Origin of the sequence: Paeniglutamicibacter sulfureus (assembly GCF_039535115.1) — a bacterium.
GTDB classification, from domain to species: Bacteria; Actinomycetota; Actinomycetes; order Actinomycetales; family Micrococcaceae; genus Paeniglutamicibacter; species Paeniglutamicibacter sulfureus.
The window spans coordinates 2,287,259-2,343,473 of the sequence record NZ_BAAAWO010000001.1 but is presented as its reverse complement, the minus strand read 5'-3'; the positions used below and the strand labels follow the sequence as shown (position 1 = coordinate 2,343,473).

56 protein-coding genes (2 of these 56 cut by a window edge) are annotated in these 56,215 nt (G+C 64.8%); 34 read left to right on the top strand and 22 right to left on the bottom strand.

What is annotated here, in order from left to right:
* On the top strand, positions 1–160 hold the 3' end of the coding sequence (locus tag ABD687_RS10725) for an MFS transporter (protein ID WP_310291336.1). 1,301 nt of this gene lie to the left of the window's left edge; 160 of the gene's 1,461 nt are visible here — the last part of the coding sequence; its start codon lies off the left edge, out of view; its stop codon occupies positions 158–160.
* Between the two features lie 352 nt (positions 161–512).
* On the opposite strand, the gene ABD687_RS10720 is transcribed toward ABD687_RS10725, so the two are convergent.
* Together ABD687_RS10720 and ABD687_RS10715 are read right to left on the bottom strand one after the other, a co-directional pair.
* Positions 513–1,943, bottom strand: coding sequence for a sodium:solute symporter family protein (locus ABD687_RS10720; RefSeq protein WP_071214155.1), 1,431 nt, complete (start codon positions 1,941–1,943; stop codon positions 513–515).
* Positions 1,944–2,038: 95 nt separating this feature from the next.
* Positions 2,039–2,890, bottom strand: coding sequence for a MurR/RpiR family transcriptional regulator (locus ABD687_RS10715; RefSeq protein ID WP_310291340.1), 852 nt, complete (start codon positions 2,888–2,890; stop codon positions 2,039–2,041).
* A gap of 102 nt (positions 2,891–2,992) precedes the next feature.
* On the opposite strand from ABD687_RS10715, the gene ABD687_RS10710 reads away from it, so the two are divergent.
* From ABD687_RS10710 to ABD687_RS10700, 3 genes are all read left to right on the top strand, one after another.
* Positions 2,993–4,222 carry a metal-dependent hydrolase family protein gene (locus ABD687_RS10710; RefSeq protein ID WP_071214153.1) on the top strand — a complete coding sequence of 410 codons (1,230 nt, stop codon included), beginning with the start codon at positions 2,993–2,995 and terminating at the stop codon, positions 4,220–4,222.
* A gap of 347 nt (positions 4,223–4,569) precedes the next feature.
* Positions 4,570–4,947, top strand: coding sequence for an ArsR/SmtB family transcription factor (locus tag ABD687_RS10705; protein WP_071214152.1), 378 nt, complete (start codon positions 4,570–4,572; stop codon positions 4,945–4,947).
* The gene (locus ABD687_RS10700; RefSeq protein WP_071214151.1) at positions 4,944–5,582 is read left to right on the top strand and encodes an SRPBCC domain-containing protein; all 639 of its coding nucleotides are present in this window, start codon (positions 4,944–4,946) and stop codon (positions 5,580–5,582) included. Before ABD687_RS10705 ends, ABD687_RS10700 begins: the two co-directional genes overlap by 4 nt.
* On the opposite strand, the gene ABD687_RS10695 is transcribed toward ABD687_RS10700, so the two are convergent.
* From ABD687_RS10695 to ABD687_RS10680, 4 genes are all read right to left on the bottom strand, one after another.
* Entirely contained in the window at positions 5,579–6,256 is a 678-nt protein-coding gene (locus ABD687_RS10695) for a DinB family protein (protein WP_071214150.1), read from the bottom strand. The genes ABD687_RS10700 and ABD687_RS10695 overlap by 4 nt on opposite strands.
* A 13-nt stretch (positions 6,257–6,269) precedes the next feature.
* A complete protein-coding gene (locus tag ABD687_RS10690) occupies positions 6,270–6,587 on the bottom strand; it encodes a hypothetical protein (protein ID WP_310291350.1) in 318 nt (105 codons plus the stop codon).
* 139 nt (positions 6,588–6,726) lie between these two features.
* Positions 6,727–7,566, bottom strand: a complete 840-nt coding sequence (locus ABD687_RS10685; protein WP_071214148.1) for an aldo/keto reductase — start codon at positions 7,564–7,566, stop codon at positions 6,727–6,729.
* A gap of 51 nt (positions 7,567–7,617) precedes the next feature.
* Complete coding sequence (locus ABD687_RS10680) at positions 7,618–8,811, bottom strand: MFS transporter (protein ID WP_310291354.1); 1,194 nt, start codon at positions 8,809–8,811, stop codon at positions 7,618–7,620.
* 159 nt (positions 8,812–8,970) lie between these two features.
* Here ABD687_RS10680 and ABD687_RS10675 point away from each other — a divergent pair, with 159 nt between their 5' ends.
* Positions 8,971–9,417: a MarR family winged helix-turn-helix transcriptional regulator gene (locus ABD687_RS10675; protein WP_071214146.1), complete on the top strand. Its 447-nt coding sequence runs from the start codon at positions 8,971–8,973 to the stop codon at positions 9,415–9,417.
* Between the two features lie 256 nt (positions 9,418–9,673).
* The gene (locus tag ABD687_RS10670) at positions 9,674–10,909 is read left to right on the top strand and encodes an acyl-CoA dehydrogenase family protein (protein ID WP_310291360.1); all 1,236 of its coding nucleotides are present in this window, start codon (positions 9,674–9,676) and stop codon (positions 10,907–10,909) included.
* Positions 10,910–11,009: 100 nt separating this feature from the next.
* On the opposite strand, the gene ABD687_RS10665 is transcribed toward ABD687_RS10670, so the two are convergent.
* Entirely contained in the window at positions 11,010–12,251 is a 1,242-nt protein-coding gene (locus ABD687_RS10665) for a hypothetical protein (protein WP_310291363.1), read from the bottom strand.
* A 131-nt stretch (positions 12,252–12,382) separates the two neighbouring features.
* Here ABD687_RS10665 and ABD687_RS10660 point away from each other — a divergent pair, with 131 nt between their 5' ends.
* The 3 genes from ABD687_RS10660 to ABD687_RS10650 all read left to right on the top strand — a co-directional run bounded on the left by ABD687_RS10660 (position 12,383) and on the right by ABD687_RS10650 (position 15,699).
* Positions 12,383–13,186, top strand: coding sequence for a hypothetical protein (locus ABD687_RS10660; protein WP_310291366.1), 804 nt, complete (start codon positions 12,383–12,385; stop codon positions 13,184–13,186).
* Positions 13,187–13,315: 129 nt separating this feature from the next.
* Complete coding sequence (locus tag ABD687_RS10655) at positions 13,316–14,362, top strand: MBL fold metallo-hydrolase (RefSeq protein WP_307579286.1); 1,047 nt, start codon at positions 13,316–13,318, stop codon at positions 14,360–14,362.
* On the top strand, positions 14,359–15,699 hold the full coding sequence (locus tag ABD687_RS10650; RefSeq protein WP_310291374.1) for an MFS transporter: 1,341 nt from the start codon (positions 14,359–14,361) through the stop codon (positions 15,697–15,699). Before ABD687_RS10655 ends, ABD687_RS10650 begins: the two co-directional genes overlap by 4 nt.
* Before the next feature lie 40 nt (positions 15,700–15,739).
* On the opposite strand, the gene ABD687_RS10645 is transcribed toward ABD687_RS10650, so the two are convergent.
* Positions 15,740–16,747, bottom strand: a complete 1,008-nt coding sequence (locus ABD687_RS10645) for a LysR substrate-binding domain-containing protein (protein ID WP_310291377.1) — start codon at positions 16,745–16,747, stop codon at positions 15,740–15,742.
* Here ABD687_RS10645 and ABD687_RS10640 point away from each other — a divergent pair.
* Positions 16,746–17,504, top strand: coding sequence for an IclR family transcriptional regulator (locus tag ABD687_RS10640; RefSeq protein WP_264269564.1), 759 nt, complete (start codon positions 16,746–16,748; stop codon positions 17,502–17,504). The genes ABD687_RS10645 and ABD687_RS10640 overlap by 2 nt on opposite strands.
* 78 nt (positions 17,505–17,582) lie before the next feature.
* On the opposite strand, the gene ABD687_RS10635 is transcribed toward ABD687_RS10640, so the two are convergent.
* The 3 genes from ABD687_RS10635 to ABD687_RS10625 all read right to left on the bottom strand — a co-directional run bounded on the left by ABD687_RS10635 (position 17,583) and on the right by ABD687_RS10625 (position 21,908).
* A complete protein-coding gene (locus ABD687_RS10635) occupies positions 17,583–19,577 on the bottom strand; it encodes an acetoacetate--CoA ligase (protein WP_264269563.1) in 1,995 nt (664 codons plus the stop codon).
* Between the two features lie 62 nt (positions 19,578–19,639).
* Positions 19,640–20,530 (bottom strand): amidohydrolase family protein, encoded by an 891-nt coding sequence (locus ABD687_RS10630; RefSeq protein WP_264269562.1) that lies wholly within the window; start codon positions 20,528–20,530, stop codon positions 19,640–19,642.
* Positions 20,531–20,603: 73 nt separating this feature from the next.
* Entirely contained in the window at positions 20,604–21,908 is a 1,305-nt protein-coding gene (locus ABD687_RS10625) for an MFS transporter (RefSeq protein ID WP_264269561.1), read from the bottom strand.
* On the opposite strand from ABD687_RS10625, the gene ABD687_RS10620 reads away from it, so the two are divergent.
* The 5 genes from ABD687_RS10620 (at position 21,907) to ABD687_RS10600 (ending at position 26,507) form a co-directional block, all read left to right on the top strand.
* Positions 21,907–22,107 carry a hypothetical protein gene (locus tag ABD687_RS10620; RefSeq protein WP_264269560.1) on the top strand — a complete coding sequence of 67 codons (201 nt, stop codon included), beginning with the start codon at positions 21,907–21,909 and terminating at the stop codon, positions 22,105–22,107. The two genes, ABD687_RS10625 and ABD687_RS10620, sit on opposite strands and share 2 nt — an antisense overlap.
* 172 nt (positions 22,108–22,279) lie before the next feature.
* Positions 22,280–23,116 carry an IclR family transcriptional regulator gene (locus ABD687_RS10615; RefSeq protein ID WP_310291380.1) on the top strand — a complete coding sequence of 279 codons (837 nt, stop codon included), beginning with the start codon at positions 22,280–22,282 and terminating at the stop codon, positions 23,114–23,116.
* Between the two features lie 403 nt (positions 23,117–23,519).
* Positions 23,520–24,278 (top strand): SDR family oxidoreductase, encoded by a 759-nt coding sequence (locus ABD687_RS10610; RefSeq protein WP_264269558.1) that lies wholly within the window; start codon positions 23,520–23,522, stop codon positions 24,276–24,278.
* Positions 24,279–24,314: 36 nt separating this feature from the next.
* The gene (locus ABD687_RS10605; RefSeq protein ID WP_264269557.1) at positions 24,315–25,610 is read left to right on the top strand and encodes an MFS transporter; all 1,296 of its coding nucleotides are present in this window, start codon (positions 24,315–24,317) and stop codon (positions 25,608–25,610) included.
* A gap of 222 nt (positions 25,611–25,832) precedes the next feature.
* Complete coding sequence (locus ABD687_RS10600; RefSeq protein ID WP_264269556.1) at positions 25,833–26,507, top strand: metal-dependent transcriptional regulator; 675 nt, start codon at positions 25,833–25,835, stop codon at positions 26,505–26,507.
* A 459-nt stretch (positions 26,508–26,966) separates the two neighbouring features.
* On the opposite strand, the gene ABD687_RS10595 is transcribed toward ABD687_RS10600, so the two are convergent.
* Positions 26,967–28,247, bottom strand: a complete 1,281-nt coding sequence (locus tag ABD687_RS10595) for a glycosyltransferase (protein WP_310291387.1) — start codon at positions 28,245–28,247, stop codon at positions 26,967–26,969.
* 172 nt (positions 28,248–28,419) lie between these two features.
* Positions 28,420–28,728, bottom strand: coding sequence for a hypothetical protein (locus tag ABD687_RS10590; protein ID WP_264269554.1), 309 nt, complete (start codon positions 28,726–28,728; stop codon positions 28,420–28,422).
* Between the two features lie 133 nt (positions 28,729–28,861).
* Between ABD687_RS10590 and ABD687_RS10585 the strand changes: the two genes are divergently transcribed.
* A complete protein-coding gene (locus ABD687_RS10585) occupies positions 28,862–29,059 on the top strand; it encodes a hypothetical protein (RefSeq protein WP_264269553.1) in 198 nt (65 codons plus the stop codon).
* 155 nt (positions 29,060–29,214) lie between these two features.
* Positions 29,215–30,498: a dicarboxylate/amino acid:cation symporter gene (locus ABD687_RS10580; RefSeq protein ID WP_264269552.1), complete on the top strand. Its 1,284-nt coding sequence runs from the start codon at positions 29,215–29,217 to the stop codon at positions 30,496–30,498.
* A 147-nt stretch (positions 30,499–30,645) separates the two neighbouring features.
* Here the strand turns inward: ABD687_RS10580 and ABD687_RS10575 are convergent, their stop codons facing one another.
* From ABD687_RS10575 to ABD687_RS10565, 3 genes are read right to left on the bottom strand one after another with little or no spacing between them, the layout of a single operon-like run.
* On the bottom strand, positions 30,646–31,515 hold the full coding sequence (locus ABD687_RS10575; protein ID WP_310291391.1) for a metal ABC transporter permease: 870 nt from the start codon (positions 31,513–31,515) through the stop codon (positions 30,646–30,648).
* On the bottom strand, positions 31,512–32,255 hold the full coding sequence (locus tag ABD687_RS10570; RefSeq protein ID WP_310291396.1) for a metal ABC transporter ATP-binding protein: 744 nt from the start codon (positions 32,253–32,255) through the stop codon (positions 31,512–31,514). Before ABD687_RS10570 ends, ABD687_RS10575 begins: the two co-directional genes overlap by 4 nt.
* Positions 32,252–33,211, bottom strand: a complete 960-nt coding sequence (locus ABD687_RS10565) for a metal ABC transporter substrate-binding protein (protein ID WP_310291399.1) — start codon at positions 33,209–33,211, stop codon at positions 32,252–32,254. Before ABD687_RS10565 ends, ABD687_RS10570 begins: the two co-directional genes overlap by 4 nt.
* Before the next feature lie 304 nt (positions 33,212–33,515).
* Between ABD687_RS10565 and ABD687_RS10560 the strand changes: the two genes are divergently transcribed.
* On the top strand, positions 33,516–34,295 hold the full coding sequence (locus ABD687_RS10560) for a VOC family protein (protein WP_310291402.1): 780 nt from the start codon (positions 33,516–33,518) through the stop codon (positions 34,293–34,295).
* A gap of 302 nt (positions 34,296–34,597) precedes the next feature.
* Positions 34,598–35,152 (top strand): cupin domain-containing protein, encoded by a 555-nt coding sequence (locus ABD687_RS10555; protein WP_310291405.1) that lies wholly within the window; start codon positions 34,598–34,600, stop codon positions 35,150–35,152.
* A 34-nt stretch (positions 35,153–35,186) separates the two neighbouring features.
* Here the strand turns inward: ABD687_RS10555 and ABD687_RS10550 are convergent, their stop codons facing one another.
* The 4 genes from ABD687_RS10550 to purB form a co-directional block, all read right to left on the bottom strand.
* Complete coding sequence (locus ABD687_RS10550; protein ID WP_310291408.1) at positions 35,187–36,695, bottom strand: FAD-dependent oxidoreductase; 1,509 nt, start codon at positions 36,693–36,695, stop codon at positions 35,187–35,189.
* A complete protein-coding gene (locus ABD687_RS10545) occupies positions 36,692–38,860 on the bottom strand; it encodes a molybdopterin oxidoreductase family protein (RefSeq protein WP_310291411.1) in 2,169 nt (722 codons plus the stop codon). The genes ABD687_RS10550 and ABD687_RS10545 overlap by 4 nt, the downstream gene beginning before the upstream one ends.
* A complete protein-coding gene (locus ABD687_RS10540) occupies positions 38,861–40,255 on the bottom strand; it encodes an MFS transporter (protein ID WP_310291413.1) in 1,395 nt (464 codons plus the stop codon).
* A 269-nt stretch (positions 40,256–40,524) separates the two neighbouring features.
* Positions 40,525–41,934, bottom strand: a complete 1,410-nt coding sequence (gene purB / locus ABD687_RS10535) for an adenylosuccinate lyase (RefSeq protein ID WP_310291416.1) — start codon at positions 41,932–41,934, stop codon at positions 40,525–40,527.
* 180 nt (positions 41,935–42,114) lie between these two features.
* Here purB and ABD687_RS10530 point away from each other — a divergent pair, with 180 nt between their 5' ends.
* Entirely contained in the window at positions 42,115–42,435 is a 321-nt protein-coding gene (locus tag ABD687_RS10530) for a hypothetical protein (protein WP_264269542.1), read from the top strand.
* A 25-nt stretch (positions 42,436–42,460) separates the two neighbouring features.
* Entirely contained in the window at positions 42,461–43,885 is a 1,425-nt protein-coding gene (locus tag ABD687_RS10525; protein ID WP_310291419.1) for a hypothetical protein, read from the top strand.
* 40 nt (positions 43,886–43,925) lie between these two features.
* Here the strand turns inward: ABD687_RS10525 and ABD687_RS10520 are convergent, their stop codons facing one another.
* A complete protein-coding gene (locus ABD687_RS10520; protein WP_264269540.1) occupies positions 43,926–44,318 on the bottom strand; it encodes a phage holin family protein in 393 nt (130 codons plus the stop codon).
* 118 nt (positions 44,319–44,436) lie between these two features.
* Between ABD687_RS10520 and ABD687_RS10515 the strand changes: the two genes are divergently transcribed.
* The 13 genes from ABD687_RS10515 (at position 44,437) to ABD687_RS10455 (ending at position 55,959) form a co-directional block, all read left to right on the top strand.
* Entirely contained in the window at positions 44,437–45,558 is a 1,122-nt protein-coding gene (locus ABD687_RS10515; RefSeq protein ID WP_310291424.1) for a histidinol-phosphate transaminase, read from the top strand.
* 123 nt (positions 45,559–45,681) lie between these two features.
* On the top strand, positions 45,682–46,830 hold the full coding sequence (pdhA, locus tag ABD687_RS10510; protein WP_310291427.1) for a pyruvate dehydrogenase (acetyl-transferring) E1 component subunit alpha: 1,149 nt from the start codon (positions 45,682–45,684) through the stop codon (positions 46,828–46,830).
* Positions 46,827–47,807, top strand: a complete 981-nt coding sequence (locus ABD687_RS10505) for an alpha-ketoacid dehydrogenase subunit beta (RefSeq protein ID WP_302264357.1) — start codon at positions 46,827–46,829, stop codon at positions 47,805–47,807. The genes pdhA and ABD687_RS10505 overlap by 4 nt, the downstream gene beginning before the upstream one ends.
* 63 nt (positions 47,808–47,870) lie before the next feature.
* Positions 47,871–49,301 carry a dihydrolipoamide acetyltransferase family protein gene (locus ABD687_RS10500; RefSeq protein WP_264269536.1) on the top strand — a complete coding sequence of 477 codons (1,431 nt, stop codon included), beginning with the start codon at positions 47,871–47,873 and terminating at the stop codon, positions 49,299–49,301.
* Between the two features lie 13 nt (positions 49,302–49,314).
* Positions 49,315–49,527, top strand: a complete 213-nt coding sequence (locus ABD687_RS10495; protein ID WP_310291432.1) for a hypothetical protein — start codon at positions 49,315–49,317, stop codon at positions 49,525–49,527.
* Positions 49,528–49,854: 327 nt separating this feature from the next.
* On the top strand, positions 49,855–50,670 hold the full coding sequence (locus ABD687_RS10490; protein WP_310291435.1) for a hypothetical protein: 816 nt from the start codon (positions 49,855–49,857) through the stop codon (positions 50,668–50,670).
* A 1-nt stretch (position 50,671) separates the two neighbouring features.
* Positions 50,672–51,352: a phosphoribosylanthranilate isomerase gene (locus ABD687_RS10485; protein WP_310291438.1), complete on the top strand. Its 681-nt coding sequence runs from the start codon at positions 50,672–50,674 to the stop codon at positions 51,350–51,352.
* 174 nt (positions 51,353–51,526) lie between these two features.
* Positions 51,527–52,420, top strand: coding sequence for a LysR substrate-binding domain-containing protein (locus tag ABD687_RS10480; RefSeq protein WP_264269532.1), 894 nt, complete (start codon positions 51,527–51,529; stop codon positions 52,418–52,420).
* Positions 52,417–53,517, top strand: coding sequence for an enolase C-terminal domain-like protein (locus ABD687_RS10475; protein WP_310291439.1), 1,101 nt, complete (start codon positions 52,417–52,419; stop codon positions 53,515–53,517). Before ABD687_RS10480 ends, ABD687_RS10475 begins: the two co-directional genes overlap by 4 nt.
* 33 nt (positions 53,518–53,550) lie before the next feature.
* Positions 53,551–53,829 (top strand): muconolactone Delta-isomerase, encoded by a 279-nt coding sequence (gene catC / locus ABD687_RS10470; protein ID WP_264269530.1) that lies wholly within the window; start codon positions 53,551–53,553, stop codon positions 53,827–53,829.
* Positions 53,830–54,112: 283 nt separating this feature from the next.
* Positions 54,113–54,967, top strand: coding sequence for a catechol 1,2-dioxygenase (gene catA, locus ABD687_RS10465; protein WP_310291442.1), 855 nt, complete (start codon positions 54,113–54,115; stop codon positions 54,965–54,967).
* Between the two features lie 170 nt (positions 54,968–55,137).
* Positions 55,138–55,689: a flavin reductase family protein gene (locus tag ABD687_RS10460; RefSeq protein WP_310291445.1), complete on the top strand. Its 552-nt coding sequence runs from the start codon at positions 55,138–55,140 to the stop codon at positions 55,687–55,689.
* 81 nt (positions 55,690–55,770) lie between these two features.
* Complete coding sequence (locus ABD687_RS10455) at positions 55,771–55,959, top strand: hypothetical protein (RefSeq protein ID WP_310291448.1); 189 nt, start codon at positions 55,771–55,773, stop codon at positions 55,957–55,959.
* Positions 55,960–56,132: 173 nt separating this feature from the next.
* Here ABD687_RS10455 and ABD687_RS10450 read toward each other — a convergent pair whose 3' ends face one another.
* Positions 56,133–56,215, bottom strand: the end of a protein-coding gene (locus ABD687_RS10450) for an alpha/beta fold hydrolase (protein WP_310291451.1). Its footprint extends 712 nt past the window's final position; only the last 83 of its 795 coding nucleotides appear in the window; its start codon lies off the right edge, out of view; its stop codon occupies positions 56,133–56,135.

Genomic DNA, 56,215 nt, shown 5'->3' with positions numbered 1-56,215 from the left:
CGGGATCTCGCTGCTGGTCTACATCTTCGCGCTGAAGAACAAGAAGACCACGCACCTGGACAACGAACAGGGCCATGCCTGGACCGGGAAGAACCCGGACGCCGGGGCTCCGGGTGCCACGGACGCGGACGACGACAAGAAGGAACTCGTCGACGCCTAGTCCGGATCTGCGCAATCCGCACCAAAAGCCACCCGCCTGCGCGCGTCCCAACGTGCAGGCGGGTGGCTTTTTCGTTGATCCGGAAGGCCTCCGCTGAAAGTGCCCTGTGGTGGGCACGTGCAGCTGGATCGATCGAGATTATCTAGGACAGCGGGTTGCTGATCTGTGCGAGAACACCAACGAATCAAGATTTGAGGCGAGGCACATGCGGATGCCATCGTTGGTGCTTTGCCAGCCATGGCCTCAGGAACGTTGCTATAAGGTACCGGTGAGGAAGAAACCAGGCGGCAACATTGGGAGTTTCCAATGCCGGGTCAGCGCGGGCAGCAACCGGCTCGCCCCCGCTGACGAGCTATGACTGAATATGCTCGGCTTGGGAATCCGCTGTGGTTTTCGCTGCCGGCGCAGGTTTCCCCAAGAGACTGACCACCACCATGACGACCAAAGCGACGGGCAGTGAAACAATCACACCGTTCATCACTGACTGAGAAAGACCGTTGATTTCCCACAAGATTGTTGCCAGGCCGCCGGCGACCATGGAAGCTGCAACACCGGTTCCGGTGGCGCGTGGCCAGAACAAGGCAGCCAGCAGAGCCGGCGTGATGGCAGCGCCGTACATGGTGTAAGCGTACATTTGCAGCGAGAGCACGCTGGGGAAGAACTGGACCATGACAAAGCCCAACACCGCTAGGAGCAGCACTCCCCAGCGACCGATGATCATGGCCTGACGATCGGTGGTTTCCTGGGTCCGCAGCCTAGCTACGAGGTCATGGACGATGTTTGCCGAACATGTAAGCAGGTACGACGAACCGGTGGTGACGATCAGGGCGAACGCACCAGTCAGCAACAATCCTCCGAGACCCGCTGGACTGAATTCTGCCCCACCCAGCGAGAGGATGGCAGTATCCGGGTCAATGCCGTCTTGAAGGACTGACGACGCCGAGGCCAAGAGGATAACCGGGACGATGATGAAGAAGGCTCCGAAGAAGAACAGCAGGGTCGCGAAGCGCGCTGTCTTTTCACTGGCTGCCGCGGCAAGACGCTGGTACATGTTCTGATCCCCAAGCAAAAGCAGGAAGACCGGCAGGAAGTATCCCAGCAGCTGGATCGGCGAGAGACCGCCGGTGAGAGTTAGTTGGATCGGGTTAAGGCCATCTACGTAGGTTGCAAGCCCGCCGAAGTCAACGGCGAAGATGTAGATCATCAGCGCGATCAGTGAAATTGCGACAATTGCGATGGAAATGAAGTCGGACCAGGCCACCGACTTCAACCCGCCGCTCAGGGCAAGGAAGGTGATCAGGACGGTGGCCGCAATGGTGCTCTGCGACGGGCTAAGCGGCGTGATGAGGCTGATGATGTAACCCGCACCAGTGAACTGGTAGGCGGTGATGCCGACGAAGGCAACCAGGATAATGACTGTGGCGATGAGGCGGACAACTTTTCCGAACCGCATCTCCAAAATTTGTGGAACTGTGTACTTGGCCAAGCGCTGTACGCGTGGAGCAAGTATCAGTAGGCAAATAATGCCGATGAACGTACCGCTGAAGAAGAACATCCCGGCCCAGGGACCATATTCATAGATAAAACTTGCGGCGCCGATAATGGAGCCCGAACCGACGAAGGTTGCAAGCATTGTGCCGGCGAGGACCGGGGCGGGCAGCGATCGTCCTGCCAGCAGGAAGTCGTCACCAGTGGAGGTCGCTTTTGAACGACTAAACCAGGCTCCGATCAGGATCATGAGGGCTACGTAGCCCACGAGAATCAGAACATGAGTAAGTTGCATAGGGAACTCCAGCGATGGATGAGGTTAACGCCAACTACAGTGACACGTATCTCAAATCTATGCAACGTTTGTTGCAGTAACGTTACTGCTCGAAGTTAGTCGGTGGGTTCCACCAGATTCAGTTCCTTCCAGATCTCCTCAACATCCATCAAGTTCATGGCAGAACGATCGGGATCGAGTGCTGCAAGCTCGGCGATGACCGCTTGGGTGACAGTCATAGCAGCTGTCATGGAGCGGACGTAGCTGACACTTTCACTAGGCACGATTACCGATTCGTCGGCAAGGTCGGACAAAGCGGTTCGCCGGTCGGAGATAACGATGACTTTGGCGCCGCGCTTTTTCGCCACCCTAGTAGTTTCCAATATCCATGAGCTGGAGCGCCACAGCGCGCAGCTGATGATGCAATCGCCTGCTTTTAGAAGCCGCAATCGGGAAGCCAATGCGGTGCTCATGGCCATGTGAAGTTCCAGATCATGACCGAGTGACTGACCAATGTGCGTTAGTTGCAGACCGGGTGCCGCGTAACTTCCGGTGGCCAACACCATGGATCTATTGGCCTCGGAGATCAGCTCCGCAATGCGACGGAATTGGGTATCGTCGGCGCGGGCAACGAAGTCATGAAGATTTTTGACATCGGCCATCATGCTGGATCGCGACGGGGAGTTGCCAGAAGTGCCCCTGTTGCGCAGGAGCTGGTCGCCGCTCAAAGTCGCGAGGTACCTATGCCTGACTTCCTGCTTCATTTCGGACCAACCGCTGAAGCCCAGGAATTGGGCCGCGCGAACCACCGACGCCACATTGACTCGTGCATAAGTTGCAACTTTCTGGGCAGAAAGAGGAAAAGTTCCGCCCGGATCGTCTTTCAGCACTTCAAGTACGCGAAGCGTGGCGGAGGATACTTCCCTCTGCTCAACCAGGGAATCGATCCATTCAACAATTTCGGACATACAGGCATTCTGCCCCATCCAGCGACATCTCTTGCAAAAAAGCATGCCAAGTCCGCATGGATGATAGCCTGCAACAAACATTGCAGCTCTTGAAAGGCCCGTATGCTCCAGCAGCCAGTCGCCCTTATCGCGAATGCCCAGATTCTAGACACACGGAACTTCAAAATTTCGTCCGGGAAAACCATCGAGATTATTGACGGTCGCGTCTCGAAGATTCGCGACAGCAATAGCGATGACGTGACCTGTGAAAACGCCATTGACGCGGCAGGAAAAATTATCATGCCGGGATTGATCGATTCCCATGTTCACGTTACCGCTGCCACTGCCTCGCTCGGAGATCTTGCCGACTGGTCACCGAACTACGCCGCGGCCCGTAGCTCGACCCTGATGAAAGACATGCTCCTTCGCGGATTTACCACGGTGAGAGATGTGGCCGGAGCCGATTGGGGCATTGCAGACGCGGTGGAAGAGGGCTATTTTCAAGGACCACGAATCTATTTCGGTGGCAAGGCATTGAGTCAAACTGGCGGGCATGGTGACATGCGTGGGCCGGGACGTACCTTCGTGGACAGTCATCCATGTTGCCCGACGATTGGAGTGATTTGCGATGGGGTGACGGAGGTTCGAAAGGCCTCTCGTGAACAGCTGAGAACTGGAGCCCACCACATCAAGATCATGTTGTCCGGCGGTGTTGCCTCACCGACGGATCGAGTGGATTCAATTCAATTCTCGGATTCGGAAATCCAAGCAATAGTCGAAGAAGCCGAGGCGGCCAATCGTTATGTAGCCGGACACGCTTATACGGCCAAGGCCGTCAATCGTGGGTTGCGCGCAGGTGTCCGAAGTATTGAGCATGGAAACCTGATTGATGACGAAAGCGTGGAACTTTTCAAAGAACACGGTGCCTTCCTGGTGCCGACACTTGTCACCTATGTTCATTTGAAGAAGGACGGCGAGGCAGCTGGGCTTTCGGCAGAAAGTCGAAAAAAGGTGGATCTCGTCCTGAACGCGGGTCTGGACGCCTTGGGCTTGGCAACGAGGGGCGGGGTCAAAATAGCCTTCGGAACTGACCTGCTGGGAGACATGCAAAAGCACCAAAGCGAAGAGTTTACGATTCGTGCCCAAGTTCAAACTAACGAACAAATCATCGCTTCGGCGACCACGATCGGTGCCGAGTTGCTGGGTGCCGAAGCCGATTTGGGGGCCGTGCAAGTTGGTGGTCACGCGGATCTGTTGTTGTTGAGCGGCAACCCGCTCGAGGAGATTCGAGTGTTGGCTGAACCAGAGACCTACCTATCTGGTGTCATTAAGGCCGGAATGCAGCAAAAGTAATCCAGTGCCAGAGTCGGTTCTTGTCGAATTTGGAACATGGTTTCCCCGCTAACTTCGCACCATCGGGTTCCAAGATGCGGCACCCCTACAGGCAAGCAATCGGTTTCAGCCGCTTTGCCAGCTCGCATCGATGTCACCTCACGCCGCGAAGCAGCTTGAAGCCGTTGAACGACGGAGTATGACTCAGTGCGAGGTAGCGCACCAGATCGTTAACGTCAGGTCCTGAAGCCACCCGCCTGCGCGCGTCCCAACGTGCAGGCGGGTGGCTTTTTCGTGTCCGGCGAAGGGGTCTCCAATGACCCTTGTTAAGCTCTTGCTTATATAAGGCAGAGTTGTAGTATGGGGTTGTGCATGCATTTGAAGTCCTGGGCGACCCGACCCGGCGCCGTATCCTCCAGCTTTTGGCCAATGGAGAGCAAAGCTCCGGGGCCATCGCCGGACGCATCCGGGACGAGTTCGGGATCTCCCAACCCGCCGTCTCGCAGCACCTGAAGGTGCTGCGGGAAAGCGGATTCGCCTCGGTCAGGGCGGCGGGCACCCGCAGGCTCTACGCCGTTTCCTCTGAACCGCTGCGCGAGATCGACACCTGGCTCGAGGACTTCAGGCATTTCTGGGACCAGCCGCTGGATGCGCTGGAAACCGAAATTGCCCGCGGAAAACGGGAACGGCGGCTGGCCGCTTCTGCCGCGGACGACCCACAGACCACACCCAAGGAGCAACAATGATCGACATTGCAAGCCAGATCGGCGCCATCGACAGGACGGTCTCCCAGCGGAAGCTGGAAGACGGAAGCGAAGCCGTCTCGGTCCTGGCGCGCCGCACCTACAAGTCCGATCCCGCGGAGCTGTGGGACGCGTTGACCAATCCCGAGCGGATCCCGCGCTGGTTCCTTCCGATCAGCGGTGAGCTGCATGAAGGCGGAACCTTCCAGTTGGAGGGCAACGCCGGTGGACGCATCCTGGAATGCTCGCCACCGACCCGCCTGAAGGTCACCTTCGGCGGCGAGGACAGCCTCGTCGAGCTGCGCCTTGCCGCCGACGAACCCGGCACCACGACCCTGGAGCTGGAGCACACCGTCCCGCTGGCCATGGCCCAAAGCGGTGCCGGGGCACTATGGGTGGGTCCGGGCTGGGACGGAATGTTCCTGGCCCTGGGGCTGTTCGTGGATGGAATCGTGGCCGAGGACCCGGCCGCGGCCGCGCTTTCCCCCGAGGCATTGGCCTTTTCCGAGCGTTCGGTCCGGGTCTGGGCCGAGGCGGTGCGCGAATCGGGCACGGCCACCGGCGAACAGCTCGAGGAAGCTCTGGCCATTTCCCTGGCGCAGTTCGCTCCCGGCAGCGAAGACCCGGCTTCCAGTTAGGTCTGCGGGGCCACGGCCACAAGCAAAGGCCACCCGCCTGGCGTACATCCAAACGTGCCGGCGGGTGGCCTTTTCGTGTCCGGAGGACTCAGGAAGATCCGCGTTCCGGCCCGCGGGGCAGGTCCAACTGCCCGGCGTGAAAGTCGATCCGGCCCGCGGGGCAGGTCCAATTGCCCGGCGTGAAAGTCGAAGTGTTCGGTGGGGTAGGCGTAGAGCTGCGCCAGGGTCATGGCTCGGGTGAAGAACGGGTCCCAGCGGGTCGGGAAGGGCATGGCGCGGGACAGCGCGGCGGGAGACTCGGACTCGAGCTTCCTGCCCAACACCGCCAGGACCCGATGGAGCCTTGCCGCCATCCGGTGACGGTTGTAGAAGCGGGCTGCGGCCTTCGAGCCCCAGTAGTTGACGGCATCGAAGGGGACGGATGCGGCATCCAAGGCGGCGGCGAATCCGGCGGATACGGGGGTCGGCAACCGGGAAAGCACCCGGTGGAGCGGCAACAGGGCGCGTGCCACCATATATCCAAAGACCATGTGGAAGAGCAGTTCCTCGTTGTTCCAGCGGGTCCCTTTGCTGCGGCGGCCGAGGTCGGACGGGGACGCCTGGGCCAACCAGTCGCGTAATTGGTGCTCGGCGCGGGCGTACTGGGCGAGGATGCGTTCCCGGTCCGGGTCCATGACTGCCTTGTGGCTAGGCGCGGGCGTTGGGTGCAGCTGCCGGGAGGGCCGCCCGGATGGCCCGGCGCAACTCGCCAATCTCCGGCTGGCCGGCGAGTCCCGAGGCCGTGGGGTAGACCCGGCAGGCCACGGCCGGTGCGGCAGTGGAGGCAAAGAGGTCGGTGCCTTCGAGGCTGAAGCTGGGAGAGCCGTGGAAGTCGTATCGTTCGGCCTGGTCCTGGGTGGTGATTTCACGAACTTCGACCGCATTCGTGATGCCTTCGAGGCCTAGTGCCGTGTCGAAGAGTTCCTTGGCGGTGCCGGAATTCGGGCATCCGGGGATTACGAGCAAAACCAGTTCCATGTCTTCAGTATCGCGCGTTTCGCAGACGGCGGCAGCACAACATGGCACGGAACACCGGCACACCCGGGCCCGCACCAAGGCGGACCCGGAGCGCGGTGGTCCGGGAAGCGGTGGAAGGTGGGCGGAACTAGCCGTTGAAGGTGCCCGGGAACGGGCCGGTGCGCCCGTCGCGATCCAGGGCATCGAGCGCCGCGATGCTGTCGGTGTCCAGGTCGAAGCCGAGCAGATCCAGGTTCGAGGCCATACGCGAGGCGGTGACGGACTTCGGGATCACCACGTTGCCCTGTTGAAGGTGCCAGCGCAGCACCACCTGGGCCGGGGTGACCCCATGGACCGCGGCGGCTGCCAGCACCGCCGGGTCATCCAGCACGGCGCCCTGGGCCAGCGGGCTCCAGGCCTCGGTCGCGATCCCGTGGGCACGGTTCACCGCGGCGGTCTCGCGGTTCTGCAGGAACGGGTGCAGCTCCACCTGGTTGACCGCCGGCACCGTCCCGCCAAGTTCGATGATGCGCTCGAGCTGTTCCGGCAGGAAATTGGAGACTCCAATGGACCGGCTCAGCCCCGCGGCGCGCAGTTCCTCCAGCACCTGCCAGGATTCGAGGTACGCCTCGGTGTCGGTGCCCGGCCAGTGGATCAGGTACAGGTCCACGTGGTCCAGGCCCAGCTTGTCCAGGCTTGCGGCCAGCCCGTCGCGGGTCGTTTCCCGGCCCAGGTCGGCAAGCCAGAGCTTGGTGGTCACGAAGAGCTCCTCGCGCGGGATGCCGGAATCGGCCAGGGCGCGGCCGACCCCGGACTCGTTGCCGTAGATGGCGGCGGTGTCGATGCTGCGGTACCCGGTTTCCAGTGCCGTGGACACCGCGGCCGTGGTCTGTGCCTCGGGGATCTGGAAGACTCCGTAGCCCAGCTGCGGCATGCTGGTTCCGTCATTGAGGGTGATGGTCGGGACGGTGGTGGTTGAAATGCTCATGGGGATTCTCCTGGGATTGACTGGGTCGGGTGGTTGGGGTGGGGGGTGGCACTAGCCGACGGTGACGGGCACCGATTCGGGCGCGCGGGCCCCGGAGTATTCGCCGCCGCGCACGCGGGTCGCAAGGAGCATGACGGCGAGTCCCGCCACGGTGATCCCCGCGCCGGCCCACAGCGGTGAGGTGTACCCCAGTCCCGCGGCGATGGTCAGGCCGCCGACCCAGGCGCCCAGCGCGTTGCCCACGTTGAACGCGGCGATGTTGGCGCCCGAGGCGAGCGTGGGTGCATGCGCCGCATGGTTCATGATGCGCATCTGCAGGCCCGGGACGGTGGCGAAGCCGATGCCGCCCATGAGCAGCAGGGCGACGATGGTGGCAATCTGGTTGCCGGCAAGAAGTGCGAAGGCCACCAGAACGACGGTGAGGATCGAGAGCACCGTGATCAGCGTGGCGGCCAGATTGCGGTCCGCGGCCTTGCCCCCGAGGATGTTGCCCACGAAGAGTCCGACGCCGAAGAGCACCAGCAGCCAGGGAACTGACGTGGCGGCGAAACCGCTGACGCCGGTGAGCGTGAAGGCAATGTAGGTGAAGGCTCCGAACATGCCGCCGTAGCCCAGGATGGTCACAGCCATCGACAGCCAGACCTGGGGGCTGCGGAAGATGTTGAATTCGGCGAAGACGCCGGTGCTCGCGGAACGGGCCAGGTTGCCCGGGACCAGGACCATGATGCCGATGAAGGCAATGATGCCGATGGCGGTGATGGCCCAGAAAGTGGAGCGCCAGCCGGTGGCCTGGCCCAGCAGCGTCCCGAAGGGGACGCCCAGGACGTTGGCGATGGTCAGGCCCGCAAACATGAAGGCGATGGCCCCGGCACGCTTGTTGGGCGCCACCAAATCGGCGGCAACCACCGAACCGATGCCGAAGAAGGCGCCGTGGCACAGCGCGGCAATGATCCGGCCGACCATGACCAACTCGTAGCTCGGGCCGGTGGCGCTGAGCAGGTTTCCGATGATGAACAGGAGCATCAGGAACAGCAGCGACTTCTTGCGGTCCAGCCTGCTGAGCACTGCGGTGAGGATGATGGCGCCGATGGCCACGGCGAGGGCATAGCCGGAGATGAGGTAGCCGGCGACGGTTTCGGTGACCCCGAAATCCGCGGCAACCTCGGGCAACAGGCCCATGATGACGAACTCGGTCAAGCCGATTCCAAAACCGCCCAGGGCAAGGGCGTAGAGAGCTATGGGCATGGAGAACCTTCGGTGTATGAGGGCTGGGATGAGATGCGAAGGGTTTCCCCACATCGGTCGTTGCGTCTGCAATTAACTGCTGACACAATGATTGCATACGCGCTATATCGGCGCAAGGTGCTACTCTTGGGGAGTCGGAAAACACGAGGAGCATTACCCATGGGGATCAAGGACGACGCAGTGCAGGTCCGCGCGCAGGGCTGGCGCACGCTCGCCGCGCTGCACAACCTGATCGAGGGAGAGCTTGAGCGCGCCCTGCAGGCCAAGCACGGGCTCTCCGTCGTTGAATTCACGGTGCTCGATGCCCTGAGCCGGCAGGACGGCTGGCACATGCGCATGGCCCAGCTCGCCCGTGCCGCCGCACTCTCTTCGTCGGCCACCACCCGATTGGTGACCCGTCTCGAGGACCGTGCCCTGCTGACCCGCATCCTGTGCCTGGATGACAGGCGCGGGATCTATACCGAACTCACCGAGGCAGGGGAGCAACTGCTCGTCGAGGCTCACCCGACACATGATGCGGTGCTCCGGGAAGCGCTCGAAAACGCCGCCCGGGTCCCCGAGCTCCAGGGCCTGGTCACCGCGGTCGCTGCCAGCGGCAACGGCTAGCCAGCCCCCAGGCCCACCGCGCATCCCGCCGCATAACCGGCGAGCGCGGGCAATATCCATGACCTTCCGTGTGCCCGCATGTCCGCTCGATGACGCCCGGTGACTTCCCGTGGCATGCGCGGCGGCGTTCCAGCGGCGGGGGTGACGCTTCATGACAACGCGCTTCGGCCGTTGACGCGCCGGGTGCGCAACCCCCTTCCCGGTTCCTAGAGTCGAGTCATTGATTCGACGCGAACCCTCGAAGGAGACCACCCGCATGAGCACCACCGCCATTGACACCGACACTCTTCCCCGCACCCCATGGAACGGGCATGCCGACGAGCGCGAACTTGAACATTGGGCATCCGTAGCCCGCACGGTTGCCCAGGCCCTCGCCGTTGACGCGTTGGCCCGCGACGCCGCGAACCAGGACCCGTTCAGCGAGGTTGGCCTGCTGCGGGATTCGGGGCTGCTGAACCTGCTGGTCCCGGCCGAATCCGGAGGGGCCGGCGGACACTGGGAGTCGGCCTTCGCCGCGGTGCGCATCATTGCGGCGGCCGACGGTTCGATCGCCCAGCTGCTGGCCTACCACTATGCCAACCAGTCCAGCATCGCGTTCTATGCCGATCCTGCGACCCAGGGGGACTGGTTCGCCCGCAGCGCCGCCGCAGGCTGGCTCTGGGGTGATTCGGTGAACCCCGTCGATCCCGACCTCTCCCTCACCGCCGTGGACGAGGGCTACCGGCTCAATGGACTCAAGCGCTTCTCCACCGGTTCCTCCGTCGGGGACGTGATCGTCGTCAATGCCGCGGTAAGCGGCGGGACAAATGACGGCAAGGTCCTTGCGTTCGTGCTCGAACGCACCCGCGAGGGACTGGAGCTGCTCGGGGACTGGGACCACCTGGGCCAGCGGCTTTCGGCCTCCGGCTCGGTTAGGTACCACGACGTGCTGGTGACGTCCGAGGACGTGCTGGGCGAAATCACGCCCGATCCGATTGTCACGCTGCTGACCCCGGGGCTGCAGCTGGCCTTCGGGAACTTCTACCTCGGCATCGCCGAGGGCGCTTTGGCGGCCGGGCGCAAGATCCTGCTGGAGCGCAAGAACTCCTGGTTCCTTTCCGCGGCCGGCAGCTACGCCCAGGACCCGATCTTCCAGCGCACCATCGGGGAGCTGAAGGCGCGCACCGCCGCCGTCGGCGCCCTGGCCGAGAAGCTCAACCGCCGCTTCGACACCGAGGTGGGCCGCGCCGGCGCACTCGATGCGGCGCAACGAGGTGATGTTGCGGTGGCCATCGCCGAGCTCAAGGTCGTCGCCACCGAGGTGGCGCTGGAGGTGGCCAACCGCATTTACGAGGTCACCGGAGCCAGCTCCACCGGGAACGACGTGGGGCTGGACCTGTTCTGGCGCAATGTGCGCACGCACTCGCTGCACGACCCGGTGGACTACAAGAAGATCGAGGTCGGACAGTACTTCCTGCACGGAACCAACGCCCCGCTCTCCCTGTATACCTAAACCACGCAACCGAACCCCGAAAGGGAGCACCCATGCAGGGGGACCACCACCCCTGGGTGTTCAGGGCGGCGCTGGCCGGCGAGCACGCCGTGCGCGGGCCTCAGTCCTCGGCACCCAGGTACGCCAGGTCCTCGTCTTCCGGGTCCTCGTAGCTGATCTCGACGCCGGAGGGTTCGGCCAGGGCAAAGGCGACCAGCTTCTTCATCGCCGCGGGAATCCGGAAGTGCGTGTCGCGTTCCAACAGGCCTTCGGCGACCATGAGCTCCAGGAACAACTGTGCGAGGACCACCTCGTCGGTGTCCACCTCGTCCAGCGTCGCCATGGCCACCACCAGGTGCTCCACCGGGACCCCCTCGTCGAACCCGGCTTCCAGGAGGATGGAGGACAGCAGGTCAGCGAAGAGATCGTCTTCCGACTCCTGGTCGTCGTCGAACCCGGCGGCCGCCGTGGCGATGAATTGCAGGTACAGGCTCAACGCCACGTCCCGTACCAGGTGCATCAGCATCTCCTCGTGCGCGGCCCCGGCCAGGGCATCCAGGGGACGGTTCATGGTCGCGCGCCGCGAACCCACCTCGAGGATGCCGATGCGCACCAGCGCTTCCCAGAACAAATCGAGCAGCGGAACCTGCTGGGCGCTGGTCGCCTGGAACGGCGCGTCCTCGGCATCGGGGCCACGGACCGGGATGGTGTTGGCTCCCTGCGCCGAAACTCCCAGTGCCGCGGCCGCAGCCTGGATGTCCTTGCGGGTGAGCCGGCCTGTGGAGGTGACGTCGCGCTTGTACCCGAACCATGCGAAGAATGCCTGCAGGTGCGCGGCCAGCGGCAATGCGAGCAGTGCATCCCGGGTCTGGGTGCGTGACAGGGCCGGGACCTCGAAGACCCTTTCGTCGAAATCTGCGTCGGCCTGCTCGTCTGCGGCTTCCATCAACTCTTCCTGCACCTCATCGAACAACTGGTCGCTGCCGCTCCACAAATCCGAGTCGTCCAGATACAGCAGGTACCCCATGACCACCTGCAGGACGAAACCGAAGTCCTCCTCCGGGTGGTCGAAGAAGTACTTGCCCAGGGCCACCCGCGTGGCGAAAGGATGAAGCTCCGTGGCCACCTGGGTCTTGGCGGCAACGAGGTAGTTTTCCAGGAATCCCTGCAGCACCGGGAGCGGTTCGCCCAGTTCCGGCAGCGAGGTGTTGGCGCGCACCCATTTCATGAATCCCGCAGCCACCTCGTCCCCACTGCTGCGGACCCGGAACTCGTCGATGCTGACGATGTTCCCGGCCGCCCCGGTCCGCCCGGGGTGCCCCTGCTTGGCCTTGCGGGACGTGGGTTTCTTCTTCTTGGACACGGGCTCTCGCATTCTTGCTGGTGGGAGGTGGCAGGCAACTTCCCACCACAGTACAACGGATCGACGCACGGGTTGGGGGGAATCCTTGGACGCGGAGGCCGGTTGCATGGGAGGTTTGGATGGTGGATGAGATGAGCGTCGAAATTGAATTGAAGACCCTGGACCGTGCCCGGGAACAGCTACGTACCATGTTGATGTTGGTGGAGGGTGGCCAGGTGCGTTGCAGCGCGGCCACCAAGAAGCCGTCGGCCGCAACCATGCGCCTGCTGGCCGAGGCACTGCCGGGAGGTGACTTCTACCCCGACGAGCACATCGCGGCCTTCGCCTGGCCATTGCTGCTGCAGGCCGGCGGACTGGCAGCCGGAACCAAGCTCGAACTCACCGCGCGCGGCCGGGCCGCACTCAAGAAGGAGCCGGATGAAGTCCTGTTGGGGCTGTGGGACCGGTGGGTCCGCGGCGGGGTGATCGACGAGCTGTCCAGGATCGAGGCCATCAAGGGGCAGAAGCGGACCAACACGCTCTCCGGGTTGAAGAACCGCAGGTTCATGGCGGCCGAGGTCCTGAAGGTGCTCTCCACCAGCGAGTTCACCATGGTGACCCAGGCCTACAACGCCTCGATCCACGAGGGCGCGCACTTCACCGTGGTGCGCAACGACATGGCGGCGTTCAAGCTCTATGTCGAAGACCCCGAGTACGGCAGCCTCGGGTATGACCACATCGATTTCGGGGGATTCGTGGACAGGCGTTACCTGATGGCGTTGCTCCTTGAATACGCGGCGACGCTCGGAATCGTTGATGTGCGCTATGTCGATCCCGCGTTCGCGATGGATGACTTTGAGGATTTGTGGGGTACCGAGGCACTGACACGGATCAGCCGCTACGACGGTCTGCGTGCGGTGCGCCTGACCGAATTGGGGTTCCGCTCCATGGGGTGAACGGGAGGAGCCGCCTAACATAGGCAAAACCGAGGATTCGAATCGATAAAAACAGTTTTACGTATGTGCCGTGAGGCTACATCCTTGTGTGAAGGAAATCTCATTCTTCTCGCATAAGGAGCAGCACACGTGCAAGGCACTTCCCTGAAACCCCGCGTCGTCACACTGGGCACGGCCGGCGGCCCGCGTTGGTGGACCGGCGAAAACGCCGGCAAGCGCGCGGGCATCGCCACCGCAGTGGTCGTCGGCGACGCCGTGTACCTGGTGGACGCCGGAACCGGCGTGGGAAACCAGCTCATGAAGGCCGGATTCAGCACCGCGAACCTACGCGGGATCTTCCTGACCCACCTGCACTCCGACCACACCATCGATCTGGCGTCGCTGGCGATTTTCGGGCTCTTCACCATCACCCCCGGCCAGGCTCCGGTCCGCATCATCGGCCCCGGCGACCGTGGCGCCCTGCCGCCGGCCTCGCCGCGCGCCCAGATCCCGCCGACCCCGCTCTACCCGAAGAACCCGACCCCGGGCACCGCGGACATGTTCAGCCACCTCATGCAGGCCTACGGAACCGACTTGAATGACCGGGTGATCGACGCCCTGCGTCCCTCCCCGCTGGACCACTTCATCGCCGCGGACATCGCGATCCCCGCCGGAAGCGGCTACCACCCCAATGCGAACCCGACCCCCGAGGGCTTCGAGCCGTTCGAGATCTACCGGGACGAGCTGGTCACCGTGACCGCCACCCTGGTCAAGCACCCGCCGATCGCCCCGGCCTTCGCCTTCCGCTTCGACACCGCCGAGGGTTCCGTGACAATCTCCGGGGACACCGCACCGTGCGAGAACCTCGTGCGGCTGGCCCGCGACACCGACCTGCTGCTGCACGAGGCCATCGACTTCGACTGGGTCCAGCGCAGCTACGGGAGCATCGGCACCGAGGCCGCTGCCGCCTCGATGGACCACCACCGCCTCTCGCACACCTCGGCCGCCCAGGCCATCGAGCTGGCCGAACGTGCCGGGGCCCGCACCCTGGCCCTGCACCACCTGGTGCCAGGGACCACACCGGTCTCCACGTGGCTCGCCCACGCCAAGGATTTCTCCGGGACCTTCCTGGTTCCCGATGACCTCGATACCATTTCCTTTAGCCGCGCTCACACAGAATTGATGGTTGCGCCATGACCCACCTCAAGACATCGGCCGGGCAGTCGGCAGAGATCGCCGTTCCGTCGTTGAACGATCCGCACATGCGAAGGATCCTGGCTTCCTCCTTCATCGGCAGCGCCATCGAGTTCTACGACTTCATCCTCTACGCCACCGCCGCGTCGCTGGTGTTCAACAAGGTCTTCTTCGTCAACCAGTCACCCGCAGTGGCGCTCTTCGCCTCCTTCGCCACGCTCGCGGTGGGTTACCTGGCCCGCCCGCTGGGCGGCATCATCTTCGGGCACTACGGAGACAAACTGGGCCGCAAGGGCGTGCTGATCACCTCCATGGTGATGATGGGCGTCGCCTCGACCATCATCGGCCTGTTGCCGCCCACCGCACAGGTCGGTGTCATTGCCCCGATCGCACTGATCACCCTGCGCATCATCCAAGGCCTGGCCGTGGGAGGGGAATGGGGCGGGGCCATGCTCATGGCCCTGGAACACGCACCCAAGGAACGCCGCGGCTTCGCCGCCAGCTTCGCAAACATGGGCGGCCCGGCCGGCGCGGTACTGGCTACCCTTGCCGTCTCCGCCGTTTCCACGCTGCCCACCGAGCAGTTCCTGGCCTGGGGCTGGCGCATCCCGTTCATCGCCAGCCTCGGCCTGGTCGCCATCGGCCTGGTCATCCGCCTGAAGGTCACCGAGTCCCCGCTCTTCCTGGCGCTCGAGGACAAGGCCGAGGAGCGCAAGATCCCGCTGCTGCAGGTACTGACCAAGTACCCGAAATCCGTGCTCATGGGCACACTGGTGGGCATGAGCTCCTACACCGTGCAGGGCCTGATGACGGTCTGGGCCATCTCCTACGTCGTGGAGGAAGCCGGCATGGACCGCACCGCGGTGCTCAACATCAAGGCCGTGGGCGCCACCCTGACTATCGTGGCGGTGTGGTTTGCCGCTCGCTACTCCGACCGACTGGGCCGCCGCCCGGTCATGATGTTCGGCATCCTGGCCGGCGCGGTGCTGGCCCTGCCGATGATGTGGATGCTGCAACTGGGCGAGCTCTGGCTCTTCGCGATCGCGCTGTTCCTGGCCAACGGCGTGGTCCAGGGCACCATCTTCGGGCCGTTCGGCGCCTTCACCGCAGAGCTGTTCCCCACCCGGATCCGCTACACCGGCGCCTCGCTGGTCTACCAGCTCTCCTCCACGCTCGGTGCCGGCTTCACCCCGATGATTGTCACCGGCCTGGTGCTGCTCGGTGGCGGCTCGCTGTGGATCGCCGGGGCCGTGTGGGCAGGGGTTTTCCTGGTCGCCGCGCTGGCCATGCGCAGCATCAAGGAAGGCAAGGACGCGGACCTGGGCGCCGAGCACATGTAGCCGGGCAACGCCTCCGCGGCCAGGGGCCGGACCCGTCCATTCAGGACGGATCCGGTCCCTGCTCGCGTTCGGCACCGATGCCTTCACAGAACTCGATGAAGGCCCGCAGTCGCAGACTTGGCCTCTCCGATGCCGTGTAGGCGACGCAGATGTCGCTATGGCCAACCGGCCCCTCGATTTCCAGGACGGCCAGGGGTAAACCGTCATAGCTCAGGCTCACCGGGGGACGCTGCACCAGCACCGTGTAGCCCAGGCCGCGGGCCACCATGCCGCGCACAGCCTCGAAGTTCGAACTGCTCCAGGCGATCTTCGGGTCCAGGCCGGACATGCGTAGGTTCACCAACTGGTTGTCACGCACCGTGGGGATGTCCAGGGACACGAAGTCCTCGTCAGCGAGTTCGCTAAGCCGAACGGTTCCGCCGCCGGCAAGCCGGTGTCCGGCCGCAAGCAGCACGTAGGGGCGCCCGCTCATGACCGTGGTGTGCTTGACGCCGGGCAATAGGTGGCGGGTGTGGGTGATCACCACATCGAGGTAGCCCTCCAACAATCGCTCCTGCAGCTCGGCGCCGTCGCCCTCGATGATGCGCACCTCCAGGCCCGGGTTGGGCTTGGTGAACTGTTCGCAGACCACCGGCAGCCAAAATGCGGAGAGCCCGGAATACATCCCGATGTTCAGCGGCCCGACCAGGCCGCTCTGGCGCTCGCCGATCAGGCCCTGGACCTCTTCGGCGTGCCTGACCAGCTCCTTGGCATCGCGCAGGAAGTGGGTTCCCACGGCGGTCAGCACCACGCCGCGGGCCCGGTGGCGCACCAGCAGCTGGGAGCCGACGATGCGCTCGAGTTCCCCGATGGACTGGTGCATCGCCGCCTGCGAGATGTGGCAGGCCGTTGCGGCACCGGAGATCGTGCCGGCATCGGCCACGGCGATGAAGTACTGCAATTGCTTGAAGGTGTAGTTGACCACTTCTCCAGCGTAGGTGATGTGCGCCTGGCCATGATGCAGCGGCGGTTGGGTTGCGGTTCGCAGGCTGTGCCATGATTTCACCATGGAGAACAAGTCATCGCCCGTCGAGTCGGTAGACCGCGCACTGCTGTTGCTCATGCGCATGCGCGACCAAGGTCCGCTGTCGGTGAAGGCCGCCGCCGAGCAGCTCGATGTGGCGCCCTCGACGGCGCACCGGCTGCTGACGGCGCTGACCTTCCGGGGCTTCGCGGCCCAGAGCCACGACCGGACCTACCGCCCGGGCCCCGAAATCTCCGGGCACCCCCAGCCGTTTCTCTCCACCCAGACGCTGGGCGAGCACTCGCAGGCTGCCCTGGTCCGGCTACAGGGCACGGTAGGGGAGACGGTGCAGGTCATGGTCCTGAACGGCGGCAACATCCAATTCGTCGACGGGGTCGAGTCGGCGCGGAACCTGCGCGTGGCCAGGCGCATCGGGGACATGATGCCGGCCTTCGTGTCCTCGGGCGGCAAGGCGATGTTGGCGCAGCTGCCCAACGCCGAGCTGGAGGAGATCTACCGCTCAGGCCTGCAGTCCTGGCCCACCGGCAAGATCACCACCCTGGCCTCGCTTAGGCGCAGCATGACCAAGATCCGCCGGGACGGCTTCGGCACCAGCTTCGAGGAAACCGAGCAGGGGGTGGTGGGCCTGGGCGTGAGCATCAACGACGCCGATGGGCGCCCGGTGGCAGCGGTGACCACCGCGACGCCGAGCATCCGCTTCGACCGCTCCGCGATGCCGCTGCATGTCGAGGCGCTGCAGCTGGCCGCCGCCGAGATCATGGAGAAACTGCGCGGAGTCTGAGGTTCCCACGGTGAATAGGGCTTCACTCACGGTGCCGCCGGTGCCTCCCCTCGGGGAGACGCCGGCGGCACCTGTCGCTTAGGCTCCGGCCAGGATGCGGGAGACGGACTGCACCGTCTCGTCCAGGTCCTGCGGGTTCACCAGCACGCCGGTGTCAAGCACGCCGCCGGAACCGCCCTGCACCAGGCGCTTGAGCGGGATTTCCATGCGCTTGCCGGTGCGCGTGCGCGGGATGCTGCGCACGAACAACACGTGGTCCGGGACGTGGCGCGGGGAAAGCTGGGTGCGCAGCGCCGTGCGGATCGAGCGCTCCAGCCCCACGGTGTCCGCATCATCGGCGGCCTCCACCAGCAGCACCAGCTGGCCCATTGCGCCGCCTTGCTCGAAGTGCATCACCATGGCGTCGTTGACGCCGGGGTGGCCATCGAGCAGTGCATAGAACTCCGCGGTGCCCAGGCGCACGCCTCCGCGGTTCAGCGTGGCGTCCGAGCGCCCGGTGATGACCCAGCTGTCGCGCTCGGTGCGCACCAGCCAGTCGCCGTGGCGCCAGATGCCCTCAAAGACGTCGAAGTAGCTGGAGTTGTAGCGCTCATTGTCCGGATCGTTCCAGAAGAACACCGGCATCGAGGGCATCGGCAGGGTGGCAACCAGTTCGCCGGGTTCCCCGCGCAGGGAGTTGCGTTCGTGGTCCCAGGAATCCACTGCTACACCCAGCGGGCGGCAGGCCATTTCCCCGGCGTGGACCGGGGACAGGGGACTGGCGCCCAGGAACGCCGCGCAGATGTCGGTGCCACCGGAGGTCGGCGCCATCACGATGTCGGGGTTGATCGAGTCGTACGCCCAGCCTGCGACGTCGGCGGCCAGCGGGGATCCGGAACACTGGATCTCGCGCAGCCGGGAGAGATCCCATTTCTTGCCCGGCTCGACACCCGCGTGGGCGCAGGCGGCCAGGTAGGCGGCGCCGGTGCCCATGTAGGTGGATTCGGTTTCGGCCATGACCGACCACTGCGACCACTGCCCGTCAAGGGTCGGCCAATTGGGATCCCCGTCCTGCAGGACCACACAGGCACCCACCAGCAGAGAAGAAGCACCCATGTTCCAGACCATCCACCCGGTGGTGGAGAACCAGTAGGCGGTGTCGGCCTCGGAGATGTCGAAGTGCAGGCCCATGGCCTTGTAGTGCTCCAGCAGCAGGCCGCCGTGGGAGTGCACGATGGCCTTGGGGGTTCCGGTGGTGCCGGAGGAGAAGAGCACCGTCATGGGGTGGTTGAACGGAACCGGTTCGATGATCGCCGGTGCGTGGTCCGCGGTGAAATCCGCCCATGATTCTGCACCCGGTGCGGCTGCCGCAACGTCCAGCTCTTCATCCAGGTAGGGCAGCACCACCGTGGGGATGTCGCCGAGCTCAGCCCGGACGGCAGCCAGGTCGCCGAGCTTGGAAATGTCCTTTGCTCCCCAGCGGTAACCATCGATGGAGATCAACAACGTGGGATCCAGCTGGCCGATGCGCCCCAGCACGCCCTTGACACCCATTTCCGGCGGCACGCAGCACCAGATGGCGCCCAGGCCGATGACGGCGAAGTAGGTGGCCAGGGTTTGCGGGATGTTGGGCAGGTAGCCTGCAACCCTGTCCCCGGACTTGATGCCGTGGCGGATCAGGCCCTGCTGGATGCGCTCGATCTCCTCGGTGAACCGGGCGCCGGTCCAGTCGATGGAACCGTTGGTCTGGCTGCGGGACTTGACCATGGTGTCCTGGGGGCGGCGGGCCAGGGAACGCAGGACGTGCTCGGTGAAGTTGATCCGGGCTCCGGTGAACCATTGCGCCCCGGGCATGGTGCGCTCGGTGAGCACCGAGGTGTAGGGGGCGTGGCTGATGATCTCGAAGTGGTCCCAGACCTCGCCCCAGAACTCCTCAAGGTTTTCAACCGACCAGGCCCAGGCATCCTCGTAGTCGGTGAAGTGCCGGCCGGTCTTGGCCTCGATCTTTTCCAGGAAGCGGCCCATTTGGCTGCTTGACCAGTCCTCGCGGGCGGGTGCGGGCCGCAGCAGTGCGCCGGGTTCGGTGTTCTTCATGGTGCTTTCCTTTAATGGTCTTCGTGTCGTCCAGGGATCCCGGAGGCGGGCGTGGCGGTGCGTTAGGAGGAGGTGGTGCCGGAATCGAGTCCGAGCAGCCTCACGGCGTTGTCCTTGATGATTTTTTGGCGCGGTCCCTCGCGCAGCTCCAGCTTCGCGAAGTCGGCCATCCAGCGATCCGGCGGCAACAGCGGGAAGTCGGAGCCGAAGAGGACCTTGTCCTGGAGCATGGTGTTGGCGTACTGCACCAGGTTGGCCGGGAAGTACTTGGGCGACCAGCCGGAGAGATCGATGTACACGTGGTTGTGGCGCACCGCCACCGCCAGGGCCTCGTCCTGCCAGGGGAAGGAGGGGTGCGCCATGATGATGCGCAGTTCGGGGAAGTCCACCGCCACGTCGTCCAGGGCCATCGGGTTGGAGTACTTCAAACGGATCCCGCCGGATCCGGGCATTCCGGCGCCGATGCCGCTCTGGCCGGTGTGGAAGAGTGCGGGGACGCCCAGTGACTGGATTTCCTCGTAGAGCGGGTAGGCGGTGCGGTCGTTCGGGAAGAAGGACTGCAGGTTCGGGTGGAACTTGAATCCCTTAATCCCGTAGTCCTGCACCAGGATGCGGGCCTCGGTGATGGCCGCCTTGCCGCGCGCCGGGTCGATGCTGGCGAAGGGGATGAGCACGTCGGCGTGCTTGGCCGCCTCCTCGGCGATGTAGCGGTTGGAGATCGGCGGGTGGCCGGTGGTGGCCTCGTGGTCGACGGTGAACACGACGGCTGCCATGTTCCGTTCGCGGTAGTGGGCCGCGACGGCCTCGATCCCCAGCGGGTCGTGGGCCGCGCCGAAGTGCGCCTGCGCGGCCTCGCGGAAATCGTCAGGCATGTCGGTGTGGCCGTGGTCGTCGGATTCGATGTGGACGTGCATGTCGATCGCGACCAGGTCGGCGACGTTGATCTTGCTCATGGTGGCGTTTATTCCTAGCCGGTGGCGGACGGGGCCGCCACCGATCGCTGGTTTGTCGGAAGGGGAAAGCAGGTCAGGAAAGAGTTGCGGCAACCGGTTCCGTCGAGCGGGTTTGGCGCTTGAGCGAGAAGGCCAACGCCACGATGCACAGGGCGGAAGCGGCCAGCGGGGCGGCGAAGAGCACGAAGATGTTCTCCGGCTTCCAGCCGCCGGCCAGCAGATAGCCGACCAGGATCGGGGCGACGATGGAAACCAGGCGGCCGAGGCCGATCATCCAGCCGACACCGGTTGCCCGGGCCCGGGCGCTGTAGATCTCGGGGGAGACCGTGTAGAAGCCGGCGATGCCCGCGGTGGTGAGCATGCCCAAGAAGAGCGCAAGCACCATGGCCAGGGTGATCTGGGTGAAGAGCATGGAGAAGACAACGTAGGCGGCGGCCGATCCGAGCAGCGCGATGACCAGCAGCGGGCGTGCTCGGTAGCGCACGGCCAAGGCGCTGAAGACGAAGCAGCCCAGGATGCCGCCGGCGTTGGCGATGGTGCCTGTGGTGACGCCGATCGAGTTGTCGCCGGTGACGCCGGCAATGATCTTCGGGGTCCAGGTGTTGGCGAAGTAGTATGCGGCCACGAGGCAGCCATAGCCCGCCCAGAGCATGAAGGTGCGGAAACGGATCGGGGTGGTCAGGATTTCGCCGATCGCCGACTGCTCCTTGCCGGTGGCCGTGATGGCCGGCAGTGCGTCCAGTGCCGGGCGCCCGATCTTGGCGAGGATGTTGTTCACGCGCTTGAGGGCGCCGGCGGGCCGGCGGGTGAACAGGTAGTCAAGGGATTCGGGAAGCCAGATCCACGAGACGACGAGCATGATGATGGTCAAGACCGCACCGACGGCGAAGAGGGAGTGCCAGCCGAAGTTCGGGATCAACGGTCCGGCCACGAGGCCGCCGATGGTGGCGCCGATCGGGTAGCCGGCGGTGTAGATGCCCATGATTGAACCGCGACGCTTGTTCGAGGAGTATTCGGACACCAGGACGTTCAGGTTGGCCATCATGCCGCCGACGCCCAGGCCGGTCACGATCCGGAAGACCAGGAGTTGGGTGGCATCGCCGGCGAAGACCGAAGCGACCATGCCGATGCTGATGACGACGAGGGAGATCAGGGTGAGGCGGCGGCGCCCGATCTTGTCGGCGAGCGGAGTGAGGAAGATGGAACCTGCAGCCATGCCGAAGAGGCTTGCGCTCAGCAGGAATCCGAGGGCGGCGGGCTGGATGCCCCACTCGCGAGAGAGCACCGGCGCGGCGTAGGCCATGGCGGCCACATCGAAACCGTCAATGAGGATCAGGGTCAGGGCGATGACGACCGCCATTACCTGGAACCGGCTCATGGCCGAACTACGTATTTCCGCGAGAGTTTCCATGGGAGCTTCCTGGTTTGGTAAAGGTGCAACGGGCGGAACGCCGCCCGTCAATGTGAGTTTAGTCATGGATGTGACGGAGGAACCATATTTTGTGCGCAAATTCCGTTATACAGAATTGTTGATGATGATTTCATCGCGATTCACCCTTTGGCTTTGGGGTCTGTAGGGAATCCGCGGGGTACGTGCCCGGCTCTCGATCGTCAGACTCATTCCGTATGAAGGAATTCATGATGGTTGGGAGGAGGGCGCGCAGAGTGTGTCCCCCGGGAGCGGCATGGGCGGTGCCGCACCCGTCAGCGGAGCCCGGGTGCCGGGCGGCAACATGGGATGCTTGTGCCATGACCAACTCCACGCCGGATGCAGCTGCGAGCGATTCCAAATCTTGGACCGACGGCGCAACGCAGCCGCCCATCGAATCGGTTGACCGCGCGTTGCAATTGGCTCTCATACTCCGCTTCGGTGGCACCTTGACCGTCACCGAGGCGGCCGCGCGGCTCGGCGTGGCGGTCTCCACGGCGCACCGCCTGCTGGCCGCCCTTTCCTACCGGGGATTTGCCGGCCAGGACCGAGAACGGCGCTATGTGGCGGGACCTGTTCTTGCCGCCCACGCGGTCGGGGCCATAGCCCGAAGTTCATTGCGCGACCTGGCCCGCCCGGCACTTGAACGGCTCCATGCCAGGCTCCATGAAACCGTGGGCTTCATGGTGTTGGAAATGGGCTCGGTTCGTTTCCTCGACGGCATAGATGAAATGGAGCAGAACCTGAGGGTGGTGATTCGTGTCGGGGACAAGTTGCCGGCGCTCGAGTCGGCCGGCGGCAAGGCCATGCTGGCGCAACTGCGAAATGACGACCTTGCCGCAGTTACATCCGCATCGGGGGTCCCGGCGCCGCTGGACGAGCGGGCCGGGTCGGAAGGTGGATCGCTTGCAACGCTGAAGCGGCATCTGGCTGTGGTTCGCCGCAATGGCTATGGGGTGAATTTGGAGGAAACCTCACCGGGCATCTGTGGAGTGGGCGTTGCGATCCCCACGACAGGACAGCCGCTCGGGGCCTTTACGACCGTTCTGCCCACGGCACGCTTCCATCGGGATGAGCTCAAGGGCTACGTTGAGGCCCTTGCTCAGGCGGCGGACGAGACCGGCCGTCGCATCGCGGATCTGACGCGCGCGCTCTGAGGTCGGATAGTTCCCTGCCGGGCAATAATCCCCGCTTCGTGTGACCAAGGAAATGTTGCGTTCGACTTTCCTCTGGACGGAAAAGTTGACGAGATTTCCTGGACAGAACCCCTACTTGTATGTAATTGCATGTAATTTCTACGAGGGTGAGAACTTGACATTCCGGCAGCGGGAAAACCGGAATTGCGGTGTGATCGGCGCCGTTGACGCCGGATTCGGGCAGGCCTACTGTATGGAATGCATCAACACCGGGAGCGGAATTCCTTTCCGCACCGTGAGACGCATACAAGCACGGACCGTCACCCGCCGGACCACCTGGCCCGAGAGTCCCGGCCCTCGCCGTACATAAGAATGCGAACCGAAGTCGTGGGATCCACGGCATCGCGTAGAAGGAGTCGAAATCATGTCACAGCGTGTACTCATCACCGCCGGAGCCGGCGGAATCGGACTGGCCATCGCCAAGGCTTTCGTTGCCAACGGCGCCCGCGTCCACATCGCCGACGTCAACGCCGAGGCCGTCGCGGCGATCGTCGCGGAAAACGAGAACATCACCGGTTCGGTCGGCGACATCAGCAAGGCCGAGGACCTCGAGGTGCTCTTCAAGGACATCGAGGAACAGCTTGGCGGCCTGGATGTGCTCGTCAACAACGCCGGCATCGCCGGAGCCACCGCCCCGGCCAACGACTACCCGATCGACACCTGGGCCGCCGTCGTGAACATCAACCTCACCGGCACCCTCATGGTCACCCAGCGCGCCATCCCGCTGCTCAAGGAATCCGACGCGGGCTCCATCCTGGTGATGTCCTCGCTGGCCGGCCGCTTCGGCTACCCGAACCGCATCGCCTACGCCACGACCAAGTGGGGACTGGTCGGCTTTGCCAAGACGCTCGCCCTGGAACTGGGCGATTTCGGCATCACCGCCAACACCATCCACCCCGGAGCCGTCGAGGGCCCGCGCATGGGCAGCGTATTGGCAGGCCGCGCCGAGGCCAACGGCACCACGGTGGAGGAAGAAACCAACAAGGCGCTGGACAACCAGTCGATCCGCAAGTTCATCGACCCCAACGACATCGCCCAGCTGGCCCTCTTCCTGGCCGGCCCGCACGCCCGCACGATCTCGGGACAGATGTTCCCGATCGACGGCGACTCGAAGCACTCCTAGGCAATCTGAACCACTAGCTGAATCGCAGAACCGGACATGTCCACCACAAGTAACACTTTCGGCGAAAACCTTGCACAGGCCGCAGGCGCGGGCAACCCCCGCCCCGGGCTGTGGAAGGGCCGCATCATCATCATCGTTGGGCTGCTGCTGCTGGGCATCGGCCTGCGCTACGCGGTCACCGGGCTCTCGCCACTGCTGACCACCGTCACCGGCGAACTGGGCATCGGCACCGCCGGGGCCACCTTCATCGGCATGCTGCCCACGCTGAGCTTCGGCATCGGCGGCTTCCTGGCCCCGGTCATTGTGCGCAAGATCGGGCTGGAGGCAACCGCCCTGATCGCCGTGATCCTGGCCGCCGTCGGCACCATGGTGCGTCCCTTCAGCGACAGCCCCGCGATCTTCATGGCCCTGACGTTCGTGGCCCTGCTGGGCATGGGCTTCGGCAACGTGGCTGGCGCCCCGCTGGTCAAGAAGCACTTCCCCGACCGCCAGGCCTCCATGGTCACCGTCTTCGCCCTGCTGATGCAGGCCGGGGCAACGCTGCCGGCCATGACGGCGCTCCCGCTGGCCAATGCCGGTGGCTGGCAGTTCTCGCTCGCCTCGTGGGGCGTGCTCTCACTGGTCGCCGTCCTGCCCTGGACGCTGGTGCTTCTGAAGGAACGCCGCAGCGGTGCCCCCACCGCGGCGCAGAGTGCCACGGCCGGTGCGGCGGCCGGAACGGGTCTGGGCCTGGGCCGCTTGGTCGCCAGCCCCGTCGCCGTCGGAACCGCACTGTTCTACGCCATGGCCTCGCTGAACATCTATGCCATGCTGGCCTGGCTGCCCACGATCATGCAGCAGGGCTTCGGGCTGGACAAGGGATCGGCCGCCACGGCGTTTTCCGTCTACACGTTCATGACCCTCCCGATGGCGGTGATCACCCCGCTGATCGCCAACAAGATGCGCAACCCGGCGATCCTCGCGGTGATCCTGTCGGCGGCCGGCCCGCTGGGCTACCTGCTGATGCTGACCGGAATCGGCCCGCTGTGGCTCGCCGCCCTGGTGGCAGGTCTCGCCGGAGGAGCCTTCCCGCTGGCGATCGCGATGTTCAACCTGCGCAGCCGCACCACCGCGGGGTCCGCGGCCATGGCAGGATTCGCGATGGGCGTCGGCTACCTCTTCGGCACCCTTGGCCCGCTGCTGGGTGGTTGGCTCTTCTCCACCACCGGTGGCTGGACCGTCCCGCTGTGGGTGTACGTGGCAACCTTCATCCCGATGTCTCTGGGCGGCATCATGATGGCCCGTACCGGCCGATACGTCGAGGACAAGGCCGGGGTCGCCGGCCAGGCGTAACCGCGCGGTACACGGCGACCCGGACCCCGGTCCATGTACGCGAACGGCCCGGTCAAGCGACCGGGCCGTTCGCATGGGCGGGAGCCTCCGGGCACGCGCAAGCGCCAAGCCCCCTGTACGGCATTTTGAACTTCCGCGACCGCCTCGAGCGGGGCCGGATCCAGGCGATGTCACACCCGGGCCGGAAACCGGTGTGCGGGTGCGCTCTGTAGACTCGTACACATGTCGGTTTCGGATCTTTCCATCAGCACGCAAAACTATTTGAAGGTCATTTGGGGGCTCTCCGAATGGTCGGACGATCCCGTCACCGCAACAGACATCGCACAGAAATCCGGGCTGAAGGTCTCCTCGGTCTCCGATGCGGTGCGCAAGCTGACCGCGCAAGGCCTGGTCAGCCACGCCCGCTACGGTGCCGTCGAGCTGACCGAAGTGGGCAGAAAGTACGCACTGGACATGGTGCGCCGGCACCGGCTGCTGGAAACCTTCCTGGTCCAGACCCTGGCCTACAACTGGGACCAGGTCCACGACGAAGCCGAAAACCTCGAGCACGCCATGAGCGACTTCATGGTCGAACGCCTTGATGCCTTCCTGGGCCACCCCGACCGCGATCCGCACGGGGACCCGATCCCCAGTGCCGACGGGGTGCTGACCAGGCCTGACGCCGTATTGCTGAGCACCGTGGAGCCCGGCGTCCGGGTCACCGTGGAGCGGATCAATGACGAGGACCCGGCGTTGCTGCAGTACCTCAGCGCGCAGGGTGTTGTGCCCGGGGTGGACCTGGTCATCACCGAGGCAGCCCCGTTCTCCGATGCGGTGCTGCTGCAGGTCGCCGACGGAACCGGCACCATCAGCCTGGGACGCCAGGCCACCGAGGCGCTGCACGTCTCGCGCGGCTAGAAGGGCAGCGGCACCACGCGCTGCCAGGGTCCTGGCTTCGCCGTCGATGTCGCTCCGGGGCGGCTTACCTGGCGGCCTGCAATTGTCGGGCTTGATCTTGATGGTGTATGGCAAGGAATGGTCGCCGGTGATTGATGTTCGCATCTCCAAAGCGATAGGAATCGCGGCAAATCAGGGTTCATGGCGTTGCCTTACTGAATCAAGATGGCGATCGCCCGGTCGAGGAGGACCGTATTCCACGGGAGGGTGGCGCCCGTGAGAAGATTCAGCACTGAAGTCCGGTAGCGCTTCTGCCGGGTGTGTGTCGAATGGTGGAACGAATACGAGTTGGGCAGCTGGCCAGATGTTATGCGTGCCTTGCTCGATTTCCAAGACGAAGCAGACACGCTCCATGGGTACTGCACCTCCGGGGAAGACCGGCTGTGGTCGCGACCACCCGGGTGATCGCCGTGGGATGGCCTATTGGCCGACGGCTGTCACTCCCGTGATCTGTTCCAGGACGTGCACGCCGACGACGAGACCGTTTTCAGCGCGGATGGCGGCACCCATCTCATCGGCGCGGGAGGTATAGGAGTCGGTGTGGACGAGGGCGCCGAGACTGCTGGCCAGGCCCGTGCCCAGGTCCCTGGCCGGGAGCGGGGCGGGGCCGACGCCGAGCGCATGGACCCGCGTTCCCCAGAATGGCTGGTCCCCAGGGAACGGCACGACCAGCGTCGGGCGACCCGCCCGCAGTCCGGCCGCGGTCGAGCCCGCGCCGCCGTGGTGCACGACTGCCGCGACTCGCGGGAAGAGCCACGCGTGGGGCGCGCCCTCGATGACCAGCACGTCCTCGGTCCCGGCCTCGCCGGGAGTGATGCCTCCCCAGCCGGTCGCGATGATCCTGCGCAGGCCGTGGACCCGCAGTGCGGCCAGGATGGTGTCTCGGCGCTCGTTCGCTCCCTTGCCGAAGCCCATGGAGCCGAACCCGACATAGACCGGAGGCTCACCTGCCGCGAGGAAGTCCGCCAGGTGCGCCGGCGGCTCCCAGGCGGCGCCGTCGACGTCATCCAGGAACCAGTACCCAGTGACGTGGGCCGAAGGCGGGTAGTCCGCGGGGACCGGCAGAACGTGCCTGCTGTACGGGTACATGACGTGGACCGAGCTGCCGTCCGAATTCCTGAGCGGGTCCGCGAGGTGGCCGATGCGACCCAGACCGACCTCGCGCCGGAAGTCGTTGACCATGCCGCCATACATGACACCGGCCATCCGCCTGAACCCGTAGGTCGCGCGATTTCCCCACGCACCGAAGGAGGCGCCGCCGAAGAACGGCATCGCGTGCGCACGCGTTGGGGTGAAAAACGGCAGCGGGAGCGACAGCACGCCGGGCACGCCCAGCGCCTCGGCGATGTGCTGCCCGGCAAGACACTTGGGGTGGTACACGACAACGTCCGGGTGCGCCGCCTGCGCGGCAGCCCAACACTCCGCGTTCAGCTCGCGCATCGCGGTGCTCATGATCCCCAGCGTTCGCCACGCATCCAGGGGTCCACTCAGATCCGGCATGACTTCCTGGAGTAGGCGCAGCATCGTGGAGCCGGCGGGCTGGTGCGTGATGGTCCCGGGACCGCTGTGCGGGATCAGATCCGCGAACCCCTCGGGGACGGCGAGGGTGACGTCGTGCCCGGCGCGGGCGAGCGCGCCGGCGAGGGCGGCGTAGGGCTGGATGTCGCCGCGGGTCCCGAACGACATGATCAAGACATGCATGGCAGGTTCCTCCGGACGGGATCCTTGACCGCCCAGCGGGGCTGCCGCATCGCCGAATAGACTTCCCGGTCCCTTTCAACGACATCTTGACTATGCTTAGCCATTTTGTGGGCGGTATCCCTGAAAGTTCCAGGCGGCGTATAAAAGGACCGGAACTGGCGCGAAGGTAGAACTAGGATTCCTTGCGGTGTCCGCCAAAGATCATCGAGGCCAGCGCTGCGACCCCGGTGACGGTGAATACTGCCGGCCAGGCACCGATCTTTTTGGCCAGTGGGTGGGACGCAACGAATGCCGCGATGTACGTGCAAGTGAGGGCGGCCGCCCGTGCCGTGCCGGCGTCGTTTTTCCAGACGGTGAAGGCGGCCAGGCCGCATGCCGCCAAAACGGCACCACCTGCCTGACGGTTGCCCGTATCGCGGGCGACTTTGTAGCCGAGCAGGAGGCCGGTCTTGGCCATTCCGGTCGAAATGATGCGCGACATCCGAGATCTCCTTCGGCGGTACGGACAAGCGTCAACTTAAGCATAGGTCCGGTGCCGGTGAACACGCAGGAAAAATCACTGTCGGTCTCATACCACGGCGCTATCGAGCCGCCGGAAAGGCGCCTGCGATAAGGTGCGCACGGCGTACCAGCGGCTGCTGGAGCACGAGGCCATAAGCCAGTTCCATACCGAGGCGCTCGCGGCTATCCAACGGTTCCTGAACCCGACGGTCATCACCCGCAGCCTCAAGACCAACCGGAACCAGCTCATTAACCGGGCCAAGACGCGGGCCCAGGGCGTTGACGTTCCATTTGGCGAGCAAATTAACTGAGGCACGCAAGGATTCTTGCGAGCACTAATCTTGAGTCAAAGCGACTGATTTCGAGGAATGGCTCACAGCGTCTAATATGGCTGAGGCGTGGGCTGCGCCACAAACCAGCTTGCGCATCGCCGTGCGACCCGACCCCGTCGACTTAAGGACCCCCCATGAAGCTGCTCAAATCGATTCCCCTGCTTGGCTGGATTCTCCTGGCCATTGTCCTGGGCATACTGACTGGGCCGATCATGCCGGCTTGGCTCGGTGGGGCATTCCTGACCTACAACTCGATTTTCTCGGGTTTCCTCGGCTTCATCGTGCCGCTGATCATCCTGGGCCTGGTCGCACCGGCAATCGCCGAACTCGGCAAGGGTGCCGGCAAATGGCTCGGGATCACCGCCGCCATCGCCTACGGCTCCACGATCCTCGCCGGACTGCTCGCCTACTTCGTGAGCCGCTGGCTGTTCACTCCGTCCTTGTCGGGCGGCGGCCTCGAGGCCTTGGGCGAAGAATCCGATTCGGGCTTCACCCCCTACATCACGCTGGTGGCCAGTGCCGGCGACTCGGCCACCGAGATCGTGCTTGAGCCGGTCATCGGCGTGATGAGCGCACTCGTGCTCGCCTTCGTGATCGGCGTGGGCCTGACCGCGTTCCATTCCAAGGTGCTCTTCCGCGGAGCCGTCGAATTCCGCACGATCATCGAATCCGTGATCCGCCGCATCATCGTCCCCGCATTGCCGCTGTTCATCTTCGGAATCTTCATGGACCTCTCGGCCAGCGGTGCCGCCGTCGCCGTGGTCACCAAGTTCCTGCTCGTGGCCCTCGTATCCTTTGCCCTGACGTTTGTCGTGCTGCTGGTGCAGTACTCCGTGGCCGGATCGATGACGGGGCAAAACCCGCTCAAGGCACTGTGGCGCATGCGCGATGCCTACTTCACCGCGCTGGGCACCTCCTCCTCGGCCGCGACGATTCCGGTCACGCTGGCCTCAACCAAGAAGAACGGCGTCTCCGACTCGGTGGCCGGTTTCGTGATCCCGCTGTGCGCCACGATCCACCTCTCCGGCTCGATGGTCAAGATCACCTGCTTCTCGATCGCGGTGCTGCTGCTCACCGGCGGTGACGTCACCTTTGGCGCGTACCTCCCGTTCATCCTGATGCTCGGTGTCATGATGATCGCCGCCCCGGGCGTTCCCGGCGGCGCGATCGCCGCCGCGGCCGGCCTGCTGGCCCAGATGCTCGGCTTCGGCGAGGTCGAGGTTGGCCTGATGTTCGCCGCATACATCGCGCTGGACAGCTTCGGCACGGCAACCAACGTGACCGGCGACGGCGCCATCGCACTGATCATGAACAAGCTCACCCGCGGCCACCTCGGTGCGCAGGCACAGGATCCGTCCGACGAAAAGGTGGAGACGATCGAGCGCAGCGCGACCGAATCGCACACGCTGGCCGAGTAACACCCCCACTCCGCACCCACAGCAAACACACGAGAAGCCGATGTTGCAGCGCAACATCGGCTTCTTTTGTACCTTGTGGAAAGCCTGTCGGGACGGGCAGGCACCCCCCCCTACGGCCTGGAGTCCGCCGCTTCGGGTGGACGGGTATTACTTGGGGGTGCGCAGGCGGCGCGCCGATCTGGAGACACGGCGTCCCAGCAGCCCCTGGGTGGGGCTGAAGAGGTAGACCAGGGCAAACACCGCTCCCTGGGTCAGCACGATCATGCCGCCCGAGGCCGTGTCCAGGTAGTAGCTGACGTACAGCCCGATGACCGCGCAGGCCACAGAGACAGCCGGGGCGATGACCAGCATCCGCCCGAACCTGTCGGTGAGCAGATGCGCCGTGGCGCCGGGGATGATCAGCATGGCGACCACCAGGATGACACCCACCGCCTGGAGCGCCACCACCGAGGTCAGTGCCAGCAGGCCCAGCAGCGCAGCACCCAGCAGGCGCGGATTCAGACCGATGGCGTGGGCGTGGGTGGCATCGAAGGCAAAGAGCGTGAAGTCCCGGCGCTTGAGCAGCAATGCACCCAGGGCCAGCACGCCCAGGATGACGATCTGGATGAGCTCGGGCTTGGAAACCCCCAGAAGATTTCCGAAGATGATGTGGCCCAGGTCGGTCTGCGAGGGGGTGACGGAGATCAGCACCAGGCCCAGGGCAAAGAGCGTGGAGAAGACAATGCCGATGGCCGCGTCCTCCTTGATGCGGCTGGTGTCGCGCACCGCCCCGATCAATGCCACGGCAAGGAAACCGAAGAGCAGCGCGCCGATCGCGAAGGGCACCGAGAACACGTAGGCCAGCACGACGCCCGGGAGCACCGCGTGGGAGACGGCATCGCCCATCAGCGACCAGCCGATCAGCACCAGCCAGCAGGAGAGCGCCGCGCAGACGGCAGCGGCGGTCACCGCCGTGGCCAGAGCGTTGATCATGAAGCCGTAGCCAAGCGGCTCGAGGAGCAAGTCGAGGAGGTTCATGCTGCGTCCCCCCGTCCCAGCACGTCAAGGCCGAAGGCCAGGGCAAGGTTTTCGGGGCGCAGGACCGTCTTGGGATCCCCGTGCATGAGCACCCGCTGCAGCAGCAGCACCGCCTCGTCGGCCAGTTCGGGCAGGGCGTGCAGGTCGTGGGTGGAGATCAGGATCGCCGCCCCTGCCCGTGCCTGCTCGCGCAGCAGCCGGGTGATCGTGGCCTCGGAGCGCTTGTCGACCCCGGCGAAAGGTTCATCGAGCAGCAGGATCGTGGCGTCCTGGGCGATGCCGCGGGCCACGAAGGCGCGCTTTTTCTGCCCGCCGGAGAGTTGCCCGATCTGCCGCTGGGCGTAATCGGTGAGTTCCACGCGTTCAAGGGCCTCGTCGACCGCCAGCTTGTCGGCCTTGGAGGGGCGGCGGGTGAAACCCATGTGCCCGTAGCGGCCCATCATGACCACGTCGTGCACCGAGACCGGGAAGGCCCAGTCGACGTCTTCGCTTTGCGGCACGTAGCCGATGGCCGCCGACTTGCGGGCCTGGGCGGGAGTGCCGCCGTTGACGCGCACCGTCCCGGAGTCCGGCTTGACCAGGCCCATGATGGCCTTGAACAGCGTCGATTTCCCCGAACCGTTCATGCCCACCAGGCCACAAATCCGCGAGTTCTTCAATTCCAGGCGGGCATCCTTCAGGGCCAGGACATCCCCGTAGCGCACGGTGAGGTCCTGGACGGTGATGGCCGGGGCGCTCATGGCTTGTCCCCGGTCAGGGCCTGAAGGATCACGTCGGTGTCGTGCCGGATGAGATCGAGGTAGGTGGGCACCGGGCCATCAGCCTCGGAGAGCGAATCGACGAACAGGGTGCCGCCATAGGTGCTTCCGGAGCCCTGCACGACCTGCTGCATCGGGGCGTCGGAGACGGTGGATTCGCAGAACACCGCGGGCACCTCGTTGTCCTTGACGAACTCGATGGCCGAGGCGATCTGCCGCGGGGTGGCCTGCTGTTCGGCGTTGACCGCCCAGATGTACTTTTCGGTGAGGCCGGCGTCGCGGGCCAGGTAGGAGAAGGCGCCCTCGCAAGTCACCAGAGCACGCTCATTTTCCTTGAGCCCGGAGAGTCCCTGGACCAGGTTCTTCTCCAGCGTTTCCAGCTCTGCGTTGTAGGCAGTTGCATTTCGGGTGTAGTACTCGCGGTTTTCCGGGTCGAGTTCGATAAAGGCGTCGCGGATGTTTTCCACGTATACTTGCACGTTGACCGGGCTCATCCAGGCGTGCGGGTTGGGCAGGCCGGCATTGGCGTCCTCGGAGATGTCCATGACCTCGACCCCTTCGCTGACCACCACGTGCGGCACGTCGAGTTCGACGATGAACTGCTCGAACCAGGCCTCGAGGTTCAATCCGTTGTCAAGGATCAGATGCGCGCGCGAGGCCTTGGCGATGTCCTGCGGCGTGGGTTCATAGCCGTGGATCTCGGCACCTGCCTTGGTGATCGACTCGACGGTGATCTTGTCCCCGCCAACGTTCCTGGCGATGTCGGCCAGCACGGTGAAGGTGGTCAGCACCACTGGGCGGTCGGAGTCGTCCTGGCCGGAAATGGCACCGGGGGAGTCGCATCCGGAAAGCGTCGCGGCAAGTGCCAGGCAGGCCAGGGCCGCGGACAGCTGGCGGCGCCAGGAAGTGAAGGCGCGGATGCGGGAAGGATTCGTCATTGAGGTCCTATGCGGGGCGGTGTGTCGGTGGGTGAAAACAACGGGTAATTCATAGTACGGCATGACGTACATGGATGTACGCCTCGGCGTAACCCTGTTTGTCCGAACGTCGGGGGGTGTGCGTTCGGGGAAGAATTCCGGTCCGCCGGGGCCACGGTGCCAGGGCGGCGGATGAGACGGACCGACGCTCCATCCTACTTACTGCCCGGTACGTGGCTTCAGCCCATTGATGTGTCGCCACCGCGGGCATAGACTCACGCCTGGACCCACGTTACACACCCTCATTCATTGCGTTGGAGGCACCATGCCCAAGCCGGAACTCACCGTCGGCGCTCCCTGCTGGATCGACCTGCTGACCTCCGCCCCGGAGAAATCCCAGGCGTTCTACACCGAGCTCTTCGGCTGGACCTACGAGGCCGGGGATGCAGAACTGTATGGCGGCTACATCACCGCTTCCAAGGAAGGGAAGATGGTAGCCGGGATCATGAACAACGACGGCACCTCCGGGTCCCCGGATGTCTGGACCACCTATCTGCGGGTGGATGACATTGACGCCGCAACGAAGGCCGCGGCCGAGCACGGCGGGCAGGTCTACCTGCCGCCCATGGAGGTTCCCGAGCAGGGCAAGATGGCGATGTTCGGGGACCCCGGAGGCGCGGCGGTGGGGATCTGGGAGTTTGGCGGGCACACCGGATACGAAGTGGCTGCCGAAAACGGTGCACCCGCCTGGCACGAACTTTTTACCCGGGACTTTGCCCCGACCGTGAAGTTCTATGAGGACGTCTTCGGCTGGGACACCGCGGTGGTGGGCGACACCGATGAATTCCGATACACCACACTCGGTGCCGGGGATGATTCCAAGGCAGGGATCATGGATGCCAGTTCGTTCCTGCCCGCGGGCGCACCGGCCAGCTGGCATGTGTACTTCGCGGTTGAGAACGCCGACGCCATCATCGAAAAGACCTTGGCATTGGGTGGCGAGGTCGTCCAGCCTGCGGAAGATACGCCCTTCGGGCGCAATGCAGCGCTGAAGGATCCAACGGGCGCGGAGTTCTGGATTACCCAGGACATCGGGCAAGGCTAAATGTGCCGGGACCGGGCCACCGGTTCCCGACGGCAGGGGGGAAACATTGACGTCGGCGCTTTGCTGCTTGGGGCGCGAGGCGCCGACGCCAATGCCCTTTATGCGATGTCCGCTGCCGAGTCCCGCGTTTAGGCCGGAACAGGGACCCGCGGGATAGACGTGGGTTTGCCGGTCAACTCCGAAGGCATATATATATCAGCCAGTCGAGGCGCATCGAGCCTGCCCCCGGATCGGGGCAAGACGCGGGCACTGAAATCACCGTGGCCATGGCCTTGGGGTGGCAGTGAGTCTAGTCTCGGAACATGGTGCAAATTGGAGAAGAGATGATCAATGCCCGCTCCGGCGAACGATTTGTCTGGCGGGCGACGCGAGTGTCAACGGGTGGGGAATACTGCGAGTTTGATCTGTACTTGGCACCGGGCGCGCGGGTGGCGGCCGCCCACCGCCATCCGAATCAGGAAGAGCGCTTCACCACGGTTTTCGGGCGTCTTGACTTGGTAAAAGGTGACAAGCGAACGGTGCTGGGTCCTGGCGAAGTTGGCGTCATTCCGCCGGGTACCGCACACCGATGGGGCAATGCCGGGGAGACCGCACATGCGATCGTGCGGCTGAGCCCCGCACTGCACTCCGAGGAATTCTTTGCAATGTTCTGTCTGCTGGCATCCGAGGGCAAGGCCAATGCCGCGGGACTTCCCCGAAACCCGCTGCAGATGGCGGTGCTGCTGGACGCCTATCGCGAGGAATTCGATTTTGCGACCGCGTCACAACACCGCATGCTCAGCGCTCCTCTGGCCGCGCTGGGCGCGATTGGCCGCCGTATCGGACTGCGTAGCGGACATCCCGACGAAGATTCCTGAGTTTTCGAACGGCGACCTCCCCTGCTCGATGTGTCTAAGCCGGGACAGGGACACGCAACAGCGCTTCGATCTTCCCGCGGCACCCGCCGCAGCCCGTGCCTGCCCGGCAAGCGGCACCGACCTCGGCCACCGTGGAGCAACCTTCTTCCACGGCGTGGGCCACCTGCCCGTGGGTGGCACCCGAGCAACGGCAAAGCTGGTCATCGGCACCCGCGGCAACCAGTGAATCGTCAAGGCCCGGGTCATCGAGCCGCAGCAACGAGGATCGATCTTCCGGCAACGTGCTGCCCCGTTCAAAGGCCAGCACCATTTCGGCACCCGTGCGCGGCAACCCGATCGCCAGGAACCCGGTCAGCACATCCTGCTCCGTGACAAGCTTGAGGTATCGGCCTGCCTTCGGATCGGCAAACACGCTCACCCGCGCCTGGCCCTCGTCCCACGGGCCGGCCATCACGTTTCCGGCAACCACCAGTTCCAGGCCCTGGCCCTTGAGCATCAAGACGTTTGAGGCACCGTGCCTCGGTGCGGCAGTCGTTGGATCCAGGGGCGCGCTCGCCGCGTCGGGGGCCGGCGCCCGGTGGGTGAGCAGAAAATCCGCCAACCATGCGGCCTGCGCCCAGCCCGGGGCCAACAACCCGGCCGGGGCTGCTCCCGCCACCTCGGCGCAGTCTCCCAGCGCAAAGACCCGGTTCTCGGTGTCGGCCACCAGATATTCGTTGGTGTGGATGCCCCTGCCGACCTTCAGCCCGCAACCGGCGGCCAGCTCGGTGCGTGCCCGCACCCCGCAAGAGAGCATCAGCGCATCCCCGGCGATCTCGCCATGGTCCTCGGTCGCCAGAGCGGTGAATCCCGAGGAATCCCGGCGCACGGCCGTGGCGCGGACCCCGGAGACGACCTCGACGCCGGCGCTACGCAGGCAGCGGGCCAAAAGCATGCCGCCATCGGTGTCCACGGCACGGCCCAGCGGGGCGGGACCGTGGTGCACCAGCACCGGACGGTGCCCGGCCTCTGCCATGGCAAGGGCTGCCTCGATGCCCAGGATGCCGCCACCGAGCACCAACACCCGGCCGCCGGACTCCAGCACCCGGTTCAGCGCAGCGGCATCCTCGAGGGTGCGCAGCGCCATGACGCCGGAGGGCAGGTTGGCCTCGGCATGCGGGGCGAAGTCCAGCCCGTTCAGCGTCGGCACCACCGGGCGGGCGCCGGTGGCGAACACCAGCCGGTCATAGCCCAGCGTTCGTCCCGAGTCCAGGTGCACCCGGCGGCGCGAGCGGTCCACCCGCGTGACGGTTTCCCCCAGGTGCAAACCGACGCCCGCCGCCACCAGGCGCAACGGATCGATCATCGCCAGGTGCTCCGCCGAGGTCGCGCCGCTGGCCACCTCGGCCAAGAGCACGCGGTTGTAGGCGGCATGTTCCTCGGCCGAGACGACATCGACGGTGAACAGGCCCGCGGCCAGGCCCGGAAGCAGTCCCTCCAGCAACGAGGCCGCGACCGGACCGAAGCCGATGACCAGGATGCGTTCGCGGATCGTCTCAATCATGATTCATCTCCCAACGGGTGCAGGGACACTGGTGCGTTCTTGAATTCGGGCATGGCGCTGAGAGGATCCACCTGGGAACCGGTGAGCAGGTTGGCGTTCTGGGCCCCGGCAAAGTGGAAGGGCAGGAACACGGTGTCCAGGCGGACCGCAGTGCTCAGGGCCGCCCGGGCCACGACCTCCCCGCGCACATTGCGCACTGCGACGCGTTGGCCTTCGGTGATGCCGTGGGCGCGTGCGGTGCCGGGATGGATTTCCAGCCGGGCCTCGGGTGCCGCCCCCGCCAGTTCGGCGACCCGGCGGGTTTGCGCCCCGGATTGGTAGTGTTCCAGCAACCGCCCGGTGACCAGGGCCAACTGGCCTTCGGCGTGCAGCGCCTCGACGCGGGCGCGCGAGTGCACAGGGACCAGAAGTGCCTTTCCATCGGGATGGGCAAACCCTTCCAGGAAGAGCCGCGGGGTGCCCGAACGCTGCCCCGGAACCCGGGACACCTCGTGGCCGGCGGGGCAGGGCCAGTAAACGGCCGCCCCCGCGTCAAGGTCGTCCCAGTCAACGCCGGAATAATCGGCCAGCCCGCCGGCCGAAGCCAGGCGCAACTCCTCGAAGACCTCGCGGGCGTCGGCCGAAAACGTTCCGGGGGAATCCAGCCGCTTGGCGAGTTCGGCCATGATCCACAATTCGCCGCGCGCCCCCTCGGGCGGGACCAGTGCCGCCCTGCGACGCAGGACCCGACCCTCGAGGTTGGTCATGGTGCCCTCTTCCTCGGCCCACTGCAGCACCGGCAGAACGAGGTCCGCCTCCGCTGCGGTCTCGGAGAGGAAGAAGTCGCAGACCACCAGGAAGTCCAGGCGGCGCAGGCCCTCCAGGACCTTGGAGGCATCGGGGGAGGAAACGACGGGGTTGGAGGCGTGGACCATGAGCATGCGGGATCCGGATTCGGTGCCCAAGGTGTGCAAAAGCTCGGTGGCCGGGATGCCGGGACCGGGAAGGGTTTCGGGGGCCACGCCCCATACCCTGGCCACATGTTTGCGGTGGGCGGGATCGGTGATCTTGCGGTAGCCGGGAAGCTGGTCGGACTTCTGCCCGTGCTCGCGCCCGCCCTGGCCATTGCCCTGGCCGGTGATGGTGCCAAAACCCCCGGCCAGGGTGCCCGGCAGGCCCAGCAACAGTGCGAGGTTGATGGCGGCGGTGGTGGTGTCGGTGCCGTTGGCGTGCTGTTCGACCCCGCGCCCGGTCAGGATGTACACGCCACCGCCGCCGGTCTTGGCGGCGGCGGCCGCGGCGGCCAGGGCGCGGGCGGTGCGCCGGATCTCCGCGGCGGGAACGCCGGTGATGGTGGCGACGCGTTCGGGCCACCAGGCGCCAACCGAGGCCCGCAGTCCCGCCAGCCCGTTGGTGCGCGTGGCAAGGTAGTGGCCGTCGACCAGGGATTCTGCCAGCAGCACGTGCGCCAGGCCCAGCAGCAGCTGCAGGTCGGTGCCGGGCGTGGGCTGCAGGTGCCAGCCGGATCCGCCCACACACAGTTCGGCGGTGGCGGACCTGCGCGGGTCGACCACGATGAGTCCACCGGAAGCGCGCGCGTTTTCCAGATGCCGGACAAACGGCGGCATGGTCTCGGCGACGTTCGAGCCCAGCATCAGGATCATCGAGGCGGCATCAAGGTCCGCCAGCGGGAAGGGCAGGCCACGGTCCAGGCCGAAGGCCCGGTTTCCCGCCGCAGCCGCGGAGGACATGCAGAAGCGCCCGTTGTAGTCGATGCGCGAGGTGCCAAGGGCGAGGCGGGCGAACTTCCCGAGCTGGTAGGCCTTTTCGTTGGTCAGCCCGCCGGCACCGAAGACCGCCACCGCGTCGGCCCCGTGCTCCTTGCGGATGGATGCCGCGCGGGAGGCCAGCAGGTCAAGTGCCTCATCCCAGCCCACCGGTTCGAAGCCGCCGTCGGGTCGGCGGAGCAGCGGACTGCCCAGCCGTTCGGGGTGGTTGAGCAGGTTGGCCGCGCTGTATCCCTTGCGGCACAGCGCCCCGGCATTGGTCTCGAAGTCACGCCCGGTCAGCAACACCGGTTCCCGCGCACCGGCACCCGGGCTGGGGTCCAGGCTGATGCCGCATTGCAGGGCGCAGTACGGGCAGTGCGTGGGCGTGGTTTTGGGGTCTGGGGCGGTGATCGTCATTTAGATGCTCCGACCGGCAAAGGCCGTGCCGCGGCGGATGTAGCAGAACCAGACCAGGAACATCAGGGCCGCGTACAGCGCCACGAAGAGCACAAAAGCCGCCGTGTAGGAGCCGCTGCGGGACAGGGACAGTCCCAGGGCCTGCGGAATCATGAAGCCGCCGTAGGCGCCGATGGCAGAGATCAATCCGAGGGCCGCGGCACCCTTGCGTGCCGCAGAGACGTTGCCTGTGTTGTTTTCCGCGCGCAGGGCGAAAACGACGGGGATCATCCGGTAGGTCGAGCCGTTGCCGATGCCGCTGGCGGCAAAGAGCACCAGGAACAGGGCCAGGAACACCCAGAAGTTGGCCGCCGGCAGGATCAGCACCACGCCCAGGGTCACCAGGCCCATGACCGCCAGGGCGCACAGGGTGATGCGCGCCCCGCCGATCTTGTCGGCGAGCTTGCCGCCGGCCGGCCTGGCCAGGGACCCCACCAGCGGTCCGAGGAACGCCAGGGAGAGTGCCGCGGTGCCCAGGGTGAAGGATGAATATTGCGGGAAGGTGTCGTGGATCAGCTTGGGGAAGACGGCCGAGAAACCGATGAAGGAGCCGAAGGTTCCGATGTAGAGAGCGGCAATGATCCACAGGTGCGGTTCGCGCAGGCAGGCCAGTGCGCCTCGTACGTCCGAGCGGGCGGTGCTCAGGTTGTGCATGTTGCGCTTGGCGCCGTAGGCGGCCAGAAGGATCAGCGGGATCCAGATCAGCCCCGCCAGCGGCAGCTGCAGGGAACCGGCGGCGAAAATGGTGATGGCGATGGGGACGAGCAGTTGGGCCACTGCAGCACCCAGGTTGCCTCCGGCGGCGTTCAGTCCCAGCGCCCAGCCCTTCTGCGAGGCAGGGAAGAAATAGGTGATGTTGGCCATCGAGGAGGCGAAGTTGCCGCCGCCGAATCCTGCCAGACCGGCCAGCGTCAGCAACAACCAGAAGGGGGTCGCTGGGTTTGAGACTGCCAGGGCCAGTCCGCCGGCCGGAATCAGCAGCAACAGGGCCGAGACAATCGTCCAGTTTCGCCCACCGAAGCGGGCGACCATGAAGGTGTAGGGGATCCGCAGCGTGGCACCGACCAGGCTGGGCATGGAGATCAACCAGAAGAGCTGGGTGGTGCTCAGCTGGAAACCGGCGGCCGGAAGATAGACCGCGACCACCGCAAAGAGCTGCCAGATCACGAACCCCAGGAATTCGGCGAAGATCGACCAGCGAAGATTGGTATTGGCGGTGGTGCGACCGATGCCTTCCCAAAATCCCGGGTCTTCGGCATCCCAATTGTGTACCCAGCGCCCCGGACCCATCTCGAGACGGGCCTGCGTTGTCGGCGTGCCGGTGCGATGTTGTTCCTGCTCTAGCTGTGCGCTCAAGACGTATCGTCCCCTCGTGCCTGGTGGTTGATGCCTTCAAGCATTGCCGAGGGAAGTTTCACCTGGACGCACGTGTTGTTGCGGGAAGCGAACATGTAGATCACCGAGGTGCCCGGGAGGGGGAGGAAAAGGAAACCTGGCCGAAACATCGTCCCTGCCGCCTGCCAGATGTCTCGTTAAAAAAGGCCGTGGCCTGCCCGGATCCAAAAGGATCCCGACAGGCCACAGCCTTGAGGTGCCAGGCGGCACCCCCAGAAAAATAGGTGCGGCTACTTCTTCAGGTGGTCAACGAGCTTCGAGGCGATGCCGTTGTAGGACCCCGGGGTCAGCTCCAGCAGGCGTGCCTCGGCCTCGGTGGACAGGCCCAGTGAGGAGACGAACTCCTGCATGCGGGCCGCGTCGACGCGCTGGCCGCGGGTCAGGTCCTTGAGGCGCTCGTACGGGTTTTCCATGCCTTCGACCCCGGCGATGGCCTCGGCGCGCATGACCATCTGGATGGCCTCGCCGAGCACCTCCCAGTTGTGCTCCAGGTCGTTGGCCAGCACGGCCTCGGCAACGTCCAGGCGGTCAAGGCCCTTGGCGACGTTGGAGATCGCCAGCAGCGAGTGGCCGAAGGCGGTACCGATGTTGCGCTGCGAGGAGGAGTCGGTGAGGTCGCGCTGCCAGCGGCTGGTCACCAGGGTGGCGCCCAGTGTGTCGAGCAGGCCGTTGGAGATCTCCAGGTTCGCCTCGGCGTTTTCGAAGCGGATCGGGTTGACCTTGTGCGGCATGGTCGAGGAGCCGGTGGCGCCTGCAACGGGGATCTGCGCGAAGTAGCCGATGGAGATGTAGCTCCACACGTCGGTGCACAGGTTGTGCAGGATCCTGTTGAAGCGTGCCATGTCGGCGTAGAGCTCGGCCTGCCAGTCGTGGGACTCGATCTGGGTGGTCAGCGGGTTCCAGGTCAGGCCCAGGCCCTCGACGAAGGAGCGCGAGACTTCCTGCCAGTCGGCGGAGGGTACCGAGGCGTAGTGGGCGGCGTAGGTGCCGGTGGCACCGTTGATCTTGCCCAGGAACTCGGTCTTCTCGATGCGGTCCAGCTGGCGGGTCAGGCGCCAGGCCAGCACGGCCAGTTCCTTGCCCAGGGTGGTCGGGGTGGCCGGCTGTCCGTGGGTGCGCGAGAGCATCGGAACGTCGCGGGATTCCTCTGCCATGTCGGTGATTTGTGCGACCAAGGTGCGGGCAGCGGGCAGCCAGACGTTCAGGACGGCGTCCTTGACGCCCAGGGCGTAGGAGAGGTTGTTGATGTCCTCGGAGGTGCAGCCGAAGTGGACCAGTGCGGTGAGGTCCTCGATCCCGATGTTCCCCAGACGGCGGCCAATGTAGTACTCCACTGCCTTCACGTCGTGCACCGTGACGGCTTCGATCTCGGCCAGCTCGGCCACGGAGGCGGCGTTGAAGTCGGTGACGATCTTGCGCAGCGCCGTGCGCTGGGTCTCGGTGAGCGGGGAGGTGCCCGGCAGCACGGAGTTGTCGGTCAAGTGGATCAGCCACTCGACTTCCACGTGGACGCGGTCGCGGTTCAGCGCCGCTTCGGAGAGGTGGTCGACCAGGGGGGCCACGGCGGTACGGTAACGACCGTCCAGGGCACCTAGGGCGAGGGGTTCGGATGCAAGTGAAATGCGCGCGGAATCAGCCATGATGCCCATTCTTTCACGATTCAACCCTGCGATGCCCAGCGCGTGACGCCGCCCACTTCACGGTTATCCACACGCCGTCGCCTCCAGCGCGCCGCCGGGGCCAGCTGCAGTCACTGTTGGGTCCAGGACAACGACACCGGGAAACCGGTGCGGACATGGAAAGGATGCGGTGAAAAGACCATGTTGGAGGCCATCGCCGACGAAATGCTCATGCGGGTGGTGGCCGCCCAAGCCGCCGTGTACCGGGCCCGCGAACAACTTGAACAGGTGCAGACCCTGCAATGGGAATCCCCGGCCGGAAGGGCGTTCCGTGACCGGGCTGCGGAACTAGCCGGCAATGTCGCGGACCTGGACACCAGGTTGGAAGCGGCCCGCGGGGAAATCTGGGCCGCTCGCGCCGACTTGGCCGAGCTCGAGTCGACCATCCTGGCCACCACGGGAACTTTGGGGCCCATCCTCACGCCCGGTGCCGTGCCGCGCGGATTGTTCGGTGGTTTGTAAGGCGCGAAAGGGGAGCAAGACGGACATGGGATACGAAGTGCACGGGGGACTGGGCTCTATCCGGTTTTCCATCACCGAAATGGAACGAACCACCTCAATGCTCACGGGCGCCGGTGCGGACCTGTTGGAAGCGACATCCTTCTTGGCCAGGTCCCCGCAGATCCCGGCAACCATGCTGGCGCTGGGAACGGTGTTGCTGCGTGCGCGCGTGCTTGGCGCCGTGGCAGCGGTGGCCGAGGCTGCCGGGTCGTGCACGGCACGAGCAGCGGAGACGGGTGTGCTGGCGTTGAAGGTCTCTACAGCGCGCATCACCTACGAGCAGGCCGAATTCGCGGTGCAACGCAAAGTGAACGAAGCGCGCGGGAGCCAGTTGCCGCTGACCATCATGTGGGACCTGGCCAGCAACAAGGGCCGTCCGCGCACGCAAACAACTGAAGACATCATCAACCAGCTGCCGAATGCCCCCGGCCTGCCCTTTGGCTTTCTGCGCGACACCGAGCACGGTGGCCTGTTTGATTCCTCAGTGACCGACCGCCTCTACCCGCAACTCACCGACTTCCTGAGCGACCAGAACCTCGTCCACCTGCGGCCGATCGAAGTGGTCGGACATGGCCCGGAGCAGGTTGTGGAATTCGACGGCAGCATCGAATCCCTGGTGGACTTGCAGAAGGTGGCGGAACGCGAACCGCCGGGCAGCCTGCTGATTACCCGGGTCGAAGCCCCTGAAGGCAGTGTCTACGTGTTGACAATTCCCGGGACCCAATCCGATCCGCCCCTGGACCGCCAAGGGAACGTCCGGCGGGTGAAGGGTGCGGGGCCCGGACAGGTGCCGGGAAACCCCTGGGACGGGGTTGGCATCATCGAGGGCATGGGCAATGATTCGAAGAATCTTGTCCCCGCCGTTGAGGACGCCCTAAGACAGTCCGGAGCACGCAACGGGGACCGCGTGGTGGTGACCGGATACAGCCAAGGTGGAATCCACGCCGTCAACATCGTCAACAACGAACATCTCGGAAAGCTCTTTGACTTCCAGCATCTTTCAACGTTCGGCGCCCCGACGGGGCGGACCCCGGTTCCAAGTGACACCCAGGCACTGCATCTGGAAGACAAATACGACCTGGTTCCCGGTACCGACGGGACCACGAACCCTGATGAGCGGAACCGCCTGACAGTTGTCTTCGACGGTCCTGACCAGGCAAAGAACCTGGGAAACGACGGATTCGGCGAGGCCCACAAGCTGGAGAACTACGACTCCCATGCCAAGGGGCTGCGTGGTGCCACGGATCCCGGGGTCGTTGAATCACTTGGATTGTTGGGTGCCCTTTTTGGCCGGTCCAGGCAGGGAAAGGTCCGATCGTACCAATTGGCCCGCCAACCCAAACTCAGGATCAAGGTGCCCGCGAAGGACGGGAAGCACGGGCGCCTGAACAGGATTGCTCCGTCGCGCTAGGGCGCGCACCGCTCGCCGGGTCTGGCTTCGGGCGGGGACGCTACCGTTTGGCCGGAGCGATCCAACCCATCACGGCGGAGATGATGGAAACAATCAGGGCGCCGATGATGGCGTCCCAGAAGAACTGGTCGACGTGCAGCCCAAAGGGCAGGTATTGAGTCAACCACGAGGTCAGCATCAGCATGCCGGCGTTGATGACCAAGGTGAAGAGACCCAGGGTCAAGCAGGTGATGGGCAACGACAACAAACTCACGATGGGCCGGACCACCGCATTGACCAGCCCGAAGACCAGGCCCACCACCAAATAGGCCAAGACCAGGCCAACGGTTTTGTCCGAGGACGGTGCAGCAGTGACAGTGATGCCAGGCAGGACCCACGCGGCGGCCGCAAGGGCCAGCGCGTTGATCACCACCCGGAGGATGAACGCAATCATGGACCCATACTGGCATACCTTTCTGCGTTCCGGCCGCGTGGGCCAGCCGATTCCCGGAGAGAGATTGCCAATGCAACACATGGGGTACGCCGCGAGGGCAAGGGCTAAGCTTTGGGTCATGACCACCGAAAACCCAGCGCCTCGCGATCCGGTACAGCCCCGCACCGTCATCGGCCGGATGCCGAAGTATGTTGCGGGCAAGCCTCCTCGCGAAATACCTGGCCTGAACGCCTACAAGCTTTCTTCGAACGAAACCCCCCTGCCGCCGATCCCGGAGGTCATGGAAGCGATTCGCGCCCAGCTCGACATCAACCGCTACCCGGATCCAATGTCGACGAAGCTTCGCACAGCACTGGCCGCGTTCCTTTCGGTCCCTGTCGATGACATCGTCACCGGTGCCGGTTCGCTCGGGGCACTGACCCAGATCCTGGCCACCTTTGCCGGTCAGGACGACGACGGTGTCCAGGACGAAGTGATCTTTGCCTGGCGATCCTTCGAGGCCTACCCGATCGTTGTCGAAACCGCAGGGGCGCTGCCCGTGCAGATTCCCCTGCTGGCCGATGGACGCCACGACCTAGACGCCATGGCCGCGGCGGTCAACGAACGCACTTCGGTGATCCTGCTGTGCACCCCGAACAATCCCACCGGTCCGGCGCTGTTGCGAGAAGAGGTCGAGGCCTTTATCGCCAAGGTTCCCTCCAACGTGCTGATCGTCATTGACGAGGCCTACCAGGAATTCGTGCGGGACACTCAGGCCGTGAATGGGATCGACACCTACCGCAGCCACCCGAACGTGATGGTGCTTCGGACGTTCTCCAAGGCGCATGGGCTGGCAAACCTTCGAGTGGGGTACTCGGTATCGCACCCCGAAGTCACCCAACACATTCGAGTTGCCGCGACCATGTTCGCCGTCTCGTCCGTGGCCGAGGATGCTGCCGTGGCCTCCCTGGCCCACTATGACAAGGTTGTGGAAAGGGTACAAAGGATCGTTGACGAACGTACCCGCGTGGTTGCCGGTCTCGAGGAACTCGGATGGAAGATTCCGGCCGCCGAGGGCAACTTCGTGTGGTTGCCGCTGGGCGCCAATACCGCCGAATTCGTTGAGCTGGCTTCGGAGCAAGCACTGGCCGTGCGTGGATTCGCCGGCGAAGGCGTGAGGGTGAGCATTGGCGAGGAAGAGGCCAACACCCGCTTCCTTGAGCTTTGTCGGAACTATCCAAAAGGCTCGACGCTTTCCTAGGGGCGGATAAGTCGTGATTTGCGGCGTTTCACCGCTAGGCTAGAACAGACAAAACCGCTATATGCCCCATGCGGAATCTATTCCGCACGGGGCATATTTCATGTACGTAAGGACGCCCTCGGTATGACCAACACCGTGCACGAGCCCTCGGAGCAGGCGCTGATCCAGCTACTTACCCCTGAAGGGGAACGTCGCTCGCACGCCGAGTATGACAGCTACATCCAGGACGTCGACGCGGAAATGTTGCGAGGGTTCTTCCGCGACATGGCGCTTACGCGCCGTTTTGACCAGGAGGCGACCGCGCTGCAGCGTCAGGGCCAGTTGGCCCTGTGGGTTCCGCTTCGCGGGCAGGAAGCTGCGCAGATCGGATCAGGCCGGGCCACCCGAGCGAACGACTACATCTTCCCGACCTACCGTGAGCACGGCGTCGCACTGACCCGCAACGTCGACTTTCCGCAGATGCTGCGGATCTTCCGCGGCATCTCCAATGGCGGGTGGGACCCGCGGGAGAACAACTTCCACATGTACACCATGGTGCTCGCGGCCCAGATGCCGCACGCCACCGGGTACGCCATGGGAGTGCAGCGCGACCAAGCCGGCTGGGACGCCGAACGCCTTGAAAAAGACGGCACCGCCGTGGTCGCCTACTTCGGGGACGGGTCCTCCACCGAGGGCGAGGTCCACGAATCCATGGTCTTTGCTGCCAGCTTCAACTCCCCGGTGGTCTTCTTCTGCCAGAACAACCAGTGGGCCATCTCGGTTCCGTTCCACGTGCAGTCCAAGGTGCCCCTGGCCGAGCGTGCCGCCGGCTACGGTTTCCCCGGGATCCGCGTCGACGGCAACGACGTGCTCGCGGTGTTGGCGGTGACCCGTTGGGCCCTGGAACGAGCCCGCCGCGGCGAGGGACCGGTCCTGATTGAGGCAGTCACCTACCGCATGAGCGCACACACCACGGCCGATGATCCGACCAAGTACAGGATGAGTGCCGACGAGGAAGCCTGGGTCGCACGCGACCCGCTGCTGCGCCTGGAAAAGCACCTGAAGGACAACGACCTGGCCGACGAGGTCTTCTTCAAGCAGGTCGCCGTTGACGGAGACGAGATGGCGACCCGGGTCCGCGAGGAAGCCATGGCGTTCCCCGATCCGTCACTCGCCCAGTCCTTCGCAAATGTCTACGCCGAGGCGCACCCGCTGATCCAGGAGGAGCTCAAGTGGCACCTGGAATACGAGGCCGGATTCGCCGACACCACCGAGGAAGGGGCCACCCGATGAGCACCACCACGATGACCCTGGCCAAGGCCATCACCGCCGGGCTCGATGCGGTCCTGGCCAACGACCCCAAGTCCCTGCTCATCGGCGAGGACATCGGGCGCCTGGGCGGGGTCTACCGCGTCACCGACGGGCTGATCGACACCTACGGACCGGACCGCGTGATCGACTCGCCGCTGGGCGAGGCCGGAATCGTGGGCACCAGCATCGGCATGGCCATCCGCGGCTACTCGCCGATCGCCGAGATCCAGTTCGACGGCTTCGTCTTCCCTGCCTTCAACCAGATCACCACCCAGCTGGCCAAGATGCGCGCCCGCTCCGAGGGCCGCTTCGGTGCCCCGGTGGTCATCCGCATTCCCTACGGCGGCGGCATCGGCTCCATCGAGCACCACTCCGAATCCCCGGAGGCGCTCTTCGCGCACACCGCGGGCCTGCGCATCATGGCCCCGTCCAATGCGCACGACGCCTACTGGATGATCCAGCAGGCCGCAGCCTGCCAGGACCCGGTGATCTTCTTCGAACCCAAGCGCCGCTACTGGCTCAAGGGCGAGGTCGACACGTCCAACCCGGCCGCCGACGCCTTCAAGGCCCAGGTCATCCGCCCCGGCGAGGACGCCACCATCGTCACCTACGGCCCGCTGGTGCCCGTCGCCCTGGCGGCGGCCGAGGCGGCGCGCGAGGACGGGCGCAGCGTGGAGGTCATCGACCTGCGCTCGGTCTCCCCGATCGACTTCGACACCATCACCGAATCCGTGGAAAAGACCGGCCGGCTAATCGTGACCCACGAGGCCCCGACCTTTGGCGGCATCGGCGGGGAAATCGCTGCCCGCGTGGGGGAGCGCGCCTTCCTCTCGCTGGAGGCCCCGGTCATCCGCGTGGGCGGATTCCACATGCCCTACCCGGTGGCCAAGGTCGAGGAACAATACCTGCCCGACATCGACAAGGTCCTCGAAGCACTCGATCGGTCCTTCGCCTACTAACTGAGTGGTGCGCACGAGCGCCACCGCACCGCTGCAGCATTGTTTCTTAAAAGGAGTCAGACGATGAGCACCTTCAACCTTCCCGATGTCGGCGAAGGCCTCACCGAGGCCGAAATCGTCGGTTGGAAAGTCAAGCCCGGGGACACCGTGGTGGTCAACCAGGTCTTCGTGGAAATCGAGACAGCCAAGTCCCTGGTCGAGCTGCCCAGCCCCTACGCCGGAGTGGTCAAGGAACTGCATGCGGCCGAGGGCGAGACCCTGGCCGTTGGCTCGCCGCTGTTTAGCGTTGACGAGGTCGGTTCCCGGCCAGCCCCGCTGGCCAATGTGCCTGACGTGGCCGACATTGCCGAGGCCGACACCCCGGTCGCCAGCGAAGAACCCGGCCCGCTGGTCGGTTCGGGCCCCAAGGCCGATGCCGTCAAGCGCCGTGCCCGCACCAGCCGCCCGGGAACGAACAAGCCCGCCAAGGGCGCAGGTGCCCAGGGGGCCGCCCCGGTGATCCCGGCAGCGCTTGCCGACACGATTTCCCGGCGCGCCGCAGAAATCGGCCAGGCTTCCACCCGACTGACCGCGGCAGCCAAGCCCGCCGTGGCAGCATTCGTCGACCGTGTCCTGGCCAAGCCGCCGGTGCGCAAGGTCGCCAAGGAACTCGGCGTGGACCTGACCGAGGTCACCGGCACCGGCGGCCGGGGCGAAATCACCCGCGATGACGTGCTCTCCTACAAGGCCCAGCGCGAGGCCGAACGCGACGCCGCACCGATGTTCTGGTCGGCCAAGGGCCAGGAAGAGGACGGACGCCTCATCCGAACCCCGGTGCGCGGCATCCGCAAGGCCACCGCCAAGGCCATGGTCGAATCGGCCTTCACCGCCCCCCACGTGTCGATCTTCGTGGACGTGGATGCCTCGCGCACCATGGAATACGTGGCCCGGCTGAAGAAGAGCCGCGACTTCGAGGGCATCAAGGTCTCTCCGCTGCTGGTGCTGGCCAAGGCCGTCATCTGGGCTGCCGCACGCAACCCCTCCGTCAACGCCTCTTGGGTCGAGACCGAGAACGGGGCGGAGATCCAGGTCAAGCACTTCATGAACCTGGGCATCGCCGCGGCCACCCCGCGCGGCCTGCTGGTCCCCAACATCAAGGAAGCGCAGGATCTTTCCATGCGCGAACTGGCGATTGCGCTCAATGATCTGGCTGCTACCGCCCGGGCCGGCAAGACCTCGCCTGCGGACATGACCGGCGGCACGCTGACGGTGACCAACATCGGCGTGCTGGGAATCGACACCGGTACCCCGATCATCAACCCCGGTGAAGTTGCAATCCTCGCCTTTGGCACCATTCGGCAGAAGCCGTGGGTTGTCGATGGCCAGGTGGTCCCGCGTTGGATCACCACCCTGGGCGGCTCCTTCGACCACCGCGTGGTTGACGGGGACCTGTCGGCGCGCTTCATGGCCGACGTGGCTGCCATCATGCAGGAGCCCGCGCTGCTGCTGGACTGATCGTTATCCTTTCGTGTCGCCCTCGCGTGGCCAAGACCCCTTCCTGCCTGTCTTCCACTCGCGGGCCGAGGCAGCGATCTGGATCCAAACCACGCCGGAGTTCACGGAAGCCGGCGGCATGGACAAGGACCACGTCACGTTGGGCAATGCCAGGAAGTTCATGGACAGTGAGCGCTACCGGACGATGAAGCAGGTCATGCTTTCGGTCCGGGCGAGCTCCTTCTGAATCATGTCCCCCTCTGGCTTCCCGTCCGGGATGGTGGGGATGACAGGCGGGAAGCACCTCTTGTGTCCTTCCTCGACCACCATGTGGACGAGGAAGGACATGTCGACGCGGTTCACTGCCGATGTCGCCTCGATTATGCAGGATCCCGCACTGCTGATTAACTGACATGCGTGTTGGTACTTCCGGGAAAAGTGGCCGGGTGCCGGTGCAACGCGCAGTGCGCGCATCGCACCGGGCATTTTCAGGCCTTTGCAAGCGCGTATCGGATGGGGCACAGTGGGGAAGGTATCGATGTCCGATTTGGCACTCGCGCCCAGGAGACAACCGATGAGTAAGTGCGCCGACGCCACCGTATCCGGCAAACCGAAGGCAATGACCGGGGCCCTGTGCATCGCCTCGCTGCTCGGGCTTTTCCTCCTGTCGGGATGCGCGGATCCCGGACAATGGGCTCCGAACGACTCCAGCACCGTCGATTCGACCCCCTTCGGCCCGCCACAGGAACCGTCCGATCGGCCCATGACCGTGGAGGGGGGAAGTGCGATGGCAACTCCCTCACCGAAGCCCGCCGAAGAGGTCGACACCACGGGCTGGAAGACGTTCGCCACCCAGGGGCTGAGCTTTCGATACCCTCCCGACTGGAACATCGAGGAGGACGACTGCAGCAACTGCAACGCCACGGCCAAGCCCCTGGCGGACCCCTTCACCAAATGGGACATCGAGAATTCCGAGGGCAACGAGATCGCCGAGTTCCGTGCCCACTCGGCCACCGACACCGACGGGGACACGAGCACCTACAAGCGAACCGTGCTGGAATCCACGCCCGTGGAAGGGAGCTTCCTCGCCCCTGCCGAGGTGGTCTTCGAACACTTCGTCCTGGACACCCCGGGCAAGACCCGGGAGCAGAAGGTGTTGCTGATGCTCAACGACGCGGCAGCCACCAAGGCGCGGGACAAGAACCCCGCGCTGAGCTTCTTCCTGCCGAAGCAGGGCTTCGTGGCACAGCTGACAAGTTCCGACGACCTGGCCGAGGAACTGGGATTCCATGACGACCACGTAAGCCTCGCGGATGCCGGGAAGATTATGCAGAGCCGGGATTACCGCCTGCTGCGTGCGGTGATGCTCAGCATGCGCGTTGAGAAGTAGCATGGAGACAAACGCCATCAACGAGCCAACGCGGAAGAGTCGAGTGAATTACGAGCTGTACGTAAAGATCTGTGGACTTCGCACACCGGAGACCGTCGCGGCGGCCGTCGCCGCCGGCGCCAACGCGGTGGGCTTCGTTTTTGCCCCCGGCAGTCCGCGAACCGTCGAACCGGAACTCGTGAGGACACTCGTCGCGCAGGTGCCGGAGCATGTCGAAACCGTCGGGGTCTTCCGCAACCAGCCGGTTCAGGACGTCATCGACCTCGCCCTCCGGGCGGGTGTCGGCACGGTGCAGCTGCACGGCGATGAACCGTACGCGAATCTCGAGGCGCTGCACGCCCAGGGTTTCGCGACGCTGCGGGCCTTCTCAATCGACGGCTATCGCGCCCTGGATGACGCCGAACGACAGCGCTGGGAATCCGGGCGGATCCTGCTGGACGCGGTCGAGCCGGGAGCCGGCATCACCTTCGACGCCACCGAACTCGTTGAGGCACCGCCTGCCGGAACCTGGATCCTTGCCGGGGGGCTGAACCCGGGGAATGTCGCGCACCTGGTGGGCACGCTGCACCCGGCAGGCGTGGATGTTTCTTCCGGGGTGGAGTCCAGCCGCGGTACCAAGGATGTAGACCTGATCGAAGCATTCATCGCGGCGGCCCGGTCCTCCTGCGCAACGAGCCCCTAGGCACCGCAAGGGCGGCACGTTCCGTGTCCCTGATCTCACCCGTGCGGAAGCCGGGAGCGCCACTGATACTTATTGGATCTGAATCGCGCGCATACATGTATTTCCCATAAGTAATCTTTGCGTCCTAATCTGGCAGTGGTGCACATCGGTGCTCCATGACCGGAGGTGGACGACGTGGAAGTACGTCAGATGCGGTACTTCATTGCGGTGGCCGAGGAAAAACACTTCGGCCGTGCGGCCCAGCGCCTGCACATGGCCCAGCCTCCGCTGTCCCAACAAATCAAGTCGCTCGAGGAGCAGCTGGGCACCCAGCTGTTGGTGCGCACCACGCGCAAGGTCGACCTCACCGCCGCCGGCGAATTGCTCCTGACCCGGGCGCGGTTGCTGCTGGCCGAGATCGACAAGCTCGAACAAGACGTCAAGCTCGTGGGGCAGGGAGCCAGCGGCGTACTGCGGGTCGGCGTCTCCGGCACGGCCACCTACCGGCTGATGCCCATGATCGTGCAGGCCGCCCGGGTCCACATGCCCGGCCTGCGCCTGAACGTACAGGGGGAGATGCTCACCCCCGAAATGGAAATCGCGCTGGAAGAGCAGCGCGTGGATGTCGCCGTACTACGACCGCCAATCCGTTCGAGCCAACTGAGCCTGAAGTTCTTGGAGAAGGACGAACTGGTTGTGGCCCTGCCCGAGGACCACGAGCTGGCATCGCGTGGCTTGCTTGACCTCTCGGACCTGGCCGATGAACCCTTTATCACCTACCCGCTGAGTTCCGCGGTGAACACCATCTCCATCGAGGCCTGCCGCCAGGCGGGCTTCAGCCCCCAAATTGTCCAGGAGACCCAGGAAACCTCGACCCTGCTGTCGTTCGTCGCGGCCGGGATGGGCGTCGCGTTGGTCCCCACCGCCCGGCGCATGTTCGCGTTGCAGGGCATTGTCTTCCGCCAGCTGCGCAATGCGCCGGCGGTCGATCTTGCCGTTGCCTGGAAGACCGACAACGAAACCGCACTGCTGAAAAAGTTCTTGGACCTCTTTGAGGCTCCAGCCCCCACGGAAGGAAACCCGGCGTGAAGATCCTACGCATCGAAGCAATCCCTTATTCGATCCCTTATACGCACCCGCTCAAGTTTGCCAGCGGGCAGGTCACCGATGCCGAGCACGTGCTGGTGCGCCTCCACTCGGATGACGGACTGGTGGGGGAGGCCGATGCCCCGCCGCGGCCCTACACCTATGGCGAGACCCAGGAATCGATCATCACGATCATCGACAACGTCTTCGCACCGCAGTTGATCGGGCTGGATCCCTTCGACCGCGGCAAGGTGCACGAGGTGATGGCCCGAACCATCCACAACCAGGTCGCCAAGGGCGCCCTCGACATCGCCCTGTGGGACCTGTTGGGCAAGGCACTGGGAACCCCGGTGCACAAGCTGCTGGGCGGATACTCCGACTCGATGCGCGTTTCGCACATGCTTGGCTTCCGCCCGGCGCAGGAACTGCTCGACGAGGCGCTGCGCTTCGGCGAGGAGTACGGCATCACCACCTTCAAGCTGAAGGTCGGGCGCCGCCCGCTGGCCCTGGACATCGAGGCCTGCCACGTGTTGCGCGCCGGACTCGGCGACGACGTGGAGCTCTACCTGGATGCCAACCGCGGCTGGACCGCAAACGAGGCCATGGAAGTCCTGCGCCGCACCGAGGGCCTGGGCCTGACGGCGCTGGAAGAGCCTTGTGATGCGAAGGAAGCCATGAGCCGCCGCCGGCTCGTGGAAAAGTCCCCGATCCCCATTGTGGGCGACGAGTCGGTGCCGACGGCAGGCGACGTATCCCGAGAACTGCTCTCCGGTGGCTCAAACGCGATTTGCATCAAGACCGCCCGCAGCGGGTTCACCGAGGCCACCGAGATCCTGGGCCTGTGCACCGGGCTCGGCGTCGATGTCACCATGGGCAACCAGATCGACACCCAGATCGGATCGTTGGCCACCGTGACCTTCGGTGCCGCCCATGAGGCGAGCAACCGCCGCGCCGGTGAGCTGTCCAACTTCCTGGACATGGCCGATGACCTGATTGCCGAGCCCATCCGCATCACCGGTGGCCGCATCTCGGTGCGCAACGTCCCCGGTGTCGGCGCAGCCATTGACGAAGAAAAACTCGCCCGCTACCGCCAGAACTAGCACCCACCAACCACGCTTAATCCAGGAGAAGACATGATATTCCTAGCCCGCATGGACGTAACCTTCCCGGCCCACCTGACCGAGGCCCAAATCGCCGATTTCCAGGTCCGCGAAAAGGAATACTCGGGCCAGCTGCAGAACAGCGGCAAGATGGCAGGCATCTGGCGCATCGTCGGCGAGTACGCCAACCACTCGCTGTTCGACGTCGAATCCAACGACGAGCTGCACCAGATCCTCAGCGGTTTCCCGATGTACCCGTACATGAAGATCAAGGTCACGCCGCTGGCCAAGCACCCGAACTCGATCCGCTAGGCGGATCTGCGGCGGGAACGCCGCGGGGATGATGCGGAATGGGTCGGGTCCTTTTGGATCCGGCCCATTCCATTGGCCGCGGGGCGTTAATTGCAAGAAAGGCTGCCAATTGCGGTCCTATATGCAGAGCGTCTCAATGGATCGGAAAGAAGTATTTCCCTCTTCTCAATAACCGGCATACATTGAATGCATAGAAAGTCGCTGTGACTGTAGTCACCGCATCATGTGACGTCAGACCAGCGCATCAACACCCCCCTCCAACTGGAGATAGAAGGAGCAACTCGTGAGCACCGAAACCACCGCAAGCGCCGCAGCCTCAGGCAACGCCGCCACCGACCGTTTCCGCCAGTCCGGCAAGACGGCATCGATCACCGCCGACGTCGAGCGCGTCAACCTGCTGGCCAGCAAGCTGATCGAGGCCGCCAACGACATCATCCTCGAAGAGCGCGTCAGCTACGACGAGTTCAACGCACTGAAGGCATGGCTGATCAAGGTCGGCGAAGACGGCGAATGGCCGCTGTTCATGGACGTGTGGCTCGAGCACTCGGTCGAGGAAGTGGCCACCGACCACCGCGAGGGCAACAAGGGCTCCATCGAGGGCCCGTACTACATCCCGGAAGCCCCGGAGCAGAAGTCCCCGGCCACCATTGAGATGCGCGAGGACGAGAAGGGCACCCACCTGCTCTTCCAGGGCCAGGTGCGCTCGACCGACGGCTCGGCACTGAAGAACGCCAAGATCGAGCTGTGGCACGCGGACGAAGAGGGCTTCTACTCGCAGTTCGCTCCGAACATCCCGGACTGGAACCTGCGCGGCACCTTCATCGCAGACGAGGAAGGCAACTTCCAGATCAACACCATGCAGCCTGCCCCGTACCAGATCCCGACCGACGGTGCCTGCGGCCAGTTGATCGCCGCCGCCGGATGGCACGCCTGGCGCCCGGCCCACCTGCACCTGAAGGTTTCCGCACCGGGCCACGAGCTGCTCACCGCCCAGCTGTACTTCCCGGGCGACGCGCACAATGACGACGACATCGCGACCGCTGTGAAGCCGGAACTGCTCCTGGACATCCAGCCGGCAACCGAGGGTGAAGGCGTTCAGACCACCTACGACTTCGTGCTTGACCCCGAGTCCAAGTAGGGTCCACACCCCCACCTCGTCACGGCGGGGCTCCCGGAATGCATTCGGGGACCCCGCCGTTGTCGTACCACCATGCTTTCCGTGATGCCGCGCGGCGTCACAAAGGGGTACCAAGACAACACCATGACCCATTTCGTATCCCTGTAATTTGATGTGAAAGAGAACCCGCAATGACCCAGGAAACCATGTCGAAACCGGTGGACGCGATGGAACTGCGGAGCGTATTCGGGCAATTTGTCACCGGCGTCACGGTGGTCACCACACAGGGCACTGACGGCAAACCCTACGGCGCCATGGTGACGGCGTTCGCCGCGGTGTCGATGGATCCGCCCCTGGCCCAGATCATCTTGACCCGCAGCTCCAAGGCCGCCAAGCACCTGGATGGCTCATCCTTCGCCATCAACATCCTTTCGGACGGCCAGCTGAAGGCGGCCAAGCACTTCGCCGGCGAACCGATCGATTGCGAACCCGAGTGGGTCCTGAATGGAAACGTCCCGGTGCTGGTGGGCAACGCAGCCACGCTGGAATGCCGGGCGTGGAACAACTACGACGGAGGCGACCACATCATCGTGGTTGGCGAAGTCAGCTCGGTGGCGCTGGGGGATGCGGATCCGCTGCTCTTCCACGAGGGCACGTTCCGCCGGATCGGTGAACGACTCGAGGACGGACAGGGTGAAAGCTGGTTCGCCGGCGCCAGGTCCTTCCAGCCATTCATCCCGTAACACCACTTGAGCGCCCGCACCGACGGTGCGGATCACTCACCCATCAAATCCATGCATTACTTGGCCCCAAAGGAGCACATCATGTTTGCCTCGGCACGGCGAAAGACCGCAGGAGAACACCGGTCCGCGCGCAACTCGCGGACCACCACCGACACCGTCCAGGAACTAAACCACTGGGCCTGGACCGGATGGATGCCCGAAGCGGAACGCGAACTTCCCTATTCCGCCCTGCAGGCCACCGAACACCACGCCTCAATGCTTGCCGCCTAAACTTTCGTCCACAGCAGCACGGACACGTGCCGGAGGCCCCGGACAGCAATGACGCTGTCCGGGGCCTCCGGCCTCGTCGTCCCAGGGTGCCCCGCACGCTCGCCACCCTGGCGGATCGAATCGACGCGGCCAAGAATGCCCAGCCGGCTGCCACCTTGTCGATCCTGTGAGGCTCAACCGAGCGAGCCAAGAAAAGCCGTCGTATCCGCTGCCACCTGGGCAGGACGTTCCCACAGGACCAGATGCCCTGCCTCCG

Excerpts from the sequence above, each read along its gene's own strand:
- ABD687_RS10720 (WP_071214155.1), bottom strand. The coding sequence starts at position 1,943 with ATGCAACTTACTCATGTTCTGATTCTCGTGGGCTACGTAGCCCTCATG.
- ABD687_RS10715 (WP_310291340.1), bottom strand. The coding sequence starts at position 2,890 with ATGTCCGAAATTGTTGAATGGATCGATTCCCTGGTTGAGCAGAGGGAA.
- ABD687_RS10710 (WP_071214153.1), top strand. The coding sequence starts at position 2,993 with ATGCTCCAGCAGCCAGTCGCCCTTATCGCGAATGCCCAGATTCTAGAC.
- ABD687_RS10700 (WP_071214151.1), top strand. The coding sequence starts at position 4,944 with ATGATCGACATTGCAAGCCAGATCGGCGCCATCGACAGGACGGTCTCC.
- ABD687_RS10695 (WP_071214150.1), bottom strand. The coding sequence starts at position 6,256 with ATGGACCCGGACCGGGAACGCATCCTCGCCCAGTACGCCCGCGCCGAG.
- ABD687_RS10685 (WP_071214148.1), bottom strand. The coding sequence starts at position 7,566 with ATGAGCATTTCAACCACCACCGTCCCGACCATCACCCTCAATGACGGA.
- ABD687_RS10680 (WP_310291354.1), bottom strand. The coding sequence starts at position 8,811 with ATGCCCATAGCTCTCTACGCCCTTGCCCTGGGCGGTTTTGGAATCGGC.
- ABD687_RS10675 (WP_071214146.1), top strand. The coding sequence starts at position 8,971 with ATGGGGATCAAGGACGACGCAGTGCAGGTCCGCGCGCAGGGCTGGCGC.
- ABD687_RS10670 (WP_310291360.1), top strand. The coding sequence starts at position 9,674 with ATGAGCACCACCGCCATTGACACCGACACTCTTCCCCGCACCCCATGG.
- ABD687_RS10660 (WP_310291366.1), top strand. The coding sequence starts at position 12,383 with ATGAGCGTCGAAATTGAATTGAAGACCCTGGACCGTGCCCGGGAACAG.
- ABD687_RS10650 (WP_310291374.1), top strand. The coding sequence starts at position 14,359 with ATGACCCACCTCAAGACATCGGCCGGGCAGTCGGCAGAGATCGCCGTT.
- ABD687_RS10640 (WP_264269564.1), top strand. The coding sequence starts at position 16,746 with ATGGAGAACAAGTCATCGCCCGTCGAGTCGGTAGACCGCGCACTGCTG.
- ABD687_RS10645 (WP_310291377.1), bottom strand. The coding sequence starts at position 16,747 with ATGGTGAAATCATGGCACAGCCTGCGAACCGCAACCCAACCGCCGCTG.
- ABD687_RS10635 (WP_264269563.1), bottom strand. The coding sequence starts at position 19,577 with ATGAAGAACACCGAACCCGGCGCACTGCTGCGGCCCGCACCCGCCCGC.
- ABD687_RS10630 (WP_264269562.1), bottom strand. The coding sequence starts at position 20,530 with ATGAGCAAGATCAACGTCGCCGACCTGGTCGCGATCGACATGCACGTC.
- ABD687_RS10620 (WP_264269560.1), top strand. The coding sequence starts at position 21,907 with ATGGCCGAACTACGTATTTCCGCGAGAGTTTCCATGGGAGCTTCCTGG.
- ABD687_RS10625 (WP_264269561.1), bottom strand. The coding sequence starts at position 21,908 with ATGAGCCGGTTCCAGGTAATGGCGGTCGTCATCGCCCTGACCCTGATC.
- ABD687_RS10615 (WP_310291380.1), top strand. The coding sequence starts at position 22,280 with ATGACCAACTCCACGCCGGATGCAGCTGCGAGCGATTCCAAATCTTGG.
- ABD687_RS10610 (WP_264269558.1), top strand. The coding sequence starts at position 23,520 with ATGTCACAGCGTGTACTCATCACCGCCGGAGCCGGCGGAATCGGACTG.
- ABD687_RS10605 (WP_264269557.1), top strand. The coding sequence starts at position 24,315 with ATGTCCACCACAAGTAACACTTTCGGCGAAAACCTTGCACAGGCCGCA.
- ABD687_RS10600 (WP_264269556.1), top strand. The coding sequence starts at position 25,833 with ATGTCGGTTTCGGATCTTTCCATCAGCACGCAAAACTATTTGAAGGTC.
- ABD687_RS10595 (WP_310291387.1), bottom strand. The coding sequence starts at position 28,247 with ATGCATGTCTTGATCATGTCGTTCGGGACCCGCGGCGACATCCAGCCC.
- ABD687_RS10590 (WP_264269554.1), bottom strand. The coding sequence starts at position 28,728 with ATGTCGCGCATCATTTCGACCGGAATGGCCAAGACCGGCCTCCTGCTC.
- ABD687_RS10580 (WP_264269552.1), top strand. The coding sequence starts at position 29,215 with ATGAAGCTGCTCAAATCGATTCCCCTGCTTGGCTGGATTCTCCTGGCC.
- ABD687_RS10575 (WP_310291391.1), bottom strand. The coding sequence starts at position 31,515 with ATGAACCTCCTCGACTTGCTCCTCGAGCCGCTTGGCTACGGCTTCATG.
- ABD687_RS10570 (WP_310291396.1), bottom strand. The coding sequence starts at position 32,255 with ATGAGCGCCCCGGCCATCACCGTCCAGGACCTCACCGTGCGCTACGGG.
- ABD687_RS10565 (WP_310291399.1), bottom strand. The coding sequence starts at position 33,211 with ATGACGAATCCTTCCCGCATCCGCGCCTTCACTTCCTGGCGCCGCCAG.
- ABD687_RS10560 (WP_310291402.1), top strand. The coding sequence starts at position 33,516 with ATGCCCAAGCCGGAACTCACCGTCGGCGCTCCCTGCTGGATCGACCTG.
- ABD687_RS10555 (WP_310291405.1), top strand. The coding sequence starts at position 34,598 with ATGGTGCAAATTGGAGAAGAGATGATCAATGCCCGCTCCGGCGAACGA.
- ABD687_RS10550 (WP_310291408.1), bottom strand. The coding sequence starts at position 36,695 with ATGATTGAGACGATCCGCGAACGCATCCTGGTCATCGGCTTCGGTCCG.
- ABD687_RS10545 (WP_310291411.1), bottom strand. The coding sequence starts at position 38,860 with ATGACGATCACCGCCCCAGACCCCAAAACCACGCCCACGCACTGCCCG.
- purB (WP_310291416.1), bottom strand. The coding sequence starts at position 41,934 with ATGGCTGATTCCGCGCGCATTTCACTTGCATCCGAACCCCTCGCCCTA.
- ABD687_RS10530 (WP_264269542.1), top strand. The coding sequence starts at position 42,115 with ATGTTGGAGGCCATCGCCGACGAAATGCTCATGCGGGTGGTGGCCGCC.
- ABD687_RS10525 (WP_310291419.1), top strand. The coding sequence starts at position 42,461 with ATGGGATACGAAGTGCACGGGGGACTGGGCTCTATCCGGTTTTCCATC.
- ABD687_RS10520 (WP_264269540.1), bottom strand. The coding sequence starts at position 44,318 with ATGATTGCGTTCATCCTCCGGGTGGTGATCAACGCGCTGGCCCTTGCG.
- ABD687_RS10515 (WP_310291424.1), top strand. The coding sequence starts at position 44,437 with ATGACCACCGAAAACCCAGCGCCTCGCGATCCGGTACAGCCCCGCACC.
- pdhA (WP_310291427.1), top strand. The coding sequence starts at position 45,682 with ATGACCAACACCGTGCACGAGCCCTCGGAGCAGGCGCTGATCCAGCTA.
- ABD687_RS10505 (WP_302264357.1), top strand. The coding sequence starts at position 46,827 with ATGAGCACCACCACGATGACCCTGGCCAAGGCCATCACCGCCGGGCTC.
- ABD687_RS10500 (WP_264269536.1), top strand. The coding sequence starts at position 47,871 with ATGAGCACCTTCAACCTTCCCGATGTCGGCGAAGGCCTCACCGAGGCC.
- ABD687_RS10490 (WP_310291435.1), top strand. The coding sequence starts at position 49,855 with ATGAGTAAGTGCGCCGACGCCACCGTATCCGGCAAACCGAAGGCAATG.
- ABD687_RS10485 (WP_310291438.1), top strand. The coding sequence starts at position 50,672 with ATGGAGACAAACGCCATCAACGAGCCAACGCGGAAGAGTCGAGTGAAT.
- catC (WP_264269530.1), top strand. The coding sequence starts at position 53,551 with ATGATATTCCTAGCCCGCATGGACGTAACCTTCCCGGCCCACCTGACC.
- ABD687_RS10460 (WP_310291445.1), top strand. The coding sequence starts at position 55,138 with ATGACCCAGGAAACCATGTCGAAACCGGTGGACGCGATGGAACTGCGG.
- ABD687_RS10455 (WP_310291448.1), top strand. The coding sequence starts at position 55,771 with ATGTTTGCCTCGGCACGGCGAAAGACCGCAGGAGAACACCGGTCCGCG.